Raw genomic sequence first — 53599 nt, forward strand, 5'->3', positions numbered from 1 at the left:
CCACACCGCTACCATTTCAGTCTTCTGAACACACGCATGCGATTTCACTGATAGAGTTACGCCTTGTGTTCCCTGGTATTCTCGCTTCCTTGCTCTCCATCATCGTGACAGTGACGTCCTCCCTGTTTGGCGCCCCCACTTCTGCGAACGTCCCCGGGGTTCTACAGGCAACGAGCACGGTTGCAGCCAGCGATGATCGCGTCGCGGCGCTGTGGCGAAACGGCAAACGCGAGTGCTCCGCGGGGTACATCGGCAATGATTGGTGGCTTACTGCTTCACACTGCTTGGGCCGCGACCTGCGTCTCACGCAGGCGGATGGTGACAGTGCCAAGGTGCTCGCCTCCACCCCGGTAGCAGAGAAGTCGGACGTCGCCCTGCTGAAAGCGGAACCCATGGACGCGGAGGCCTTCGAGTTGCCCTCGCGGCCACTGCGCGTCAATGACTCGCTCTTCCTCGTGGGCTACGGGGGGATGCACAATTTTGCCTCCGAGGCCGTGGTCCGCGTCGAAGAGACTGGGGTCGCTGGGGAGATCCAAGGCTATGATTTCGATAATCTCATCCAATCGCGCTCCATGTTTGCTTCGCGCACGTGCAACGGAGATTCCGGCGCGCCGCTCTACCAGGACACCATGATCTTCGCGGTGCACACCGGCGGTGAAGAAAACGAGGAGTGCACCGATGGCACGCGCCGCCACATGTGGCACAGCGAAATCTATCCGAATCTGCAGTCTCTGCGGGCGCTGATGGATAGCTACGATGACTTCGACTCGCCCGCAGCATTCGAGGAAGCAAAGAAACACGCCCAGACCCAAAAGAAAGAATCCAAGCGCTCCAGCAGCTTGAGCAGCCTTTCCTCCTGGTAGGTCGTTAGGCATACAGGAACCGTACAGCAGACGCTCAGGGATCGGCGCTAAGCTGTCTCCTTATGAAAAACGGCTTCCTGCAGCGTGCCTTCCTCGCTATTCTCCTCGCCACTGCGGCCCCCGTTCCGGCCCATGCTCAAACCATGGAGACCTCCGCTGCGGAGGGTCTCGGCATCAACGATCCCGACTGCCAGCCCACGGGTCCTGTCACCGAGCCGGTCGTTTTGCTGCACGGAACCTCGGCTAACTCGGCCGAGTGGAACGACCTCATCCCAAAGCTCAAGGACCTGGGCATGTGCGTGTGGGCCTTCGATTATGGCGCCGAGGACGTGGCCTACCAGAACGCTTATGACTACCTGAAGGGGATTGCGGATCTAGAGTCCTCTGGGCGCGAAATAGCCAGGCAGATAGAGCACATCCGGGAGGTCACCGGAGCAAACAAAGTAAACCTCGTGGGCTTCTCCCAGGGCGGCCTGCACACCAAGACTTTCACCCAGCTCTACGGTTCGCCCGAAGAAGTGAACCGCGTGGTCACCATTGGCGCAAATTTTCACGGGACGACGTGGGGCGGCAGGGCAACGTCGCTAAGCACGGCAGCCAAAATCGCCCCCAGCGTGGTCAAATTCGTGGGTACCAGCGCCGGCATTCAACAGTTGGAGGGCTCGGAGTTCATGGAGAATCTCAACCAGTTGCCGGACACCGCGCCCGGCGTCACCTATACCTCCATCTACTCGCCGGCGGATAGCACTGTGACGCCGAATCAGACCTCTGAGTTGAGCGCTGTTCCGGGCGCGGATGTGGCCAACGTGGAATCTTCCCCCGTCGAGCACGGGCAGCTGCCCCATGATCCGCGCGTGCACGAGCAGATTCTGTGGGGGCTCATGCGCTAGGCCGGGGTCGGCGCGGACTTGCGGGCGCGTGCAGCAATGGCGAAGGTGGCTGTCAAGCAGATAGCGAGGGCCACGAAGGGCAACGCATTCGACAGCCAGTAGGCGGTGGTGAAGGGGAGGGAATAGGCGGCGACGACGCGGATGATGGCTTCGAGCAGGAATACGACGCCCCACACGATGGTGATGTAGCGCTGGGAGGCGCGGAAGGTCGGGTATTTCCACAATCCGTTCCAGTAGGCGACGCCTTCCTTTGTGCCGTCGGTGCCAAAGCGCTGGCCAAAGTAGAAGGCAAGGGGCTTTCCAAGGGCCAAGCTGCCGAGGAAGAGCAAGCCAATAATGCCGGTAACAACGCTGCCCTTAACCAGCAGGAGGCGCTCATCGGTGCCATCGACCAGCGTGGCCAACGCTGCAGCAACGTTGAAGGCAAGGATCAACGCAGAAATCCCAGAAAAAGACTTCTGGCGCACATGCTGGATGATGCCGCCGATAAGGGGGCCGATGCTAGCGGCCAGGTAGGCATAGACGTGGTTGTTGGTTGCGGAATCGACGATCTGGAAGAGCAGGATGGCCAGGCCGACGTCGAAGACGCCGAGGATGAGGAAGTTGAGCAGGCGTGGATTGAGACTCATGCCACATAGTGTGCCACAAAACATACGAATCGGTTTGTTTCTGACACATAAAAACCCTAGGGTTGGGGCATGGCTGACGTTGGACCAGGAACTTTTGGATACCTCTGTGGGTTGGCCCGCCGCGAGGAGCTCCCCGGGCCCGTGCTGACACCGATCCTCACTGGGCTGGGTCTGTCGCCGGCCGGCGCGCGCACGTACTTATCACGCATGGTGCGCGCGGGCGACCTATCCTCGCGCCGAGTGGGGCGTTGTTCCGTGTATTCCATGGTGGGTGACTACCTTGCGGAGTTTCGTCACCTAGGTTCGCCGCGCGACTTCCAGTGGGAAGGGGCGTTTCACACGGTGATCTTCGATATCGGCGAGGATCGCCGCGCGGAAAGAGATGCCCTCCTGCGCGCCGCCCATGCCAGCGGTTTCCGGCAGTTGCGGCCTGGAGTCCTGGTGGGCGCCCACGCGCCGGGGGAGTGGGCGCAGAAAACCTTTATCGGCACCTGGTCCGTGGATGAGGACACTGCCCGCGACGTTATCGCCACCGCGTGGGACCTCGAGGACAGTGCTGCCCGTATTAGCGCGCTGGGCGACGTTCCCCCTTTGCCCACCGATGACGTTGGCATCGTCGTCGAAACCACGCGCCGCCACGCCGCCGCCTTCGCGGCGCTGCGCCGTACCCCGCCTTTCCCCGCACAGCTTCTCCCCGCCGATTTCCCTGCGGAATTGCTGGAGAACCGCTTGCGCATGGACATCACGCCGGCCTACCGGGCGATGGCGCGGCTGTTAGAGTCGTGGCCATGATCCACGGAGCGATTGACGCGGAGGGCCGGTGCCGCCACTGGCACACGCTTGTCGACGTCGTTGCGAACAAGTGCCCCGCGTGCGGGCATGCCTTCAATACCGGCTGTGCGCTGCACGCGGGGACGTATTTCCGCTAGCCTTCTACGGCAAAAGCTGGGCCAGCGGGGTGCCCTCGACGAGGGTCTTGAGGAAGGCCACGATGTCCGGAACGTTAATGGTGAAACCGCCGATGGTCAGCGGGAAGGTCGGAAAAGCGTTGTTGGCCGGGGCCTTATTGCCGTTATTGGCTGGGGTACCACCGTTGTTGGTAGGCGCGGTGTTGTTAGCTGGTGCAGTGTTGTTGGCTGGGGCACCACCATTGTTAGCAGCGTTGCCACCGCCGCCATTCAGGCCGCAGCGCGCGATGGCCTCGTCGGCGCGGGCGACTGCGTCGCGGATCTCGCCGCCGCGCGGGTGGAAGTTAGCGGCAGCGAGCGCCTGGGACTTCTTGCTGTTGTAGTCGGACGGGTTGGTGTAGTACTTGGTGGCCTGCTCGCAGGAGATTTGGCCGGCCGGGACCTTAGCCAGGTAGTCATCCACCATGTCGGCGGAGGCGGTAGGGGCGGACAGGCCGATGGCGGCAGCAACGGAGCACAGGACAAGCTTTTTTCTCATGCGCCACATTGTGCCACAGCTTTTACACGTTTGCGTTAGCGGCTCAGGAAACGATCGACCAGCGAAGAATACGCCTTCACGGTCAAATCCAAGTCCTCCAAGTACAGGTGTTCGTCGTGGCTGTGCAGCTGCGAGTTCGCGCTGGCCATGTCTCGATCCTCGGCGTGCAGTGCAAAACCGTAGGCGTTGCCGCCGCGGCGACGAGCCACGCGCAGGTCGGAACCACCCGTCGCCAGTACCGGCAACACCTTCTTTTCTGGGAAGAACTCGTGGGCGGTCTCTTCAATACAGCGCCACAGCTCAGTATCGGTGGAGGACTGTGTGGCGTCCTCAGTAATAAGGTGCTCGATTTCTACCTCCTCGGCCATATCTCCGAGCGCTTCACGTAGGAAATCATCAAGCTCCTCCTGGGTCTGGCCAGGGAAGGGACGGATGTCCATCTCCAGGTAGGCGTGGGAGGGCAGCACGTTGATGGCACCACCCGCGCGCAGGACGGTTTGGGCAATCGTCGTGTGCGAAAAGGCGTGGGCGTAGGCAGACAAATTACCGAATTTCTCATAATCTGCGGCGGTAGCGGAGCCGTCGAGAAGCGCTGCCTCCGTTGCGGGATCGAAGCGGAAGGTCTTGACGAATCCCTGCCACACCTCATCCGTCGCCACGGGCGGCTCCGCGGCCGCGATGCGGCGAGCGACCTCACCAATCTTGACGATGGCAAAGTCCTTGCCGAAGGGCGTCGAGCCATGGCCGGCATCGCCGTGCACGTGCAGGCGGCGCTGGCCTGCGCCCTTTTCGCCGACGTTGAAGCCGAGCGCGCCGGGCAGGTGGCTGCCGCCGGTCTCCGAGAGGCAGTTGCGCACCGAGTAGGCCTCCGGGTGGTGCTTGTCCATCCAGATGGAGCCCAAACCGCCGCGGGCCTCCTCGTCCGCCATACCTACGAACGCCAGGGTGCCGCCGGGATTGCCGCGCTTGGCGACGTCCCTGACCACCGCCGCCATCGTCGCCGTAATAAAGAGCATGTCCACCGCGCCGCGGCCGTAGAGCTTGCCATCTTCGATGACGGCGTCGAAGGGCGGCTTGGTCCACTTGGGCTCGTCGACGGGCACGACATCCGTGTGGCCCATGAGCGTCAGCGGCTCCTTGTCCGGGTCACCCGGAACGGTCACCACGATGGTCACGCGGCCTGGGTGCGATTCATAGCGTTGAATCTCCACCGGGGTACCGTTGAAGAACTTCTCCAGAGTATCCGCGTTGCGGACCTCGTTGCCGGAGTCAGGCGTGAGGTCATTCACGCAGGCATTGCGAATAAGCTCCTGGAGTAGCGCGAGGGTGTCGTCATAGAGCGTGGAATCCATGGCCTAGAGGTTAGTCCGGACCGAACAAAACACGCGGATTTACCACAACTTGAACGGTGTTCAAGTAAGGTTTCCCGCATGAGCATCGTAGATATCGCACGCGAGAAGGCCCTGGAGCAGGGCATCGGCCTGAACGAAGAAGAACTGCTGCAGGTCCTTCAGATCCCGGATGAGCAGCTGGAAGAGATTGCGGACATCGCGCATCAAACCCGCCTCAAGTGGTGCGGTCCGGACGTCTCCGTGGAAGGCATCATCTCCATTAAGACCGGCGGCTGTCCGGAGGACTGCCACTTCTGCTCGCAGTCGGGCCTTTTCGAGTCCCCCGTGCGTGCCGCGCGCCTCAACATCCCGGAGCTGGTGGAGGCCGCCAAGAAGACCGCCAAGACGGGTGCGACGGAGTTCTGCATTGTGGCGGCCGTTAAGGCCCCAGACGAGAACCTCCTGTCCCAGGTTGCCGAGGCCATCCCGGCCATCCTCGATGAAGTTGATATCGAAATCTCCCTGTCCCTGGGCACCCTCACCCGCGAGCAGGCCCAGCGCCTCAAGGACATGGGCGCCCAGCGCTACAACCACAACCTGGAGACCTCCAAGTCCTTCTTCCCCAACGTCGTCACGACCCACACCTGGGAGGAGCGCAAAGAGACCCTCGAGAACGTCCGTGCTGTCGGCATGGAGATCTGCTCCGGCGGCATCATTGGCATGGGTGAATCCCTCGAGGATCGCGCCGAGTTCGCCTACCAGCTGGCCCAGATCGAGCCCTGCGAGGTGCCGATGAACTTCCTCGACCCGCGCCCGGGCACACCATTCGCGAACTACCCGTTGGTCCCGCTCGGTGAGGCACTGCGCGCCGTGGCCGCCTTCCGCCTGGCTATGCCGTCGGTGACTCTCCGTTTTGCGGGCGGCCGCGAGCTCTCCCTGGGTGATGACGGCACCGAAAAGGGCCTCCTCGGCGGCATCAACGCCATCATCGCCGGCAACTACCTGACCACGCTGGGCAAGCAGATCGAGAAGGACGTCGACATGCTCGGCCGCATCGACCTGCCCATCAAGGCGCTCTGATGAACAGCTCGACGGAGCTGGCCGCCGCCGTCCTTGCTGGCGATGAGCCGCTGTTCCACCCCAACACGGGGAAACCACTGAGCGAGGAATTCACCTTGCACCCGGCGGCCGCGGCGGGCCTGGACGTCCCGCGCTATTGCCAGCTGTGTGGGCGCCGCATGGTGGTGCAGGTGCGCCCGGATGGCTGGAACGCGCGCTGTTCGCGCCATGGCGAGCTCGATTCAGATCATCTCTACGAGGAGGCTCTCCCGTAAGCTGGGGCACCATGGATCCCGCCGTTGCCCACGCTCACCAGTCCGCGTTGCGCTCCATCTCCCGGGTCGTCGCCGAGATCGCTGAGCCGACTCCCCCACAACAAGCACTGGACGCCGTCACCGATCAACTGCGCCGCGGCAACGTCATGGTCCTCACCGGGGCGGGAGTCTCTACAGAATCAGGCGTGCCCGACTACCGCGGACCGCACGGTTCCCTCAGCCGGCACCGCCCCATGACCTACCAGGAGTTCCTGCACGATCCGCAGGCCTCGCACCGCTATTGGGCGCGTGCTTTCGTCGGCTGGCGGGTCATGCAAGCTGCACACCCTAACCGCACGCACTACGCCTTGGTCGAGCTCGAGCGCGCCGGGCTCCTTACGGGTGTCGTCACACAGAATGTAGACGGCCTGCACGAGGAAGCCGGGCAGCGCAACCTCATTGCCCTGCACGGGGACATGCAGCACGTGGTGTGCTTGAGCTGCGGATACGAAGAAACACGCGCGGACTACGACGCCCGCGCCGCCACAGCCAACCCGACATACCTCCAACGCTGGGCAGTCAACAAAGAGGACGTTAACCCTGACGGCGACGTTGCCCTCAGCCAAGAAGCGGTCGAAGAATTTGTCATGCCCGGCTGCGTGCGGTGCGGCTCACAGCGCCTCAAACCAGACGTGGTCTATTTCGGCGAGCCCGTTCCGACTTTTAAAAAGGACGCCGCCTACGCGATGGTCAACGAGTCTGACTCCCTGCTGGTAGCCGGCTCGTCGCTGGCGGTGATGAGCGGCTTCCGCTTCGTTCTGGAGGCGAAGAAACAGGGCAAGCGCGTGGCCACCATCAATGGAGGGCCAGGACGCGCGGATGACCGTGTGGACACGCTGTGGCGGACCCAGGTGGGCCCAGCTTTCGACGCGGTTCTCGACGAGCTGGAGCTCTAGAGCCGCTCCAGTTCCTCGAGGACAAACTGGCATACCCGCCTATCCATGGGCATATCCTCGTGGCGAATAATCGCAAGGCGCTCGATGTCTTGGATATAGACGTTGTGGACATTCGGGCCATTGAGGAAACAGGTGTTTGGTGGAACCACGATGGCGTCGGCGCGCGTGGCGATGCACGTATAGCTCACCCCGGGTTCGACCTCGCTGCCGCGGTTCGTGGCCTCAACAATCTCGCTGCCGGTGACCTGCTGCATGCCGGCGGGGCCAAACCAGCCGTCGATAAGCGAGCGCGCCACCTCCTCCTGCCTCTCGCTGCGAAAGAGGGGGCTGGCGATTCCACCCTGGGTCGTGCCGTGATTGGGAGAGCTGATACACACCACGTGCCGTACAAACTCCGCGCTATCGTGCATGCGCATCCAGTACCGAGCCAATAATCCACCCTGGGAGTGGCCCACGAGAATCACCTGCTCCGCGCCGGTGACGGTGCGGACGGCGTTGATGTAGGCGTCGAGCTGCCGAGCGGATTCCTGCAGGGGGCCAGTGGCGCGGGTCCCGTAGTCAGGGGCGAAGGTGGCCCAGCCAGCGGCGCGGAGCATGTCTGCGAGAACCTGCCATATCCCCTTGCTGTCGCAGGTTCCGTGGATCAAGACAACCGGCCAGGGGCGTTCGGCGGTAGGGCGCGCGGACCAGTCGTCTTCGTAGACGCCGCGTGGGCGTCTGCGGGCACCGAGGGGGAGTGGGGTCATGAAATTTCAGTTTACTCTTGACCCCTATCCAACTTTCGTACTAAGCTAAGGCTTGCCTAATACGGAACGGCGGTGAGCTCCACACCGTACGCGTTACCGGATTAGTCATGGGGATAGGGCCCGCCGCTTCACCGCGGCGGGCTTCTTTCATGGATACACTCGCGGGCATGACCGACCTGCAGCATGTCCACTCCGTCAACGAAGCGGTTGCTCGTCTCTGCGAGCTCTATGACAGTTCCTGTGCGCTGGCACGTGAAGCATTGGCCTCAGGGGACCACGATGCCTACCGCCACGTGGTGTACCCAAAGATCACCGTGCATGTACGCCAGTGGACGCCCATCGACCGCTCCGAGCCCTTCGGTTACGTGGACCAAGAGGGCCGCTACTCGGCGGTGATATCCAAACCATGGCTGATTCGTGATTACCTGACAGAGCAGCTCACGCGGCTCACCAACAACTACCTGTGCGATCTCTACGTCGGTCAATCGGATGAGCGCATCCCGCCGGAGTATATTCGGGGGATTACACAGATTCCCCAGGACCGTGGCGACATCCCCCGGCCCACCCTCGATGCGGTGCATGACGGAATCGTGGACGGCGCTTGGAAGGCTTTCCACGGCAAGGAAAAACCACTGTTCCACTTTGGCCCGCAGCGCTTCGACATTGCCTGCGCCCGCATCGAGCACTACACCGGCATCGAGGTGGACACCGTGCAGAAGTACATCCTGTTCACCAACTACGCCATGCACACCACCGAGTTCGTCAAGTTCGGCCTGCGCGAACTCTCACGTGAGGACTCGCGCTACACCGCGCTCGTGCTGCCCACGGGGGAGACCATCCACCCCAATGACGCGGTGCTTCTCGACGTCGACGAGCTCACCCTCACCTCCCGCTACCAGATGCCACGTTTTGATCTCATCACCGCCGGCGGCGATGGCATCACGATGATCAACATCGGTGTCGGCCCCTCCAATGCCAAAACCATCACGGACTGCTTGGCAGTCCTGCGCCCGGAGGCCTGGATCATGATCGGCCACTGCGCAGGGCTTGATGGCCGCATGCGCATCGGTGACCTCATCCTGGGCAATGCTTATCAGCGCGAAGACCACATCCTCGACGGCACCGTCACCACCAGCAACCCGATTCCCGCCATCCCGGAGATCCAGCGCATGCTGGAGGCCGCCGTCGACGAGGTCTATGGAAAAGACAATTCGCTCATGCGCACCGGCACGGTGCTCTCCACCGATGATCGCAACTGGGAATGGCGCACCTCCCGTGATCTGTGGGAGTGGCTGCGCCACTCCACCGCGGTGGCAGTAGATATGGAATCCTGCACCCTCGCCGCCAACGGCTACCGCTACCGCATCCCTTATGGCACGCTGCTGTCGGTCTCCGATCTCCCTCTGCATGCCGTGCCCAAGCTTCCCGCCCAAGCGCAGGCCTTTTATTCCAATTCGAAGGAGGCACACGTGATGTGCGCGGTGCGCGCGGTGGAGGCTTTGGCGGAAAATCCGGAGCGGCTGCGCACCCGCAAATTGCGCCGAACGGTAGGAGAGGTACCGTTTCGCTGAGGTTGATGATTAGACTGAGGGAAATGCACAATCTGGCGAAGGAGACCTAGACGATGAGCACCCCGGAGTGGTGGAACCCGGAACGCGAGAACCTGACGTGGGAGGTCTTCGGTGAGGCCAGTCGCTCCCTGTCCCAAGAAATCGTGGATTCGGGTTGGTTCCCCGACCTTATCGTGGGCGTGGCCCGCGGTGGATTGATCCCAGCCGGCGCTATTGGCTACGCCATCGGGGTCAAGGAGATGGGTGCTATCAACGTGGAGTTCTACACCGATATCGGTGAGACCCTCCCGGAGCCGATTCTCCTTAACCCGCAGCTGGACACTGATTCGCTCAAGGGCAAGAAGGTCCTCGTCGTTGATGACGTGGCGGATTCCGGCAAGACCCTCGACCTCGTGGTCAACCTGCTCGAGCAGACCGCGTCCGAGGTCAAGTCCGCGGTGATCTACACGAAGCCGACCACCATCTTTGAGCCGGACTTCTCGTGGAAGAAGACCGATCAGTGGATCAACTTCGCATGGTCCGTCCTGCCAGTCATCACGCGCGATGGCTCTTTCCAGGAAGGACATTAATGCCAGAAGCCTCCGCCGGTTCTTTCCGCGCGGCCTTTAGCTCGCCCGCCCGCTTCCGCAAGGAGGTGTTTGGCGGGCTTGCTGTTGCGCTCGCCCTCATCCCGGAAGTTTTAAGTTTCTCCATCCTCGCCGGACTCGACCCCAAGGTGGGGCTCTTCGCCTCCGTCATCATGGCGATGTCCATCGCCATCACCGGCGGGCGCCCGGCCATGATCTCTGCTGCAGCTGGCTCTGTCGCCGTGGTGATCGCACCACTTGCCCACGAGCATGGCCTGCAGTACGTGCTGCTGACCATCTGGATGGCGGGAATTCTCCAAGTAGTGATGGCAGTGCTGGGCGTCGCCAAGCTCATGCGTTTCATCCCCCGCAGCGTCATGCTGGGGTTTGTCAACGCCCTGGGCATCCTCATGTTCACGGCGCAGCTGAGCCACCTGTGGCAGGTGCCGTGGCTGGTCTACCCCCTTGTCGCGCTAGGCCTCGTCATCATGGTGGTGTGGCCGCGGATTACCACGGTGATCCCCGCCCCGCTCGTCGCGATTATCGTGGTTAGCGCACTCACTGTGATTTTCGGCTGGCAGGTTCCCAACGTCGCGGACCAAGGCGAGCTGCCGACCTCCCTGCCCGGTTTTGTTATTCCGGACTTACCTTGGACGAAGGAGACTATTCTCCTCTGCCTTCCCTATGCATTGGGCGTTGCACTCGTCGGCCTTATGGAATCCCTGCTGACCGCCAAGCTTGTCGACGACCTCACGGATACCCACTCCGATAAGACGCGCGAATCCGTGGGCCAGGGCATCGGCAACATGCTCGCCGCGGCCATCGGCGGCATGGGCGTGTGCGCAATGATCGGCCAGACCATGATTAACGTCAAGGAATCCCAGGCGCGCACGCGCTTGTCGACGTTCCTCGCCGGCGTCTTCCTCCTCATCCTCATCCTCGTGTTGGGCGATACCGTAGGAAAAATCCCCATGGCCGCGCTCGTGGCGGTCATGTTCATGGTGTCTTTCCACACCGTGGATTGGCACTCGGTGCGCACGATTCACCGCATGCCGTTGAGCGAAACCCTCGTCATGCTCGTGACGGTGATTGGCACCCTGGTGACAAATAACCTGGCGGTCGGTGTGATCCTCGGCGTCCTGACCGCCTCGATAGCCTTTGCACGCCGCGTGGCGCACCTGGTGTCGGTGGAGCTGGAGGGCAACGTCTACACCGTGCGCGGCCAGCTCTTCTTCGCCTCTTCGAACGACTTGGTCTACGCCTTCGATTACACCCTGCCGGTGGACAAAATCATCGTGGATTTCTCGGAGGCCGATATTTGGGATGCCTCGACCGTCGCGGTACTCGAGTCCGTGGAGAACAAGTACGCAAGCCGTGGCATAGCGGTGGAATTCCGCGGCCTCGATGGCGTTAGCCTCGCGCGCTACCAGAGGATTTCCGGTTTGAGTTAGGTAAACCTATCAGAAAAAGTCTTATGACGTGCGAGTTTGCTTAAGATCGCCTTGCTAGCGTGCCCGAATTTTTTCTGTATTGTGGGTAACACCAAACAGACGAAAGGAATCACTTTCATGGACGAGAAGCTGCAAACCCTCCTCAATGAGCAGGTCAACAACGAGCACGGCGCGGCCCTGATTTACACCCAGCTGGCCTACGAGATGGACAACCTGTCCTTCCCAGGTATGCGCGATTGGTTCTTCAAGCAGGCAGAGGAAGAGCGCGAGCACGCACAGAAGTTCGCCGAGCACCTGCTGGACCGCGGCTACCGCGTCGAGCTGGAGGATATCCAGGTCGGCTCCGTCAAGGCCGCCACCCCGCTCGATGCCTTCGAGGCCTCCCTCGCGCATGAGCAGAAGGTCTCGGAGCAGATCCGGGAGATCGCCCGCACCGCGGATGCCGCCGGGGATCTCGATTCCCGCGCCCTCATCAACTGGTTCCTCGAGGAGCAGGTTGAGGAGGAGTCCACCGTGTCCGAGATCATTGACCAGCTCAAGCTGGTGGGCAATGACGGCTCGGGCCTGCTGCGCATCGATGGTTCGCTGGCGCAACGGTAACGAAGCCATATAGTTTGCATGAATTCTCCCACAGCCCCCTGCGGTTGGTGGGAGAATTTCTTTTATGACTACAACGCGCCTGATGCTCATTTGCGGTGCCCTGGCCGGCCTTGTGATCGCATTGGTCGGTGGCACGTGGCTGGCGGCAACGAACATGGTGCTGGGAACCTTCTTCTTTGCTCTTGCCGTCATGCTTGGTCCGTTTGCAGGACTTGCCCTCTTGTTGGGCGCGGCTGCGGCATCGACGGCGCTGAGCCGCTCCTTGTTTAGCGTGGGCGGCTTGTTCCTCGTGGGAGCGATCTCGACGTTGTGGGCCCACGGCACGCTGTCGCTTCCGCTTTTCGTGGCGGGCACCCTGACCGGCGCTATTGCGGTCTGGCTACACTGGGCGCATGGCCACTTTGCTCTTCGACCTCTACGGCGTGCTCATGCGGCCCGCTGGGAACGCTGAGCTGGAGGATTATCTCCGTCCCGAAAACGTAGAACACTTTTGGTCCATCTATGAGGAGTTTCGCCCAGCTTATAATTCTGGGCATCTGAGTGATTCGCAATATTGGGGGCGCATCCGCGCGCTGACTGAACTGGACTCCTTTGACGTCAGCCACGCGACCGAACTGGACACTGAGCGCCTGCTGGTTGCCGACTCACAGGTAGTTCGTGCGGTGCTAAACCTCATCGGTCAAGGCCACAGCGTCGGCATCCTAGCGAATGTGCCGGCGGTACTGGGAACCCGGATCCGCCAGACGCAGACCTGGCTTCAGGAATGCGCCGCCGTGACGCTGAGCTGCGATATCGGGGTAGCTAAACCAGATCCGGAGGCCTACCTCGTGGCCGTCGATGCCCTGGGCGCGCAGGCCAAGGACACGCACTTCTTCGATGATCGGCCCGACTTCGTCACTGGCGCGCAGCGCCTCGGGCTCAAGGCCCACCTTTTTACGGGCATCAATTCGATCCCTTTTTAGGCAGCTTTCGCCTCGCGGCCGAGCTCCAGCGGTACGCGCAGCAGTGGATCGAGCGCCACAGCGCGGGTACAGGCGCGCACAATTTCGGTGTGCGAGGGGATCATGCGCAGCTCCACTGGGTGATCGGTGGCCTGGCGCACGGCGGAAGCAAAGAGCTTCGGGGCCGCCGGATCATCCGAAAAGGCACCGCCGGCCACAACGAGAGTATCGGGCGTGTGCTCCGTCAACAGCTCAGCGGCGGTGGTGCCGAGGGAGCGCGCGCGGTCGTCGAGAAGCGCTCGCGTCTGATCGTTAGCATTCGCCACCACGTCTGGGAATGAGTTTCCGCCGGTCTCATTCAGTATCGCCTGCGTGGCCAGGGCGTCAGCACCGTCGAGTTCGAGCTGCACAATTTCATCGCCGACTGTGAGCGCAGCACCGACGGAGTCATCCGCGTAGAGCACCATGACGGGCTTTTCCGCGCCCAGCTCCGCGGACTGCGTTTCGGATCCCAGGATGGCGGGGATGACGGAAGACACGACAACCGGAACGCCGAACTGGTACTCCAGACGGCTGGCGATGTCCATCTCGTCCCAGCCCAGGTTGTGGGCAGTGATGCGTCCGGCCTCGTTGACGCTGCCGGAGGTGGTCACGCCGACTGAAACCAAACGGAGATCCAGGCCGGTCATGAGGCGATTGACACCAGCGATGATGTGCTCGATGACATCGCTTGCACTCAAACGCGAAACCGGGGTAGCCACGTCTTCCTCGCGGAGGGTGCGCCCCTTGGTATCGAAGAAGGCGATGTGGGTAAAGGCGGTACCAACCGCAATGCCGGCGAGCATCCAGTTATTATCCGCTACCTCTAGGGGCACGGTGGGGCGTCCGCGCCCGCGGGACTGAGTCAAATCCGTGCGCTCGCGAATCAGCCCAGCGCCCAGCAGCGCGGCAGTGGCGCGGGTAATCGTGGGCTGGGATAGCCCCGTGGCTTCGACAAGTTCACTGCGGGTCACAACGGGATTGAGTCGAATGATGTGGAGGCACTTCGCCGCCGGGGTGCGGGGGCGAGTGAACACGGGACCAGATTTAATCATGGCGCAAGTATAAATTCACCAGACCGCATTGTCTAATAGAAATTGGGATTCAGTAGACATCATAGTCTAGAAGTGTGTCTGCGTTAGAGTGGTGTTCATGGATTCTGTTGCTGTGTACTGCGGCTCCGCCGTCGGAAACTCTGAAGCCTATGGCCAAGCCGCACACCTTTTGGGGGAGGAGCTCGCGCGGCGCAACCTCACCCTGGTCTATGGCGGCGGTGACGTGGGCCTGATGGGCATCGTCGCGGATTCCTGCTTGGCAGCCGGCGGCACCGTCATCGGAGTAATCCCGCGGCAGCTCGTCGATTACGAGATGTCACACCAGCGGGTAACCAAGCTCGAGGTCGTGGACACCATGGCGCAGCGCAAGACGCGTATGGAGGAACTCGCGGATGCCTTCGTGTGCCTGCCGGGCGGCGTGGGAACTCTAGAGGAGCTCACCGAGGTGCTTACCCTGCAACAATTAGGCAACCTTGATGGCCCGGTGGGCCTAGTAGACGTCAACGGTTTCTGGCAGCCGTTTATAAACATGTACTCCGCAATGGTGCAGGAGGGGTTCGTTCAAAAACGCTTCCTCGACGCGCTCGTGGTCAGCCCGTTTCCAGCTGAAGTCCTGGATCAATTTGCATCATGGACGAGCCCGGGAAGTAAGTGGAGCAACAATTAGCTAACAACCTGGTAAATAAGGCGGCGCTGGGTTGGCCCAACCCCCTGGATCTTCGTTAGACTTCGCCCTTATGAGTTTTGACCAGAACGCAGAGCGCCAGCCTTCGCTGCTGGACGCGTCGTGCGATAACTTCGTCCACGACCTCGCGCAGCTCACGCCCACCGATGCCACCGCGTGGGGAATTCCTGGCTTCGACGGAGAGTTGGAAGATTTCTCCCCGGAGTACTACTCCTCCGTGGCGGATCGCACTCGTGAGATGATGGCGGATCTCGATGCCCTCGATGACACCACCGACGAATCCGACGATGACGACGATTTTGACGAGGTGGACTACGTCACCGCCGCCGTCTTGCGCGACCGTCTCTGCCTGGATCTTGACCTGCACCATGCCGGTGAGGACATCCGCTGCCTTAACAACATTGCCTCCCCGGTGCAGACCATCCGCGACACCCTCATGCTCATGCCGAAGGACACCCCGGAACAGCTTGATGCGTTGCGTTCGCGCCTGTCGAAGGTGGCAACCTCGCTCAACGGCTACAAGGAGTCCCTCACCGAGGCGGCCTCGCGTGGCATGGTCGCGCCGCAGCGCCAGATCTCCGATGTCTTCGTGCAATGCGAGCGGCTTGCCGACGCCGGCTCCATGCTCGAGGACCTTGGCGTTGAGGGCCCAGAGGTGGACGCGGCTAAGGAAGCCTTCGGCGAGTTCGCCGATTGGCTCTCTAACGAGCTGCAGCCGCAGGCACCATCGCAAGACGCGGTGGGTCGCGAGCGCTACGAGCGCTTCTCCAGGCTCTTCGTCGGCGATGTCGTGGACCTCGATGAGGCCTATGAGTGGGGCATGGACCAGGTGCGCTCCATCAAGGCGGAACAAGAAAAGATCGCCCACGAGCTCTATGGCTCCGACGTCACCGTGCGCGCAGCTATGCGCAAACTCAACGAGGAGGAGCGTTACCAGCTGCACGGCACCGACGCGTTAGTGGAGTGGATGCAGTCCACCGCGGACCGCGTCATCAAGGACCTCGACGGCACCGCCTTCGACATCCCGGAGGCGGTTAAAGAAATCGAGTGCTGCATTGACCCGGCCGGCACCGGCGGTATCTTCTACACCTCGCCGTCTGATGACTTCTCCCGCCCCGGCCGCATGTGGTGGTCCGTACCGGCTGGCCAGGAGCTTTTCCACACCTGGCAGGAACTAACCACCGTCCACCACGAGGGCGCGCCGGGCCACCATCTGCAGATTGGTGCCGCGCTGACCCAGCCGGATCTCAACCTATGGCGCCGTGCGGTGACGTGGAACTCCGGCCACGGTGAGGGCTGGGCTCTGTACGCTGAGGCACTCATGGCGGAGCTGGGATACATGGATGATCCGGGCTTCCGCATGGGGCTTCTCGACGCCCAACGCTTCCGCGCCGCCCGCGTCGTGGTGGACATCGGACTCCACTTGGGCAAGGCGTTGCCGGAGTGCACCGCGTCCGGTGTCTGGGACAAGTCCCACGTCAAGACCTTCATGCGTGAGAACACCGCGATGGACGATGCCAACCTCTCCTTCGAGGTCACCCGTTACCTGGGCTGGCCGGGCCAGGCGCCGTCTTATGCCTTGGGCCAGCGCCTGTGGCAGCAGACCCGCGACGCCGCAGTCGAACAGGGGATGGACGTACGTGATTTCCACTCCCAGGCATTGGCTCTGGGCTCAGTGCCGATGTCGATCCTGCGCGAGACGATTCTGGACTAGCTGTCAGACTCTTGGATTTATCCACACCTGACTCTTGGATTTATCCACTAGTGACTCTGTAATTTATCCATGTTTCGGACTAGGGTACCTGGTATGTACCTGCCGCGAATTGTTGATGCAGAAGTAGAAAGAGGCCTTCGCGTTGCCGGAGCCCTCTTCCTGAAAGGCCCCCGCGCGAGCGGCAAAACGTCGACGGCGCGCCAGTTTGCTAAGTCTGTCATTCAGCTTGACCGTGACACTCCTGAAGCAAACGTTGCTCGCATGCAACCGGCACTAGGGCTTCAAGGGGCGCGGCCCCGGCTTATCGATGAATGGCAGGTTGTTCCTGCTATCTGGAACGAAGTGCGTCATGCGGTCGATGACTCGCGAGAAAAGGGACAGTTCCTCCTCACGGGTTCCTCGACACCCGATGACGATGCCACCCGCCATTCGGGGGCTGGGCGTATTCGCTCGATTCAGTTGCGTACGTTGAGCCTGGCAGAGCGTGGAGATTTGGCTGAGCGCGTATCACTAGGCGCGATTATTTCCGGCAATCAGGATCCCACGGCTGGGACGGACGCCACCGTGGCGGATTATGCCCGCTGGATCGTTGCCGGTGGCTTCCCAGAGTTTTTCGACCTTGATCCTCTAGATGCCCAAGAGGGGATGGAGTCTTACCTCACGGAGATGAGCGAGCACGACTACCCGGAACTTGGGGGTCCGCGCCGCGATCCGCGCCGTTTCCAGTCTTTTCTTCGCGCCTACGCGGGGCTAGTTGCTCAACCGGCCACCGCTGCAGCGATTCGTAAACGCATTGGCGAGCTCAGCAGTGCTACTCCTATGCCGGCAGCAGAAACCGTCAACGTTATTCATGATTTTGCTACACGTTTGTTCCTAGTTGAAGACCAGCCCGCGTGGTCACCAAAGACGAGATCTAAGACAACCATGGTTCAGATGCCGAAGCGTCAGCTCGCGGATCCTGGCTTGGCAGCTGCATTGTTGGCGGTTGGGCCAGACAAACTGCTTGGTGATCTAGAGACTTTGGGCATTCTCTTTGAGGCGCAACTGGTGCACGATCTGCGCGTTTATGCTCAAGCATTAAGGGCACGAGGCGTCTTCCATCTGCGGGATATGAAGGGCCGCGAAGAAATTGACGCGATAGTGGAACTCAGGGATGGCTCGTGGGTGGGATTTGAAGCGAAACTTTCGCACAACGAGGTCGATGCCGCGGCGGCACATTTGTTAAGAGTGGCAGAGAAGGTCTCCTTGCCACCGGCCGCTCTCATCGTGGTTATTCCCAGCGGACCAGCTTTCCAACGGTCAGATGGAGTGTGGGTGGTTCCACTAGCGGCGCTTGCGGAATAGCCGCAAAATCTGCGGCAGGTAGCCGGCGATGACCAGCACGATGATGAGCCGGATAATCTGCACGGCCACCACGGCTGGGCCCGCGCCTCCTTCCGCAGACAGCGCAAGCACCGTCTCCAGCGCGCCGGGTGAGGTGGCGAGGTAAGCCTCGAAGTAGGTTATGTCCAGCCATGCGGTCAGAGGCAGTGCGGTCAATGCGCACACGCCGATCACGACAACGATAAAGAGGATCGTCGCCGGTAGCTGCTTGGCGAAGGCCCGCAGTGCCGGTACCGAAAGCCCACCACCGCAGACCCAGCCGATGGACATAAACGCCATGATCTTGAACACGTAGAGCGGCTCCAGAGTGTGGCCGGCGGGAATAACCTGCGCGACCAGCACCGTCAAGATGAGTGGCCCCAAAACAGCAGCAGCTGGCAAACGCACCAGCTTGCCTAGCTTCTCACCAACCACGGCGATGGCGACCGTCAACCCCACGATCCACCACGTGACCTCGCCGTCAACGCTCATGTCGACACCGTGACCAGCGGGGGCATCCAACAACGACACCACCAAAGGCAGCGATACCGACACCGCCAGAAGGCGCAGGTATTGCGTCAGCGCCACGTAGCGGTAGTCCGCACCGAGTTCACTGGCTAGCGCCGGCATGAGCGAGGCCCCGCCCGGCAGCATGGATAAGATTCCGGTCTCCCAGGAAATATCTTTCGGCTGTGAGCGGTGTAGCAGCACGCCGCCGGCGACACCGATAAGCACAGTGATGAGTGACATCGTCACCGCGGCTGGCACAAAGCCAAGGAGCGTGGAGGCAGGAACTAAGGTCAGTGGTATGCCCGCCATCATTCCGATGAACCCGCGGGCGACAGAATAAAAGTGCTCATTAACGGCGAGTTCTTTGCCCGTCGTCAAGGCCATGGCTCCCGAGACCACGATGGCGCCGAGGATCCAGGCTGCGGGTACGTGAAGGTAGCTAAACAATGCCCCCAGTGCTGCAGACCCCGGGGCCACGATGACCCATCTCGTACGAACAGACATGGAATCGAGTTTAATGATGGACATGGATTTCGGATTAAGCGGTTGGGCGATTCTCACCATCGGCGCTGCCGTGGCCGGATGGATCGATGCCGTCATTGGTGGCGGCGGGCTCGTGCTCATTCCGCTCATCCTGGCGGTCGCGCCCCAGCTTGCGCCCGCCACAGCCCTGGCCACGAACAAGGTGGCGGCGGTCTCTGGAACGGCCTCTGCTGCCATCACACTCGTCAAGAAGGTCCGCCCGCCGAAGGGCGAGCTCATCCGTATGGGCCTTATCGCCCTCCTATGTTCCGGGCTCGGCGCTGCAGCAGCCGCACTCATGGATAAGGACGTCATGCGGCCGGTCATCATCGTGCTCATGGTGGCAGTCGGCATTTTCGTGGCCTTTCGCCCAGACTTCGGCAGCGGCGAAGGGGACGGTATCCGTGGCGGCTGGCGCACGTGGACCGGGTTAGCCGCCGTGGCGGCCATTGCCTTTTACGACGGTATTTTTGGGCCCGGCACCGGCATGTTCCTCATCATGGCCTTCACCGCCATCTTTTCCCAGAACTTCCTTACCTCCGCCGCGATGTCCAAGGTGGTCAACACATGTACCAACGTCGGCGCGCTCGTGGTCTTTATCGTGGGCGGGCACGTGGTATGGGGCCTAGCACTTGTTCTCGCAGCAGCAAATATCATCGGCGCGCAGCTGGGCGCGCGAACAGTGCTCGGCGGCGGTGCGAAGCTCATCCGCTATGCACTGCTCACTCTCGTCGTGGTGATGAGCGTGTACCTGGCCTGGCAGCAGTGGGGTTAAATCCGGTTCTTCGTCTTTGCGGTTGCTACCGCATTCCACGGATCCTCCGGCCACGGGTGCTTGGGATAGCGCCCGCGCATGTCGGCGCGCACCCCGGCATAGGGCCCAGACCAGAAGCTCGCTAGATCATCGGTGACGGCAAGTGGCCGGCCGGCGGGGGATAACAGATGAAATTGCACGCGATGGCCGCAGTATTCGGGAGACTCCGCCAACCCGAAACATTCCTGCAACTTGATGGAGACCACTGGGCGCTCGCCGGACCAATCGATCCTCGCAGCACGTCCGGACGGAACCGATAACCGTTCCGGCGCGAGCTCATCCAAGCGGCTAGCTTCGGGCCACGGCAGCAGGCGCTGCAGCGCCGGATACATGTCTGGGCGCTTACCGGAAGCCAGTTCATACAGCTCCGGCTCCAGCCAGCTCAGATCATCACCGTCCACGTCCGGCCATGGCTCACCGTATGCAGCGTGTAAGTGCCGCATACGTTCCCGCAGGTTCTGGGCCTTCTCGCTGAAGTGAAACAGGTTTAAACCCTGTCCGGAGTTGCGTAGTGCCTCCACCGCCTCATCACCGGAGACCTTCACTGGGGTTTCCGACAATACGATGGCGCCTGCCGCACGCACACGGATTCCCCGCACTTTGGAGCCGTCGAGAAAAGCCCGCGTCTCTTCGGTCACGCCGATGATCTCGAGCGCGTCTTTTTCCGCAATCGGCACTGCTTCACGAATGATGGCGTTTCCAGATTGCGCCAACGACACCTCAGCCACCGCCAACCACTCGTGACCATCCTCGAGAAACCGCGCGCGGGTGCCACTCGCCAACAAATACTCCTTGTCACCTACGCGCTTAGCCACGAACTCCGGGAAGGCAGTAGCGACCACCACGCCTGGGTCCACCGGACCTTTGTTGGGCACCAGGCGGGCAAGCCGCTTCGGATCCGAATCATCCAGGCGGGCAATCGTCTGCGCCGCCCCCGCACCGTACTTCAACAGTGCCGCGCCCCACCGTGGGTGCGTCGGCAGCAGCGCCAGTTCTTCGCCAGCGTTGAGCAGATCTAGGGTGCGGTGGGCGTCGGCAAGCGCGGGCCCCGGTGGGGGATCCAGCAACGGGAAGTCCGGTCCCGCGCCCCAACAGTCCATGAACAACGCCGCCTGCGTGAGGTCCGCAGAGAGGATCTCCGGGGTGACGTGCGGGGAAAAGTGCTGGTAGTCCTCCTGCGAATAGCAGCGGACGACGGTACCCGGCGCCTCACGCCCGGCACGTCCGGCGCGTTGGTCGGCGCTGCTTTTCGACGTCGATACTGTCACCAACCCACTCATCCCGCGCTGCACATCCCGCTTGGGGACGCGGGACAACCCAGCATCGACGACGGTGCGCACACCCGGCACGGTCAGCGAAGATTCGGCGATGGACGTGGCGACGACGATGCGCTGTTCTCGCGTATACAGCGCAGCGTCCTGCTCCTGCGTGGTTTGGCGGCCATGGAGCGGAAAAACGTTGTGGCCGCTCAAGGCATCACACACCAGGTTGACCTCGCGAACTCCCGGCACAAAGACCAGCGTGGACTCGTGCTGCCGCGCGGCAACCCTCGCCACGCCTTTCCAAAAGTCTCGATCTCCCGCAGCGCGCCCCGGAATCGGTTCATAGGAGATGTTGAGCGGATATGTAACGGCCTCAGTGGAATGGATCGGCGCCCCTCCCATGAGCTGGGAGAAGCGGGAGGCGTCGACAGTCGCGGACATGGCAATGACCCGAAAATCATCGCGGAGCTGTGCCAACTCCAAGCACATGCCGAGTACGAGGTCAGTATCGAGCTGGCGTTCATGCACCTCGTCGATGGCTACGGCGGAAATTCCTTCAAGTTCCGGATCCCGCAGCAGGCGGCGCAACAAAACACCTGGGGTAACAAACTCGACGTCTGCGCCTTTGCGGGAATCACCGCGCACCGCATAGCCGATGCGCTGGCCTGACAACTCTTGAAGGCGGTTTGCCGCAGCACGCACAGCTACGCGGCGCGGCGCGGTGACGAGAACCTTGCCCTCTACTTGGTTAGCCAGCGCCGGCGGAACGAGCGTGGTCTTACCCGTGCCGGGCGGAGCCTGGACTACGACGTGACCGGCGGAAGGCAGAGAATCGATGGTCTCCAGGACGGGTAGCCCCTTGCCGATCGCCTTGAGATCAAACATCGAGATCCTGGCGCTCCCACCTATCTTCGTTGTCCTCCAGCGTGCGCACCACACGACCGGGTTGACCCAGCACCAGTGACCTATCCGGGATATCTGTGGTGACCAGTGTGTTCGCTCCAACGACACAATCCTCGCCGATGTTCACGCCCGGCAGCACCGTGACGTTGGCGCCGAACCACGTGTTGCGCCCGACGCTAATGGGCTTCGCAATCTCCCAGCCCTCCGCCCGCATCTCATGATCGTTGACGGGGTGGCCCACCGTGATGAGCGAGCAATTCGGCCCGATCATGACGCGGTCTCCGAGGGTTACAGGCGCCTGCGCCAGGATTGTCGCACCAAAGTTGATGAACACGTCTTTTCCGATGGTCACATTGCAGCCATACTCGACGTTGAGCGGCGTGTGCAGCCCGGGAACCTCGGACTCGGGCGACAACAGTTCCCGCAAAATCTCCTTCGCGCGCTCTGGGTTGGTGTTTTGCAGCTCATTGAGCTCCTTGGCCAGCAGGAAGCCGCGTCGATGTTCGGCGCTAACCTCCTCGTTGACACTGGGCATGAACCACTGCCCGCTGGTCATGCGTTCAAAGGATCCTTCGTCTGGGTGATGCATGTCAGCCATCCTATTCCCTCCTCTTAGTCTCGAGTCAGAACATCGAGAGCGGCACGGTGAAGGAAAACCTTGGAGCGGCCTTGTTGGATTTCTTCTAGGATTCCTAAATCTACGAGATGCGCCAGCCACGCGCTGGCGGTTTGGCGTTTGACGAAGCCCGTCTCTACCACGTCAGTAATGCGTACATAGGGCTTGATAAGAATGAGCTCGGCCATCTCGAGGGGATGGTTAATCACGCCCGCAGAACGTATTCGTTGCGCAGTGTTTTCCTGGATAGCCCGAAGCTGGGTAATCATCGAGGAGGCGTCGGCAGCCGCTGCGTGAACGCCGCGGATCATAAAAAGAAGCCAGTTTTCCCATGCTCCCTTAGCTGTCACAGCGTTGAGATGGCGATAGTAGTCTGCTTTGTTTCCGACGATATACCCGGACAGGTACAAAACCGGCAGCTCAAGAAGATCTTCTTGGATGAGGTAGAGGACGTTAAGGATTCGTCCAGTGCGCCCATTGCCATCGTAGAAAGGATGGATTGCTTCAAATTGATAGTGAAGCAGTGCCATCTTTACAAGGGAATCAACGTCGTGGCTGCAATATATATAGTCCTCCCACGCTGCGAGATGGTCCTCGATAATCTCCCTTCCTTCAGGTGGGGTGTAGAGCCTCTCCTTCGTTACAGGGTTACCGATAAACGTGCCCGGAAGTGAACGCACCTCGGCCTGAGTATCTAGAAGGGTGCTGCATACGATTTTTGCTGTCTTTTCTGATAGAGGTCGCTGCGATAGTGAGGAAAGTCCAGCGTGGAGCGCGGCGTTATAGCGAAGAGCCTCCTTGGTGGCAGGAGTCGGCTCGGCATCGACGTGCCACGCCGCACGGAAGAGCTCGTCATTAGTGGTGACGATGTTCTCAATCTCGGAGGAAGCACGAGCCTCACGCAGTGGAATCGTTGAGGTGATGATCTCCGGGTTAGGGATGAGCTGGCAGGCCGTACGCAGTTCAGCCAGTTTTTCCTTAGCATCGATGATGGCCTTAAGCACGGGAACGGTTTCCACCACTTCTGCAGGGGGGAGGGGTGGAAGCTCATTGTAGGGGGTGTCCGGGCTATAGGTTGGCATGGTAAAAGAATAGACATGTTGAGCAGATATGTCGATTTTTTTCAGAATTTTCGACATATCTGGATGACTTGTCGATTGCGTCGACATATCGGCGTACCCTCAGACGTTGACGTGTTAACAAATTAAGAAAGGCATCCTTATGGCGAAAATCGGCATCATCCTCGGCTCTACCCGCGACGACCGCGCCGGACTGGCCATCGCCCAGTGGGTCACCGACCTCGCTCAGGGGCGCGACGTGGACTACGAGCTCATTGACCTCAAGGCCTTCGACGTTCCGATCCTCACCACCTCCGTCATTCCTATGGCGGCAAACAAGAATTACGAGGATCCGCAGGTGCAGGCTTGGTCCGATGCTGTCGATTCCTGCGACGGCTATATCTTTGTCACCCCGGAGTACAACCACTCCGTGCCGGGCGCTTTCAAGAACGCCGTCGATTCCCTCGGCGCCGAGTGGGTAGGCAAGCCGATTGCGTATGTGGGCTACAGCTTCACTGGCGGCATCCGCGCGGTGGAGGCGTGGCGTCTCATCATGGCAAACTTCTCCATGAAGCAGCTGCGCACCCAGCTGGATATCTCGCTGAATACCGACATGAAGGATGGCACCTTCACCCCGGCTGATTTCAAGGCCGGGATCGTCGAAAACATCTGCGCCGAGCTGGAAGAAGTCCTATCCTAGGGCGCATGGAAAAGGTAGCAGTCGTCACAGGAGCATCGTCGGGGATCGGGGAGGCGTCGGCAAGAGCGTTGGCGGCCGACGGTTGGCATGTTGTCGTCGGTGCGCGTCGCGTAGAGCGCCTTGAGGCCCTCGCGAAGGACATCGGCGGCGAGGCGCACGCCCTCGACGTAACCTCGGACGAGTCCGTGGCTGAGTTCGTCTCCCACCTCGACCGCGTGGACCTCTTGGTCAACAACGCCGGTGGCGCGAAGGGCCTGGAGCCCCTCGTGGAGACCACTATCGATGACTGGCAGTGGATGTACGACGTCAACGTCCTAGGCACTGTCCGTATGATCCAAGCCCTCATGCCGAAGCTGCGGGGTGGGCTCATCATCAACATGGGCTCCGTTGCCGGTTGGAACGTCTACGAGGGCGGCTCCGGCTACAACGCCGCTAAGCACGGTGTGCGCGTGATTTCCCGTGCACTTCGTATCGAGGAGCACGGCGTTCGTGTCACCGAACTCGACCCGGGCCGTGTAGCCACGGCGGAGTTTTCCCTCAATCGTTTTCGGGGCGACACCGAACGTGCTGCACAGGTGTATGACGGCGAACTCAACCTCACCGCAGAAGACATCGCTGAGGCCGTGCGTTGGGTGGCCTCGCTGCCGGAGCACGTCAACATTGACACCATGACCATTAAGCCGCGCACGCAAAGCTAAATTACCTGTTTCGCTGCAGGTGAGACGCCTCTTATAGTGGCATGCGTTAGTGAAAACACATGTGAGTATGGGGGTGTTAGATGGCATTCAGCGCCATAGTGGCCTTAATGGGTGTGTGGTTCGCGGCGATGGCCTCGCCAGGACCAGACGTGGTGCAGATTATTCGTTTGGGTGCACGCTCTACGCGCGCGGCGGTGTGGGCCGCAATCGGTAGCACCACCGGCTTGATGATGTGGACCGTTGCTTCGCTAGCGGGGCTTACCGCATTGATTTCGGCGCACCCGGAAATCCTGGTGGCGCTGCAGGTTGCCGGCGGCAGCTATCTGCTGTGGATGGCTTTTTCTGCCATCAGCGGTGGCATCAAAGAGCGCCGTGCACCGGCAACTATGAACCCTCAACCGCGCGGGTTCACCCCGGATGGCATCATCAGACTCGGCACGGCGTACCGCATGGGCCTGGTCAGCGACCTTTCCAACCCCAAGGTTCTGATTTTCTTCGGCGCTATCTTTGCCAATTTTATCGATCCGGACATGGGCTTGAGCGCCAATGCCACGGTTGGTTCTGTGTTGGTTATAGAAAGCCTCATTATTTTTGTTGGTGTCGCGCTGTGTACTCGTGCGGTGTCGAAGTGGATGGCGAAGAACTCCGCCAGTGTCGATATCTTTAGTGGCGTAGTGTTTGCCCTGCTTGGCGTCATCATTCTGGTGGAGGGACTGCTCAGTGCAGCCGCTGGGTATGCTGGTCAGCATGCTAGAAGTCTCAATTAAGGGAGAATCCATCAAGCTCGGCCAGTTCCTCAAACTGGCATCCTTGGTCGCCACCGGGGGTGAGGCCAAAGAACTTATCGAGCAAGGCCAGGTCACCGTCAATGGGGAAGTGACTAAGCAGCGCGGTGCAACGCTGGCGCTTGGCGACGTCATCTGCGTCTCCGACACCTGCGCCCGCGTCGTCGAAGACGACGACGATTATTTTGATGAGGCCACCGCCGATGATGACTTCGATCCGGAGAAGTGGAGGAACCTTTAATGCCCGCCTTTGAAGCAGAAGTAGGAATGCCCTACTGGATTACTCTGGCTAGCTCCGACGTGAAGGCTTCCGAGGAGTTTTATTCCGCCGTGTTGGGCTGGGAATTCGAAGAGGGCATTGCCCGTCTGGAGGGCCTGCCGATCGCGGAGATCGTCCCTGGCCAAGACACTTGGGCAACGTACTTCCTTTCCCGCGACTTGGAAGCCGACTGCGCCCGGGTAGAACAACTCGGCGGCAAGATCCTCGCATTAGGCGCGCCGTTGGCGCTTGTTCTGGACAACAGTGGTGCCATGTTTGGTTTGACGCAGCCGGAGCTCGACCGCTTCGTTGCTGGCGGCGAGCCGGGGACCCCGGTATGGCACGAGCTGACGGTCTCGGAGAATTTCCACTCGACGTTGGACTTTTATGGCGAGCTCTTCGACTGGGAAATCCGTGGTGATGAGCACTACGCGGTTGCAGAGGAGGAAGGCGCTGCCTTTGCCGGGTTCTGGCACGCGGAGGGCTTGCCGAGTTTCTGGCAAACCTACCTGGGCGTGCGGGATATCGACCAAGCGGCGAAGGCTGTGGTGGATAACGGCGGAAAAATCATTCGCGAGCCCCACGATTCACCATTCGGCCGCCTGTGCCTGATCGAGGATTCCACGGGCGCGACTCTGACCTTGTGTGAGGTCGAGGATGCCCCCGAAGAACCCATCGAACTCTAGGGTTACGGAGGTCGTGCGCCGCATACCGCCCGGCAATGTCTCCACATACGGAGAGATCGCAAAAGTGGCGGGCGTCGGCCCGCGGTATGTGGGCTGGGTGATGTCGAAAAGCACAGATCTGCCCTGGTGGCGGGTGGTTAACAGTACCGGCCGCGCCCACACTTCCGCCGCCCAAGTCCATTGGGATGAAGAAGGTATCCCACACCGTGGGGACCGCGTGATCCTTTCGAAGTGCGGTCTGGATGCGGCGGATCTGGGAGGGTGAAAGTGCGCGCTTGGCTCTTTTTGACCATTGCCATCATCAGTGAGGTGGTGGCGACTTTATGCCTCAAGGCGGCGCTAGAGCACCCCGCGGTCTATGTCGTGGTGGTGGCGGGCTACGTCGTCGCTTTTTCCGCCCTGCACCAAGTGTTGCGCTGCGGCATGCACGTGGGTGCGGCCTATGGCATCTGGGGCGCAACCGGCGTGGTGCTTACCGCAGGGTTGTCCGCGTACCTCTTTGGCGAACAGCTCACGCCGCTCATGTTGGTGGGCATGGGGTGCATCATCGTCGGCGTGGTCTGCGTTGAAATGGGCGGCAGGGAACCGAAGACCACGCTCGTGGAGGTGGATCCTTGATCTGGTTATCCCTTGCCATCCTCATCGAAGTCGCCGGTACATTGGGCCTGCGTATGCTGGCCGTTCATGGGCAGAAGGCGTGGGTAGCGTGGGTCGTCGTGGCCTATGTGTCCTCCTATGTTTTCTTGTCGTTGGCTCTCCGTCAGGGCATACCGCTAGGTGTGGCCTATGGAATCTGGACTGCCTGTGGCGTGGCGCTTACTGCTCTTTTATCCTTCATGCTTTTCCGCGAGCCTTTCACTTGGCTTAAGGGTTTAGGGGTCGCGCTGATCATTGGCGGAGTGCTCCTAGTGGATATGGGGTAGAGCCGGCTATCCCATTCGTCGTTGTAAACGACGGATCCTTCCTAGAAGGGGATTTCTTCACCGCCTTCAGATTTTTTGTTCTTCGCCTTTTCTGTTTGGCGTGCGGCTTCTCGTTGTTCTTTGTCTAGCTCGGCTTTAAGCTCCTGAGCCTCGCGATGCTTCCTGGTGCGATATCCTTCAATATCTTGTGCGATGCTCCGTGCCCAGCGCTTGCGCTTAGGAGCCAGCGGCCCGGAAGGCTCTGTGATTGCCCAAGTTCCGTCCTCAAAAAGCCAGACCACATCCCCGGTATCAGGGTCCAAGATATAAAAGGCCCGTCCATCGGTTTTCATATTGTGGTGGTGCTGGCACAACGCCACCATGTTGTCCGGATGCGTTGGCCCACCATCGGCGTAGTTAATCCGGTGGTCTAACTGACACAACCACGCCGGCATTCCGCAGCCAGCGGCACGGCAGGTGCCATCGCGGCCTTCAACGTATTTGCGAACCATCGTGGCTGGTCCGTAGCTCTTAGAGGCCTCCGGCTTGGTGCTCAAATCTCTTACCGTTGTGGACTGAGCCGGGATGTCTCCCACTTGCCAGCCATGTCCTTCCACGTACACTGGGGCGTCCTCTACATCGTCGGCTTTATATGTGTGGAGCACTACTCGGGCAGCTTCTGGCTCCACCTTTCCGGTAGTGAGGAGGATCAGCGCTTCCGCCATGGACACCTCATGCTTTTCGGCTGCTGCCTTAATTGCTTCATGGATGATGATTCCGACGCTGCTGTCCACCTCGAGTTCTAGGGTGGCGCGCTGGGCGCGGGTCATCATGGAGTACCGATTCTTTGGGCGCTTATCCTCCACGGCGATGGAGTCATCATGCACTTTGACAAGGTCGCGTATCCGGCGGCGAATCTGCGCGGCGGTGGGAAATACCTGATTTGGCTTAGTCGGGGTAAACCACCGAGCTAATGAGGCATCAATTGCGGCGACCACCTCCTTTGAAGGCTGGCCTAGTTTAGCCATCACCTGATCGATAGCAATCAAAGCCGCTAAATCCAGCAAATGGTTGGCATCTTGCAGAGCCTTTACTTGAGGAAGCTCGGTAAGGCGGTGAAGGCCCATGATAATGCGGGCTACCGCGCCAGCAGATTTACCGGTCTTTATCCCAAGGCGCATGCAAGCAGTATCGGCGTCCTCGTCAAGTGCGGGAAGAACGCTGGACCAGAATTCATAGTCTGCCTGGCGTACACCTTGACCTGCCACGCAGACCGGATCATTCGGATTGGAATGAGAAAAATAGGACGCATTAACAACGTCTGTAGTGGAAGACACGAAACGCGCAACCCCCTCTTTCTTAAGTGAATTACTGAGAGGATCCGAACCCCCACTGTTCGAAACCCCTTTCGAAAAACGAGTTTATGCCACACCCTCGACGATGTCTACCCCGGAAGAAAAGTTGTTAAAGGGGAGGCAACTGAGGTGACAGATGCTGGCGAGGTGTGGTTTCAGTCGGTCTCCGACTTGAAGCGGGGCGTGCGGAAGTCCCCTGGAGTGGGACGTATGTTTGGTTAATGCTCCCTCACTAGAGATTGTTAAAATTGTGACTTGAGTTAATCTATGCACGTGCTGAAACCTACCCCGCTCATCGTTGGCCTTGCTCTTGCGGCTCTCACGGCGCCACCCGCCCATGCCCTGACGTTCAATCCTGAAAAGGTTCCACCACGCACCCAGATGACCGTGCGTTATGCCGACGGAAACTCAGTCTCCACCGGAAATGGCCATGAGTCCCGCGCCGCGCTATCCCTGGCCAAGCTATACCTCGGCATGTGGGTGCTGAAGTACGGCGCGCCGGAGGATAAAGCCCGCGTGGAGAACATGATTCGTTTCTCTGAGGACGGAACTGCCAGCGACTTAGAGTGGAAATATCCGCAGGCGATTCCCTCCATCATCGGTGAGTATCAGCTGGGGGAGACCCACCACAACGGCTACTGGGGAAATGTCACGACGTCGACGGAGGATCTCACGCGCTTCATCGGGGTGATTTCTGGCGATCCGGTTGCCGCGCCGATCACGAAGGGCATGGCGACGGCAGCGCCCACGGCGGCCGACGGTTACCGCCAGGACTTTGGCACCGCACGAATCCCGGGCATCATCGGCACGAAATTTGGGTGGTCGGATGATCGCCAAGTTCACGCGAGTGCCTCTTTTGGTCCGGGTTATAGTGTGGCGGCTAATACCTATGGTTCCCCGGCGGATCTCACGACGGATGTTCTCGGTGCGGTGGAGGTTTCTCCGCAGGCGCCGAGCTTGCCGACGCCCCTCCAAGATGCGCGCGATAGGGCGTGTGCGGAACTGAAGCGCGCTGTGCCGAGCTCGTCGCAGGTGTGCTGACCAACCAGGAAATAAGCTAAGAAGTACCTTTGCGCTTGCTAAGAAATCAATATATTCTCGGCTGTCAACGAAGCAGTTGCTAGCCCGAAAGGTATTTCTGATGCGCAAGACGTTGTCCATTTTGACCATTGCTGTTGCAGCTTTGAGCGCTGCCCCAGCAGCGACTGCGAAGAGCGACCAAACCCGTTCGCTTATTTCCCCAGGCACGTGTGCCACCATTACCAAGTTGGCAAATGAAGGAAAGCCCGTTCCGGATCCGTCTATTCTGCGCGATGCCGATTCCGTTCCTTCTTACTTCCAGAGCGGGGTCCTTAAGTACAAGGTGGCGGATGATTTCCCCTACCGCGAGCAGCTCGATGCCGCGGTAGCTGAGTGGAACGACGCGCTCGACGGGAAGGCCTCGCTTAAGGAAGTAGCGCCGTCCGAGGCTGATGAAGACACCATCGCCATCATCTACAAGCCGGAACCGAACGGTTACGTCCAAGGTACGGCCTACCCGGACCATGGGATGCTCTTCATCAAGACCGCTAACGCTCAGTACCCAGAGGCGCTCCAAGGCACTATCGCCCACGAGCTCGGCCACATGATGGGCGCGGGTCACTCCTGCGCCCACGCGCTCATGGCCGGTGCGAACCAGAATCCCATTTCTTATCATGTGACTCCGCTCGATGCGGTGGCTGTCCTGCAAGGACAGTTCGACTAGTTCACCGCAGGCTGGCCGCGCCCGGCGAATGCGAATAGGTGTCGTCGGTCTTGGCCAGGCGGTGAGCGCGGATTCCCAGGTAGATGACCGTCGGGTACATGATGAGCGCCACGAGGACATACTGCGTAACGAGCTGCCAGGTTTCCTCCCACATGTAGTTCCACGCGAAGTGGAGACAGAAGGAGAAAAACAGCGCGCCCACGCCAATGCCGAGGCGCCACCACCATGGTTTATGCGCGGCGTAGATAGCCCAGCCGATGCCAAAACCTGCGATGGCAGAGAAGCACATGTGCAGGCACGGGCCTGCAACAAGGCGCAGACCCCACATCTGGAGCATGCCGATCCAGTCTGAGGTCGGGTGCATCAGTGCACCCATCGCGGAGTACAGGCTGTTTTCCAGGACTTCGAAGCCCCAGCCCACGAGCGCACCGACGATGAAGCCGTGCCAAGGCCGGTTGAGCTGTCGGAAGCTGAGGAGGATGAAGACCACGCCGAGGGCCTTGGCAAATTCTTCCGGATAAGCACCGGCCCAGGACATCATGGATTCCTCCCAGCCCAGGCCCACGGAGAGGTCGGTCAGTGGGGAGGCTGACAGCAGCGCCAAGGTCACAGCAGCGCCGGCTCCCCAGAGCACGCTTGCCGACGCCCACCCTTTCCCCGGCCTTGCCCACATCGGACTGCGACTCCACAGGAACAGGCCCAGCGCCAAGAAACCGACGCCGAGGATCAAGCTAACGAGGCCCGGCAGAGGAGCCACGAAGAAAACGCCGAGCAGATTAATCAGGGAAATCGGCAGGCAGAGACCAATGATGATCCACAAGGTAACGCGGAAGATTTTGCTCATCAGAAGGCCTCCATAAATTGTTGGGCAAGGTCGGTCGGGTCACCATTGGAGAAGACGATCTGATAGTTGAGATCGCCTTTAGCCACGCTGAAGGCGAAGACCGGAATAAAGCCATCCGTTTCAAGGGTGAGAATGCCTCCGGCATCTTTAACGTCTTCTTTCTTCGGCATGCCCTCGAAGCTGGTTGCGCGCACGGCGCGGCGCAGGGCGAGCGCATCGTCCTCGACGCCTTCGGTGACATAGGCCTCGACCAAGGTATCGCCGCAGTCCCAGGCCTGGTTGGCCATGGAATCATGATTTACGCTGCACGTAAGGCCCTCGATGGGTTGGCGCCACTCAGGGTCATCGAGCACCACTTCTTCCATTTCAGGTTCACGCTCCGGCAAGGCCAAGCTCAACACAGCGGGCAACCCAAGGACGAGCAAGGTTGCCCCGAGCACGGCGAAGAAAGGTCCCGTCATCTTCGCCGGAGGAAAACGATAAGAAGTCATGCACACCACACTAACGCGTGCTTCTGACATAGAGTGAAGTGCATGAAGGATCTGTATCAATTTGTTAATGGCCCATGGATTGAGTCCCACGTTATCCCCGATGATCGCGGTGTCGACGGCACCTTCCACGCGCTGCGCGACGAAGCCGAGGAACTCGTCCACGAGATCGTTAAGGAAGACGCTGGCCGTCCCGGGATCGTGTATTCCTCTCACATGGACGTTGAGGGAGTCAATGCTGCGGGGACGGCGCCACTTTCCGAAGATCTGGATAAGCTGGTTGCGGCTGATCCGGAGGAGTTGGCGCACAACCTGGGTGTTCTGGAGCGCGAGGGCGTTGGTGCCCCAGTGACCTTCTGGGTAGAAAAAGACTCCGGCTCTGAGGACGCGGTGGCCTACATTATTCAGTCTGGTTTAGGTCTGCCGGATGAGGCTTATTACCGCGAGGAAGCTCACGCGCAGACGCTCGCTGACTACGAGAAGCACGTTGCGGCGATGCTGGGATTCTTAGATCCCGCCCGCCTCTTCGGGCTGGGCGCGGAGGTTGCAGCTACCCGCATCGTGAACCTGGAGAAGGAAATTGCGGCAGGGCACTGGGATGTGGTGGCCTCCCGTGATGCGGTAAAGACGTATAACCCGGTGGACGTCGCCAAGCTGCCCAACATCACCCGCGCCATCCTGCAGGGTGGGGGACTGCCGGAGCACCGTGTGGTGGCCATGATGCCGTCCTACTTTGAGCACCTCGAGGGCCTGTTCACCGCCGGCCGTATGGCGGATTGGCAACTGTGGGCTACGTGGCACATTCTGTTGTCGCGTGCCCCCTACCTCACCGAGGAGATCGGTAAGAAGAACTTCGAGTTCTATGGAACTAAGCTCTCGGGTGCTACTGAACAGCGTGCACGTTGGAAGCGCGCCGTCGGGTTGGCGGAAAACATGGTGGGCCAGGAAATCGGCAAGGTCTTCGTGGACAAGCACTTCCCGCCGTCCTCGAAGTCCGAGATGGATGAGCTGGTGGAGTACCTTACCGCCGCCTACCGCGAGAGGATTTCGCAGCTGGAGTGGATGACCCCGGCTACCCGCGAGCGCGCGCTGGAAAAGCTCTCCCAGTTCAAGGCCAAGATTGGGTACCCGGATATGTGGCGCGACTACTCTGAACTGGAGTTTTCGCCGAAGGGCGCGGACTTGGTGGCCAATGTGCGCGCAGGCAACGCGTGGAACCACGATTATGAGTTGGCCAAGATTGGCAAGCCGGCGGACCGCGATGAATGGTTCTCCACCCCGCAGACGGTGAATGCTTTTTATAATCCGGTGGTCAATGACATCACCTTCCCGGCGGCTATTTTGCGCCCGCCGTTCTATAACCCAGAAGCTGATGCCGCAGAGAACTTCGGCGCTATCGGCGCGGTGATTGGCCACGAGATTGGGCATGGCTTTGATGATCAGGGCTCGCAGTATGACGGCCAGGGCAACCTCAACTCTTGGTGGACGGATGAGGACCGCGCGGCCTTCGAGAAGTTGACCGCGAAGCTGGTGGATCAGTTCCAAGGCCAGGTGCCGAAGGTACTGGAGGGCACTGATTCCGCAGGCGTCAACGGCAGCTTCACCCTGGGTGAGAACATCGGTGACCTGGGTGGATTGGGCATTGCCGTGGTGGCCTACAAGAACTACTGCGCCGACAAGGGCCTGGATATCAACGGCCAGGTCGCACCGTTTGAGGCAGAGGGTGCTGAGCCTGAATTGGCCGAACACGAGTACACCGGTCTGCAGCGCTTCTTCCTGGCGTGGGCGCGCGTGTGGCGCACTGCTATTCGTCCGGAGATGGCTACGCAGTACTTGGCTATTGACCCGCACTCGCCGGCGGAGTTCCGCTGCAACATCATCGCCGAGAACATCGACGAGTTCTACGAGGCTTTTGATGTCGAGGGTGGATTGGTCCCAGAGGAGCGCGTCACCATCTGGTAGTACCCTTGGATCCATGAGTGACTACCAACTAAGTCCGGAAAAACAGCTCGAGCAACTCTCCTCCTACATGGAGGTGCACTACCCGCTGCCGGACTTCCGCCCGCCGTGGGCCGGTGGAGGTTCGCCGGAGGCGGACCGCTACTGTGCGCTGCTGCCGGATCGCATCGTGCAGGCCTCGATGATGGTGCTGGGTTCCGCGGTGGATCACTCGCTGCCCGGTACTGCCTTCACGGAGGGGGTGCGTGTTGAGGAATCCGAGGTCGGAGCGATCTTTGTTCCTTCGGAACAGAATGGCCGCTGGGCAGTCTCGCTGCACTCCGGTGGTTGGTGGCGCGGTGACGGCAAGGCGCTAGAGATGCAGTGGCGGCCCGAAGTGGCTGCTGCGGCGCAGCTGTCGGGGACCACGATCATTGATGTGGATTATCCGTTGGCGCCCGAGCACACCGTGGCGGAGATGGTTCAGTCGGTTCAGGCGGCCGTCGATTATGCGCGCGAGCATGGGGCCAACCGCGTGACGGTGTGGGGATATTCCTCCGGTGGGGCGCTCGCAGCGCTGGTGCCTGCCGACGCCCTCCTCCTCACCTTCCCCGACTTCGGTGCGCTTGCCAAGCTTCCGGAGGAGATCCGCGGCGACTATGTCCTCGATGTTGAGAAGCTGCCGGGCCTGTATTCCGACATCTTGGTCCAGACCGCAGTACAGGACGAGATTGCTGAGCCCGTGGAGATTCCCGGTGCACAGACCGCGGAGTACGTGTCGATGCACCGCATTTCTACCCCGGCCGTGGCGCGCCAGCGGGTGCGTGACGCTGCCAAGTTCCTCTAGCCTTACTGCTCGCCCTCTGGGCGAATCTTCATCTCAGAGTTCTTCCACCAGCCGGAGCGCTGAATGATTTCTTGGTCGATCTCCGCCTCCAGCGGGGCCTCGCCTTGGGAGTTGGTGCGCAGCTCGTACTTTTCAATAGAGCCCCAGTCGCGCGCCCAATCGTTGTTGAGGTAGCTCGGGATCTCATAGGAGTAGTTCACTGCCTCCGCGGTTGCCAGCGCGCCACCACCGGAGAAGGACTGGAAGTCCGTGAGGGAAGTTTGTGCGGCGGCGTCGGGAAGAATGCGGAACTCCGGAATTTCGGTCACGCCGGCGTAGTGGTCAAAGGTGCGCTGACAGGGGAACTGCAGGGCGACGGACCAGTCAAGGAGTGCCGGGGTGGAGGAATCGAATTGCGAGTTGATGGTGGCAAGCTCCGGCACGCGCGGCGGGGTAAACGCCATCCAATCATCCTCATCGGTGGAATCGTCTACCGCAACGAGGCGCACGACGTTGGCCTCGTCGGGGATCTTGTCCAGTTCGATTCGCAGGTTGCGCCACTTGGGGGTAGCACCGACGTCGGAAAGCTCGGCCTCACCCTTGTTGGTGACCTTGCCGTCCTTGAGGGTGCCGTACTCCAGGGTGAGCTCGGTGCCCTCCTGCTCCACGCCGTTGACATCGTGGTGGTAAATCTTGCCGGCGGCAGAAACCGAGAGGATGGGGGAGTTTTCTGAGGATTCCGGCAGGTTGTACCACTGGGTGGTGATGGTGGCGGTGGAGCGCTGCGACTCATCGTAGGAGCCCATGACCGGAACCTTCGTGTAATCCAGGTTGAAGGGCAGGTGCATCTCGGAGCCGTTGACGCCCAGCGTTCCGCGCACGCCGCCGGCGGAAGAGTCGGTGACCTCGGTGGCCTTCTCCTCGCTCTCGGTGAGCTCCTTTTGCTCGTTAGAAGACGCAGAGGAATCACTGGTGGTGTTGGCAATGGCGCCAACTGACGCCGAGTTGAGGTTCTCCGGCTCGATATCTTCCTTGATCATGTTTGGGCCGAAGCCGAAATTATCTTCCTTCGGATCCACCAGGGAATCTTTGAGCTCGCCTGTAACCGGAGTGAGGAAAGCGTCGTTGGTGTTGGTTTCCACTAACGTGGCATCCGCCAGCGAGCAGACATCGCCGCGTAGGGAGGCCAGGTTGCCCTTGCCCACGGAGTAAGAATCCGCCTGTGCCACGTAACCCTTGGCAAAGGAGGCGCAGGAGAAGGCGACGATGAGGATGCAGGCCACTGCGATTGGTGCGGACATGGCGCCTGCCCAGCGGGACGCCTCAGCCTTCCGACTGTTGTGAGTAAGTGATTGGTAGAGGCCAATCGCCAGCACCACCATGCCGATGGCGAGCACCACGGTATTGGCCTCAATAGCCTTGAATTGCACCGTGCGGTCCCACCACGGGATGCCGAAGGAAGACACGTACCACCAGGCGTTCCAGCCACCCAGAGAGATGGCCATGAGGAAGATCACCGCGGCGATGGAGAAGGTCCGGGCGCGCGGGGAGCGCATGGCGATCTGGGAAAGGACCACCGAGCCGAGCGCGGCGATGACACCGGCGATACCGGCGTAGATGCCAAAGTGGTGCGTCCACTTCGTCGGCGTGAACATGAGGAAGAAGGCCGACAGCGCCATGATGGCTAGCAGGCGCTTGGTGGGATCTGCCTCCGCGCCCACGACGCGGTGGTCCTTGATGAAAGCGTAGATAATGAGCGCCAGGCAGAAGAGCATGGTGAACATGGCGAATCGGCGCGTCAGGGAGCCATCCACGGAGGGCTCAAACAGCGTGGAGTAGCGCACGAACTCCGAGTACCACGGCAGGGACGGGCCGACCGCGGAACGAACGCGAGTGGACTCGAGCACGGACGCTAACGTTTGATCCCCGAAGGCGGCAACCATGACCGCAGTGCCGCAGGCCAGGAACGGGGCGATGAGGGCTGTCCAGCCGACCTGGGAAGCGCGCGTGCCCATGATGCGGAACAGCGCGGGCAGGCAGACCAGGAAGATGCCCACCGCGGTAAGACCAGTGGGGCCTGCGGCCAGGGTAATGGCGGCGATGATGGTGCCCACGGCCGCTGGTAGGAGGCGCTGGTTGGAGATGGCGCGCTCAAAGGAGGCCCACGTCAGCATGACGCCGAGGGCCACGATGGGTTCCGGGCGGATGCCGTTGTTATACGGCAGCCAGAAAGCCAAGAACATGAAGGCCGCGGTCCAGTGCGCCAAGCGGCGCTCGTTGACGCGGGCACCGAAGCGCGGGAGCATCTCGCGCGACAACACGAACCAGATGATGAGCGCCGAGATGAGGGAGGGCAGGCGCACGATGATGGAGGCGCTGGAGAATTGCGCCAGCCATGCTACGAGGTCGTAGTAGGGAGCACCGAACGGGGCCTCGGGGACGCCGTACCAGCGGTAGTAGTTCGCCATGTAGGTCGCGTGATCGGAAACGCGGCCCATGGTGAGGATGAAGCCATCATCGGAGGTGTTGGCGCCGAAGATATACCACCAGCCGAGTACGGCAGCCACGACGCCATCGAGCGGGCGGATCTGCTTCCAGGTCTCGGGCATGAAGCCGAAACGTTTGCCATCGAGGCGGTCAATTCGCCACAAACACACCAGGCTGATGACCACCATGGCCAAGCCCAGCCACATGGCGATGAGCTTGAGCGGTGTCGGGGAGGAGGTGAAGCGCGAGTTGATCTCGACGTGGATACGGAGGTCATCGCCCAGCTCTGTGAGGTTTTCTGGGGTGTCGTCGATTTCGGTGTAGACGCCGGTGACCTGCGGGCGCAGATCCTCATCGGAAGTTTTCTTGTGCTTGCTCAGGGTCACCGTGGTGCCGTCGCCGGTGGACTGGATGCGGAGGGTGGCGTCGTCAGGCAGCTTCGCCACTTGCTCGGCCGTGAGCGAGAAAATGACCTCATCGAGGCTGGTGACCGAGAGACCGCCCTCGCCGGCACGGACAAACATGCCGCGGTTGGAGGCCTTCTTGGACTCCGGGGGCACGGTGCCGTAGAGCAGGTCCTGGCCATCGCGCAGCTTGTCGACGGCGCTCAGCGGGATCTCTGCGTCAATTTCTTCCGGCGCCACCGAGATGAGCGGGGCGTTGATGGATTGCAGGGAGCCCTGCTGGGGCCAATCGAAGGAGGACTGGGTTTGGTTCACCGGCAGCAGCGGCGTGGCCACAAAGCAGAGGAACCCGATGAGTCCAGCGATGATGGCGGTGAGCCGCAGCGATTGCGGTGCTCGCAGTGAAGAGGTATTCCGATCTGACACGGCGATCAGTGTACGTCACCGACGTGCCTTTTTAAGATCTGGCCGCGACGACGAAGGGGCCGATTTGTTTGACTTCCCAGCCCTTCTCAAAGACTTCCGGGTTGAAGAACACCGCGCGGTAGCGCACGTTGGGCTGGTTGGGGTAGATGTCTTCTGCCAAGTGCGTCTTGTAACCATCACCGGGTTCTTCCATGTCGCCGCGGAAGATGAGGACGTCCGGCCCGCGCCACGGCGCAGACTCGAGAGACTGCGCGAACTCCTCCGGAGTTTGTTCCCAGGACTTAGAGGCCCACTCCTCGATTTGCAGGTTGCGGGTGCTGAACTCTCCCAGCGGGTTGGCGTAGTTGCTGGTGAAGGCGTTGAACCCGTAGTAGGGGTTATACGCCATGAAGAGCTTTTCATCCGTCAGGACAACCGTGTCGGTGGCGTCGTAGCCCTGGGAGTCGATGAACTCGCGGATCTTGGCGTAGTTGGCGGAGGAATCGCTGGTGTAGCGGTCCGCGCGCTCACCGTAGCCGTCGGTATCGGTATAGGCGTGGTCCAGGGCGGTCACGTTCGTCGCCGGGATCTGCTGGGCATAGTAGATACCGCCAAGGCCCATGATGATGGCGAATACCAAGGTTATGCGCCTGCTCGTGGTCTCGGTGAAGCGCGCCGGGTAGAGCGTGGGAAGGCCCATGAGGCGGACGTCGGCCAGCGCGAGGATGCCAGCAGTGGCGAAGAGCACCGCGACGATCAGCTCGAGGCGGAAGCCCAGCAGCGTGCTGCCGGCGAGGGTCATGACCATAGAAGCCAAGATCCACAGGTAGGTGCCGACGATCGCGGTGCCCATTGACTTGATGTCGGGTTCGTCGATGCGTAGGACGAGGTAGATCAAGCCGATGAGGCTGAGAATGCCGATGACGGACAAGGAGAGGAAGGGGGCCGGGATCTGGGTTCCCTCCTCCGGCAGGTAATGCTGCGCGGTGGATTCCAGCGGGGCGGTGGCATGCAGAACCGCGCGCAGGTATGGCGCCCAGGCGATCGCGGCGATGGCCAGGGAACCGGCCGCGATAGTGGCGAGGTGTATCAGGGGAGTCCATGTACGTTCGGCCATGCAGGTGACGAGCGCAATGAGACTGACGATGGTCAATGCCACGGCACCGGTATAGAGCGTGTAGAAGCAGGCGGAAACTCCCAGGTAGATGGCAATTCCGGCGGTGGAGAACCAGGAGGAGCTGTGGAAAGCATGCGAGCACAGCACGGCCACGGCCGGCACCCCCATGGCGATGACCGCGGAATACGGCTCCTCAGCGCCGATGGCCAACGTCACCGCTGTGGTGGTGAGGGCAATGGCGGCGGCAACCGGAAGGGAACCGGACAGCCGTTGCCACAAGGGAACCAGGATGCACCCGGACACGGCCAAGGAGATGAGGCTCCATGGTTGGTATACCTCCCAGCCAGGCATGTTGAGGAGGTTGGCTAGCCGCCCGCCCATCCAGAACCAGCCCAGTGGGTAGAAGGTGGGCAGTCCCTCGTAGTTCATGTCCGCATAAGAGCTGGCCTCCGTGGCGCGGGTCAGGAATTGGGTGCGGAAGACCTGGTCTACCTGGACGCCGTCGAGCCACAGGCGGGAGGCCGAAAGGGGCAGACCGATGCTGGTGAGCGTGAGCAGCGCTGGGGAGATATAGCACACAGCGGTGGTGAGCCACGTCCGCCAGCGGGGGCGCGGGGAGGTACCAATCACCCACCACACGCATAACGCGCCCACTAGGAGAACGGTGAGCGCAGTTCCCGCAGTGCTCAATGCGCGGGTCACCATCGACGTACTGAACGCCGGAAGGGAGACCGTTTTGAAGGCGAAGAAACCAATGAGCGTGATAAGGCCACCACCTACAGCGGCGGCGGCCATTCCCACGAGAGTGGCGCGACGCGGCAAGCGGTCGACGTTATATTCCACGGTGGGGGAGATAGACGACGTGGCGGGAGACTCAGTCATGCACTTAGTCTCCCACACGCCGTGGACATAGCGGAACTTTAGAAAGGCAGCTTCCGGAAGATCGCCTGCGGGATGAACTTGAATCCCAAGGACACGTACTCAAAGAGCGGGTGCACGAAGATGGACTGCTTGCCGTCGAGCACTGCCTTGACGGTGGCCTTGGCTACGTCGGAGACGTTAACGGTCAGTGGTGCCTCGCCGGCTTCCGCCGACATCTTGGTGCGCACCTGGCCCGGGCGAACCACCAGCACTTTGGCGCCGGAGCCGCGCAGGGCCTCGCCGAGGTTGATGAAGAAGCCGTCCACGCCGGCCTTGGAGGCGCCGTAGACAAAGTTGGAGCGGCGCACGCGCATGCCGGCGACGGAGGACAGCGCCACGATGGTGCCGTGGCCCTGCTGCTGGAACTTCTGGCCGAGTAAGACTCCGAGGGAGACCGGTGCGGTGAAATTGGTCTGGGCCGAGGCAACTGCCTTAGCCTGGTCCTGCCAGAGTTCCTCCTGGTCACCGAGGGTGCCGAAGGCGATGATGGCGACGTCGACATCGCCACGTTCAAACGCGCGCTGGACGACGTCCGGGTGGCCCTCGAAGTCAGTCGCGTCAAAGTCCAGGACCTCGACGTCGCCACCGCGGGACTCGATGGTGGCGCGGGCCTCCGCGATACGTGGGGAGTCGGCACGAGCGGCCAGGGTGACCTTGGCCGGGCCGCGCTCGAGGAATTCCTCGACGATGCCGAGGCCGATCTCGGAGGTGCCGCCGAGAAGGAGGATGTGTTGTGCTTGGCCTACTGCATTCAGCATGAGGTTAATCCTTTCTAGTGCAGCTCGAGGCGGCGGGACATATCGGAGGCGAAGACGCCGGTCGGGTCGATGTTGTTGCGGGTCTTGAGCCATCCCTCGAGGCCCGGGTACATCTTGTGGAAGTTCTCCGCCGAGGTGCGGGACTCCTTGGCCAGGTAGAGGCGGCCACCAAATTCCATGACGCGCTTGTCCAGATCGTCGAGGAAGGTGCCCAGGCCCGGCTTGATGGGGAAGTCTACGCAGACATTCCAGCCCGGCATCGGGTAGGACAGCGGGGCCTTGTTACCCGGGCCGAAGAGCTTGAACACGTTGAGCGCGGAGTAGTGGCCGGAGCGCTGCATGTCCCGGATGATGTCCTTGAAGGGCTCGACGGCGTCGGTCGGCACCACGAACTGGTACTGCAGGAAGCCGTTGGAGCCGTAGCCGCGGTTCCACTCGCCGATGAGATCCAGCGGCTGGTAGAACTGCGTGAGGTTCTTGACCTGGTTACGGGCCGGGGCGCCCATGAGGTAGTAGGCCTCGCCGATAGCCATGAGCGAGAGCTTGTTCATGGTGAAGTTCGGGAAGATATCCGGAACGGTCATCAGCTGCGGGGCATTGAACTTCAGCGGATCTTTCGCCAGCTTCGGGTTCAGCTCCTCCAGCTGCTCTAGCGTGGCCAGGGAGCCGCGGGAAATGGTGGAGCGGCCCAGTTTCGGCTCTGGGGAGATGACGTCGAACCACGCGGAGGAATAGGTGTAATTGTGCTCCGATCCATCGGAGTGGAAGGCGATGGTTTCCTCGAGGTTATTGGTGCGGTCGGTATCCGCGATGAAGTAGGCGGTTTCCGTCTTCGTCATCTTGATCTTGGCGCGCAGGATGATGCCGGTCAGGCCCATGCCGCCGACGGTGGCCCAGAAAAGATCGCTGTTTTCACCTTCCGGGGTCAGGTGCAGCACGCGGCCGTCTGCCACGAGCAGCTCCATCGAGGCGACGTGGTCACCGAAAGAACCGGCGGAGTGGTGGTTCTTGCCGTGGATATCCGGGCCGATAGCACCACCGATGGTGACCTGGCGGGTGCCCGGCAGAACTGGAACCCACAGGCCATAGGGCAGGGCAGCCTTCATGAGCTGGTCGAGGGTGACGCCACCGTCGACGTCGACGATGCCCGACTCCGGGTCGATGGAGTGGATGTTGTTGAGTGGTTGCATGTCGATGACGAGGCCGCCGGCGTTCTGCGCGGGGTCACCGTAGGAGCGGCCCATACCGCGGGCGATGACGCCGCGGCGCAGGTGGGAAGGCTTATCAGCGTTATCCTCGGCCACCTGGGCGACGGCAGTCTTAATGACGTCGACGTCCGGGGTGGATAAAACATGGGCGGTTGTCGCCGCCGTGCGGCCCCAACCGTAGAGGGACTTCTCAGTAGTATGCAGTTCCATCTCTTACTCTTTAAATCGATGTGATGGGTCGGTTTTCTACACTACCTAGGCGGCAGTGGCTGTGGCGGGAGTGAAAACGTGAGATTAGGTACAAAAGCCAAGCAAACGGAACATTTGTGCCGTCCGGTTGTATGGTTTTCGGTCCTGTTTATGGCTAGTACAGATCCATGATCTGCCGGATTTCCTCGGGAAGTTCATCCTGCGAGGTGATCTCAGGGCCTTCATAAGAACGCAGGATTTCATAGACGCGGCCGCGCGAGGTGGAGTCGAGGATGGGCAGTTCCTCGGCGATGAGCCGCGTCATAAAACCATTGAGTGGCAGTGAGGTGTGCTCGGTAGCGAGGAAGTGCCCGTGGCGCTTGTCGTCCTCGGCGCGCTCATCTTGCGCCGCGCGCTGTGCCGGAGTGAGGTGCTCTTTTTTGGAGGAGTACATGCACGGTAGCCTACCGCCCGCCTAAAGTGGTGCGGTATGACTTCTCCCAAGCAAGACAATTATGCCCTGGATGACACCCTCGCCGGACGTATCACCCAAGCCACGGCCGTGGCGATCATGACCTCTTATCCGGATTGGATCAAGAACAAGACTGCGCTCGTGTCCGCCTATGTCCTGTCTTTCTTAGGCTTTGGTGCACTCGTGGCCATTACTAATGCCGAGAGCCACGAGGGGCAACCGGAGCCGGAGAAGCCGGAGGTGCCGCTGTGGGCGCTTCCGGTTGGCCTTGGTGCGCTTGTGGTTGGCGGCTGGTTGGGGATTAAGGCACAGCGGGGAATCGTTAGCTTTATCCGCCGCCGCGGCGTGGCAAAACCGTGGACGGTGTGGGGCGGAATCGGGGCCGCCATCGTGTTCATCCTCAGCGAGCTCGAAGCACGCGAGAACGCCGCTCGAAACTAAAAGTGCGTATGGTGGGGCACATGAGCTCACAGGTCACAGATTTGGCGCAGGTCCGCGCCAAACGTGGTGATTCTGCTCGAACCCTGCTGTGTCAGGTGTCCAACGTCCGCGCGGAAGCTGAGGTGCACCGCCAGATTGGTTTCTCGGACGCGCTCACGCTGGAAGAGCTTCATCATATTCTCGAGGTCTGCTTCGGACTGCCTCAAGAGGATTCGCCGTGGCACTTTTTTGAACATACCGATGCCCGCGGCCAACGAATCGATCCGAGCCATACCGTGCGCGAATTCTTAAGCCGCGAAGGCGAGCAGATTGATTATGCCTGGGGGCTGTGGGATTTCGAGATAGTCGTGGTGGAGACCTATCCGCGCGATAACGGCACGCCGGAGGCTCTGTGCGTGGGCGGCTCCGGATCTTTTCAGACACCGTTTGATCTCACCGCCGTGAATGCTGAGCTCACAGGCCAGGAAACCATTGATGAAGTTCTGGATCTTGTGGTTAGTCCCGTCCGCGCGCTCATTGAAAGAACCCGGCTCTATGACTTCGTTCCGCTCCTCCAAGCTTTGGACTTGCATCGCGAAGTCAGCATTGATGCTCGGGCGTACCGCCAGCTGCGTACTCTGCCGCGAGAAGTAACAAACGAAGGCAAGGACGCCTTTTGGTCGATGGCGCTGGCGCTGTCCTGTATGGGCGGGCGCGAGCTGACGGATTCCGTGGTGGAGACCGCCATGGCGGCGTTAGGCTGGGTCGACGATGACGGCGAGGAGCTTCGCGGTGCTGAGATTCGGGAGCTGTGCACGGCCTCCCTCAAGGTTCTTTCCTCCCTCGGCGCCTATGGTGAAGACGCCGTCGCACCCGTGGACCGCCTGGACATTTACCGCGCCCTCATCCGCGGGTAGAGTATTCCGCCGTGACTGAACCTACTTCCACCCTAAAGACACAGCTCGTGCGCTTTGTCTCCGTCGGTGTTTTCACTGCGGCCATCGACTATGGCCTCACCCTCTTCCTGACGTACCTAGGCCTGCACCGCTCCCTGGCCAAGGCGATCGGTTGGGTTTTCGGTACCATCGCCGCGTATGTGGCCAATGCTCGCTGGACTTTCGGTGCGCAAGTGTCTGGTCGTACCGCCGGTGCCGTGGGCATGCTGTACCTGTCTACCTTCGCCGTGCAGAACTTCCTGTATTGGGTGCTCAACGCTCCGCTGATCAGTCTGGGCTTCGAGGGCGCGCTGAAGGACACTATCGCTTTCGTCATCGCGCAGGGCGTGGCCACGGTGACTAACTTCGCCATTCAGCGCGTATTCATTTTTAAAGGCAAGTAACTATGGCTGGTCGCGCCGAACGCCTCTCACGATCGAATTCCCTGCACGCGCAGGGCGCGAAGTTCGCCATTACGGGAGCCATTGCCGCGCTTATCGACGTCTCCCTGACCTGGCTTTTTCAAATTGGTTTAGGGGTGTTCGGGGACGTGGGCTCCCGAACTGTTGGCTTTGCTGTGGGCACCTTCGTGGCTTATCTGCTGAACCGGCGCTGGACCTTCAACGCGCGGGCCTCGAAGCGCCGCTTCGCTGCCGTGTTTGCTACCTACGCCATGACCTATGCGATCAACATTCTGTTGTATCGCTGGGCCTTTCCCTTCTTTGATCACACGCTGGACTGGCCCTCGTCCTGGGCACTGGCGGTGGCTTTCGTGATAGCCCAAGGCACCGCCACACTCATCAACTTTTTTGTGCAGCGGTGGGTCATTTTCCGCAGCACGCGCAAGTCCTTTGAGGTTTAGGGCCTGCGGAAGTCTTCCTTGCGGCCGCGGTTGTGCAGGCGCAACCACTCTACAAAGCCCTTCACGTCATGTTGCTGGACCAGGAAAAACCAGCCAAAACGTGCGAATTCCTGCGGCAGCAGCTTGCGCATGCCGCGCTGCCACAGAAGGTAGCCGCGGTTGCGGTAGGTAAAGAAGCGCTTGAACTCGCCCTCCGGATATTGCGTATGCATTTTGCCACCGAGGATGGGCTTGAACTCGTCGGAGCCGTCCGGGTGCAGGTAGCTGGTGGTCAGCGCAGTGCCGAAGCTCAAGCCCGAGTTGACCAGGCGGCGGTGGTACTCCACCTCATCACCACGGATGAACAGGCGGTAATCTGGCACGCCGATGATCTCCATGGCCTCGGCGGAGATGAGCGCGCCGTTAAAAAGCGAGGCGATACCGGGCAGAAAGTCGCCCTCTAATTCGCTCATGTAGCGCCGCCATATCAGTCCCTGGCGAAGAGGGAAGGCGAGCTTGGCGGGCTCATTGATATTGCACACGGCGGGGGAGACTTCGTGGAGTGCGTTGTTTTCCGCAACGCGGTAGAGCTCCTCCAGCACGTGGTGGTCGGCGGGGCGGCCATCATCATCAGCGCACCACACTGCGTCCGCGCCGAGGGCGAGTGCGGTGAGGAATCCCAGCGCGAAGCCGCCCGCGCCACCGAGGTTGGTTTCGGAAGGCACATAGACGCCGCGCTCGCCGGCCAGTTCGTGGAGGAGATCCTCCACGGATTGTTCCGCACCGTTATCCACCACGATGACCCACTGCACCGGGTGTGTTTGGTTCACCACCTGTTCAAGGGAGGCGCGCAGCAGCTCCACGCGCTGGTGGGTGACGATCACAGCGGCCGTCGTTCCGGCCTGGGACAGAGTGGCAGTCATGCGTTCCATTGTGCCACCCGTGCTGAGCTATACGATGCTAGCCATGGCTGTAAAAGGTATTGAAGAGATGTGGGCTCCTTTTGGGATTTCCGTACAGGTCGGCGAGCTGACCTTGCGGGTGCTGCGCGATAGTGACATCGCCGCCATCCACGGTGTTAGCGCCGCTGCGATATTTGGTGAGCCGCTTCCGGAGTACACGTTCCCCTGGCTGAAAGAGAAACCGGACCCGAGCTTCCGGTGGGCGCACCGCGCGCAGATGTCCCCGGAAGAATGGTCGCTCGACTTCGGAGTGCATCTTGATGGTGAGATCATCGGCTCGGTGGATCTGCGGGCGAAGAATTTTCCCGATAACCATGAGGTTGTAACCGGATCGTGGATCTACCACCACCTTCAGGGCCGCGGTATTGGTACGCAGATTCGTCACGCCGTTGCGGTCTTCTGCTTTGATTACTTGGGCGCGCGCCAGCTGCGCTCGGAGTGGGAGCCGGGGAACGAGGCGTCCCAGGCGGTATCACGCAAGCTGGGCTACACCATCAACGGCAACAAAGCAGTGCTGCGCAAAGAGGATTACCAGCCGGGGCCGGAAGTGACTGTCAGTGGCATGACCGAGGAACTGCGCGCGATGTTGGGAATTAACTTCGCACTATGACGGAGATTTCGTGAAACGGAGTAAATTTGTACTCATTTTCACGGAAACTTGTAGAATGTTGGCATGCTTAACGCGCGGACCACCTCAAAAATCGACGCTCTTCTTGATCAGTATGCGGCGTTGCGGGAGGACGCCCCCGAGGCCATCGCGGAGATAGCACGCGCAGAGGTGGCCGAGTCAGTGTATAACTCGAACGCCATTGAGAATTCCACGCTGACTTTGGAGGACACCGAGAACATTCTGGCCGGGCTTACAACTAGGGCGCATGATTTGCGGGAAGTCTTTGAGGCCAAAAACCTGGCGGACGTGACTGAGGAACTTATTCGGGGCGTCGGTAAGCTCGATGCAAACCTCATTCTGAAACTGCATGGCATGTTGCTTCGCGGCATCAACGACGACTGGGCGGGGCGCTTTCGTCGAAGGGGAGAGTGGGTTCGCGTGGGCGCTCATATGGGGGCCAACCCTGAATACGTGGACAGGCTGGTGGACACAGCCATTGCCGAATACTACGAGGACACTAGCTTCTTTGTTGACCGAATCGCGCGGTTCCACGCGGAATTTGAAACCATCCATCCTTTTTCAGATGGTAATGGGCGCATCGGGCGCGTCATTATCAATCAACAACTCTTAGAGCTAGGGGCGCCACCCATCATCATTCCGAACAAAGGAAAAGAGCGCCACTACTACCCAGTGTTCCGTGGCTACCCGGTGAGTGGTGATTTTTCAGCGCTGAGCACGCTCATCGCGCAGCAGCTCGTCGAGTCCTTGCACAAGCGCATCACGCTCATGACCGCGCCGAGGGTAATTCGCCTGTCGGAATGGGCAAAGGTTAACGGTGTCTCTGGGTCCGTCGCCGCCAATAAGGCGGCGCGGGGTACCATTCCCGCCTTCCGACAGCGCGGAACGTGGATGATTGACGCGCAATATGTCAACGAGGCAGGTAGCAGGGGCTAAACGTTCTCCTCGTTATCGAAGCGCTTGCGCAGATCTCGCACGTACTGGCCCACCTCTGGGCCTTCGTACTCGCCGACGACCTCGGAGACCTCGCCCACCGAGCGAATCTGGCCGTGGTCGATCCATAGGGCGGTATCGCACAGCTGGGCCAAGAAGTCATTGGAGTGGGAAGCAAAGACCAGGATGCCGGAGCGCTTCACCAAGTCCTGGAGGCGCACGCGGGCCTTGGCCATGAAGGCGGCGTCGACGGCGCCGATGCCTTCGTCGAGAAGCAGGATCTCCGGCTCGATGGAGGTCACCACACCCAGCGCTAGGCGAACGCGCATACCGGTGGAATAAGTGCGCAGCGGCATGGAGAGGTAATCACCCAGCTCAGAGAATTCCGCGATCTCATCCATCTTGGCCTTCATCTGCTTGATGGTCTGGCCCAAGAAGAGGCCGCGGATGATGATGTTGTCATAGCCGGAAACCTCCGGGTCCATGCCCACGCCGAGGTCGAAGACTGGGGCAACGCGCCCGCGGACGTCGGCAGCGCCGCGCGTAGGTTCGTAGATGCCGGACAGCAGGCGCAGCAGAGTGGTTTTGCCCGCGCCGTTGTGGCCGACGAGGCCCACACGGTCGCCCTCGCGCAGGTGGAGGTTGATGTCTTTGAGTGCCTCCACCATGACCACGTTCTGGTCATTTTTGCCAATGGAGCCACCGGCCGTGGAGAGCATCGCCTTCTTGAGCGAACGGGATTTGGCATCAAAGATGGGAAAGTCCACGCAAGCGTTATACGTATCAATGGAAACCATGGACGATCCTTTCTAGACCCAGTAGGAGACACGGAAGCGCCACTGGCGCATGGCCAGTCCGGCGATGAGCAGGCCGGCGACGGTGCAGCCGATGACGATAAGCCAGTGATAACCGGCAACGGGTTCACCAATCATGGGGGCGCGGATGATCTCCATGTAGTGATAGAGCGGGTTGATCTCAGCGATGCGCGCGCGGCTGGCCACGGCACCTCCCTGCTCCTTCAGGGTGTTGGTCATCCACACGATAGGCGTGACGTAGAAGAGTAGCTGGGTCAGCGCTTCCAGCAGCGGGGCAACGTCACGGAAGCGGGTGGCGATGATGCCGAAGAACATGGCGACCCACACGCCGTTGACCAAGAAGAGCGCCAGCGCCGGGATGAACAGGAAGAACTCCCAGCCCAGGTGGCGAGGGAAGATGATGATGAGCAGCAGCCAGATGATGAGGTTGTGGCCCAAGAAGAGGGTTTGCCGCCACACTAAGCGGTAGACGTGCACCGATAGTGGTGCGGGCAGCTGTTTGATCAAGCCCTCGTTGTCGATGAAGACCGTTGAGCCTTCCTTAATGGCGCCCGAAATGAAGTTCCACATAATCAGGCCCACGGTCACGTGGGGCAGGAATTCTGCAACCGGGATCTGGAAAAGCATGGAGTACAGCAGGCCTAGGGCCGCGGCCATCACGCCGGTCGCGATGGTGATCCAGAAAGGACCCAGTACCGAGCGGCGGTAGCGCTGCTTGATGTCTTGGATGCCCAGCTTGAACCACAGCTCGCGCTGGCGCGCACCTTGCAACAGATCGGCGAAGGCCGCCGACATGGTCATGGAACGCGAGGCCGGCTCCTCGCCGGGTGCAGGCGCGGAGGTCATGCGGGCGACGTCGTCACGCAGGTTTTTCTTGTCTTGCACGCCCTTCACCCTAGCGCGCACATCCGCTAAAAACCTACACACACGCCCTTAACCTGGGAAAACACGAGCGAGCTGGGAAAATCTCGGGTTAGGAAAGATTTACGTAGGGCGTATAGAGTAGGGAGTCGATCCGACGATTCGAGGAAGGGTTGAAGCATGACGGAACAGTATGACGTCGCCAGCGTGCGAGGTCTTTACACTGGTCTGTCCGATGGTTGGACCTACCTGAACGCGCACGCCGCGCCGCAGATTGCAGAACGCGTGGCCTCTGGGGTTGCCCGTTCTTTCCGAATGTCCGCCACGGTGAAGCCTCTGGAGGATGCCGTGGGCGCACACTCGGCGCATCACGACCCCGGGGAGCTCCACGCGGCAGACATGTATGCTTCCGCGCGCCGAGCCGTGGCTGATCTCACGGGTGCGACGGCAGACCGCGTTATCCTCGGCCCGTCCCTGCCGGTGCTGTATCAATCTCTGGGAGTCGCACTGCGCCCGCTGCTGCGCCGCCAGTCCTCGGTGGTGCTCTCCCGTTTTGATTCTCCAGAGCTCACGCGCCCGTTTGCGCACGTGGGCGCCGATACTCGGTGGTCACAGCCAGACCTGGGCACGGGCGAGCTGCCGGCGTTCCAATACGCTGATCTGGTGGATGGCTCTACGCGGTTTGTTGCTTTTTCGGCTGCCCATGAGCTGCTGGGCACGGTCACGCCGGCGTCGGAGATTATTGATACGGTCCATGAGCGCTCGCGCGCCTGGGTGCTTGTCGACGTCTCCTCGATCGCCCCCTACCGTCTCCTCGACTTTGATGCGATTGGGGCGGATATCCTCGGCGTGGATGTGGGTGCTCTCGGTGGCCCGCAGATGGCAGCGCTGGTCTTCCGCGATACCGCGATGTTCCGCCGCCTCGATGAGCTTGTCGTTGGCCCGGTTTCCGCGGGCTTGGCGGGTGGCGTTGGCCCCCTAGTGGATCATGTGGCGGAACTCGCCGGCGGGGAGCGCGGTTCGCGCCGCGTGCGCCTGACGCGTTCGATGCAAGCTCTCTCCGGTTATATGGAGGATCTCACCGGGGATCTCTACAGCCTGTTGGGCACGCTGCCGGCCGTTCACGTCCTGGGAGTGACAGGGGAAGCGGCAGCCGACGCCTCCGATGACCGCCTCCCACGCCTCACCTTCGCTGTGCGGGACGTGCCTGCGGATGTGATTCACCGTCGCCTCTTTGACAATGGCCTGGTGACTACCATCGCCCCGCACACTCCACTGCTCACGGAGATGGGCGTGGAGGAGGTCGGCGGTGCCGTCACGGTCTCGCTGAGCCCGTTCAGCACGTACCACGACGTAGAGCACCTCACCCGCGTCGTGGCGTCGCTGGCTTAGACCTCGAGGACGAGCTTGCCCGTGACCTCGCCGGAGTCGAGGGCTTTGTGGGCTTCGGCGGCGCGAGCAAGCGCATACGTCGCGTGCAGGTAGTGCTTGACGCTGCCGTTCTCTAGCCAAGGCCAGACGTGTTTAACGGTATCCGCAACGATGGTGGCCTTGCCCTCCAACGAGCGGGAGCGCAGCGTGGTGCCCTGCAGGGTCAGGCGCTTGTTAAGCAGAATACCCATGTTGAGCTCGGCCTTCGTGCCACCCTGCATGCCGATGGTGACCATGTGGCCACCCTTAGCTAGCGCGATGAGGTTCTTCTTGAGGTACTTCGCGCCCATGATGTCGAGGATGACATCACATTGGTTTTTCAGCTCCTCGGCGAAGTCCTGCTCGTTGTAATTGATGAGGATGTCCGCACCGAGCTCCTTGCAGGTCTCGAGTTTTTCGTCCGAGCCAGCCGTCACGGCGACGGTGGCGCCCAGTTGCTTCGCCACCTGGATGGCGAAGGTGCCGATGCCGCCCGCGCCACCGTGGATGAGGATGGTCTGGCCTTCCGTGAGACCAGCCTCCATCGCGATGTTGGACCACACGGTGCAGGCCACCTCGATGACGGAGGCGGCCTCGGCAAAGGAATAGCCACGGGGGATGGGCAGCAGCTGGCCCTTGGGTACGGCGACGTATTCGGCATAGCCGCCGCCGGCCAGCAGTGCGCCGACCTTGGAGCCAACCTCGACGTCGGTGTTGCCTGCATCGACGACCTCGCCTGCGACTTCGAGGCCGATAATCTCCGATGCGCCCTGCGGCGGCGGGTAGTGTCCGCGGGCCTGGAGCAGGTCGGCGCGGTTTACGCCGGCGGCTTTGACCTTAACGAGGACTTCGCCGTCTTGGAGTTGTGGTTTATTGGTTTCCCCCAACTCCAGCGAGTGTGGGTCTTCCAGGTTGGTCTGAATGATGGCTTTCATGCCACACCACCGTACTTAAATCCAATCATCCTCGACGAGGAACGCATTGACCGTGATAGCAGCAGCATTGGCCTGGCCCATGGCCATCGCCACCTGTGCGCCTGGATTGACCACGTTGCCCACCGCCCAGACGCGCGGGTGGCTGGTGGCACCGGTGAGATCAGCCTCGATCAGGCTGCCGCCCATCGCCGGTGGCGGACTGTGGCGCTCGAGGTTGAGGTCAGCGAGGAACTCATCGTGGGGGCGGGGAATGGGCATGTAGAACAGCGCATCGACGGCATAGGTTGTACTCCCAACCAGGACTTTTCCGTCCTGGAAGGCGGTGACGGGGCCGTCGATAAGCGCAATGCCCCGCCGGGTCAGGTCCGCGCGCTGCTCGTCGGTGAACTCCATTCCGTTGGTGAAGAAGGTGATGTCCTTCGACCACTGGCGCAGCGTTGCCGCATGGTGGAAGGAGAACTCGCCGATGCAGAGCACGCCGAGCTTCTTGTCCGCTACCTCGTATCCGTGGCAGTAGGGGCAGTGGAGGACCGTATTTCCCCAGTTTTCTTCCAAGCCCGGGATGTTGGGGTGCTCGTCGTCCACGCCGCTGGCGACGATGATAGAGCGGGCAGCGATGGTCTCACCGTTGCTCAACGTGGCGGTGAGCGTGCGGTCATTATCGGTGACGGAATCCACGGTGGCGTTTAGGATCTGCGCGCCGTAGCTGCGCAGCTGTTCCTTGCCGCGCTCCTGGAACTCAAGGGGTGGCGTGCCCTCGAGGGCAATGACTCCATGAATTTCATGGGCGAAACGGTTGCGGGGAGTGGCGGAATCAACAATGAGCACGCTGCGGCGGGCGCGGACCATGACTAGGGCTGCCTGCAGGCCGGCCGCGCCACCGCCGATGATGAGGGTATCTACTGTCTGCATGGCCGCGAGTAAACCAGAGGAGGGTTTATATGGCAATGGTTTTCATTAATTTGTGGCAGGCGTCACGCCCAACCCTGACTTGGCCAAGTTAGTGTCGAAGGGTTGGGGTGTGGTGGGAATTCGTCAACATGAGGCATCGGCCAGAATTGCGAATGCGGCCCGTCGAAGGATGGCGCCTTGTGTATCCTTTGGATGTCGTTGAGCTTTTAAGGAGCAAGAAAGTAGCATGACCTACCCCTCCACCGTCTCTAAGGTGGGCATCCGATCGCGTGCCCTGCGTTTCGCACCGCGCCGCTCGGACTGGTCCCGCGCGACGATCGGGCGCGACCTTTCGGCAGGCCTCATGGTGGCCCTCGTCGCACTGCCCCTCGCGCTCGGCTTCGGCGTTGCGTCCGGTGTTGGCGCCGCAGCCGGAATTACGACGGCCATCGTCGCGGGCATCTTGGCCGCGGTCTTCGGTGGTAGCAATGTTCAGGTAAGCGGCCCGACCGGCGCAATGACCGTCGTGTTAATCCCCATCGTGGCCGACCATGGTGCCGATGGGGTGCTCGTTGTCGGCGTGCTGGCGGGACTCATGCTGCTCTTACTGGCATTCACCGGCGCTGGCCGCGCGATGAAGTACATGCCTTTGCCTGTCGTCGAAGGTTTCACAGCCGGTATTGCGGTGATCATCGGCCTCCAACAGCTGCCTGCTGCACTCGGTGTTGACGTCGACGGCGAGAAGGTCCTCGGGTTGGCGTGGGGCGCAATCAAAGCTTGGTTAGATGCCCCGGGATGGCAGGCGCCAGTGATGACCCTCGCGGTGGCGGCCGGAATCGTGGTTGCGGCGCGCGTTCGTAGTGGCTTTCCCGCGGCGCTGGTGTTGGTAGCTGCCGCGACGGCCATCAACATGCTGGCAGACAGTAACCTGAAGACAAT

At 60.9% G+C, this 53599-nt stretch carries 59 protein-coding genes (1 of these 59 cut by a window edge); 37 read left to right on the forward strand and 22 right to left on the reverse strand.

Annotation, left to right across the window (positions count from 1 at the left end):
• The first annotated feature begins 65 nt into the window (after positions 1-65).
• Together HMPREF2806_RS07370 and HMPREF2806_RS07375 are read left to right on the forward strand one after the other, a co-directional pair.
• Positions 66-863: a trypsin-like serine protease gene (locus tag HMPREF2806_RS07370; protein WP_070517055.1), complete on the forward strand. Its 798-nt coding sequence runs from the start codon at positions 66-68 to the stop codon at positions 861-863.
• A 62-nt stretch (positions 864-925) separates the two neighbouring features.
• Positions 926-1753: an esterase/lipase family protein gene (locus HMPREF2806_RS07375; RefSeq protein ID WP_049156667.1), complete on the forward strand. Its 828-nt coding sequence runs from the start codon at positions 926-928 to the stop codon at positions 1751-1753.
• Here the strand turns inward: HMPREF2806_RS07375 and HMPREF2806_RS07380 are convergent.
• Positions 1750-2382 (reverse strand): VC0807 family protein, encoded by a 633-nt coding sequence (locus HMPREF2806_RS07380; RefSeq protein WP_070517057.1) that lies wholly within the window; start codon positions 2380-2382, stop codon positions 1750-1752. The two genes, HMPREF2806_RS07375 and HMPREF2806_RS07380, sit on opposite strands and share 4 nt — an antisense overlap.
• Before the next feature lie 69 nt (positions 2383-2451).
• Here HMPREF2806_RS07380 and HMPREF2806_RS07385 point away from each other — a divergent pair, with 69 nt between their 5' ends.
• Together HMPREF2806_RS07385 and HMPREF2806_RS13595 are read left to right on the forward strand one after the other, a co-directional pair.
• Positions 2452-3174, forward strand: coding sequence for a hypothetical protein (locus HMPREF2806_RS07385; RefSeq protein ID WP_083306527.1), 723 nt, complete (start codon positions 2452-2454; stop codon positions 3172-3174).
• The gene (locus HMPREF2806_RS13595; protein ID WP_168162654.1) at positions 3171-3311 is read left to right on the forward strand and encodes a hypothetical protein; all 141 of its coding nucleotides are present in this window, start codon (positions 3171-3173) and stop codon (positions 3309-3311) included. Before HMPREF2806_RS07385 ends, HMPREF2806_RS13595 begins: the two co-directional genes overlap by 4 nt.
• A 4-nt stretch (positions 3312-3315) precedes the next feature.
• Here HMPREF2806_RS13595 and HMPREF2806_RS07390 read toward each other — a convergent pair whose 3' ends face one another.
• Together HMPREF2806_RS07390 and HMPREF2806_RS07395 are read right to left on the reverse strand one after the other, a co-directional pair.
• Positions 3316-3828: a hypothetical protein gene (locus HMPREF2806_RS07390; RefSeq protein WP_369799712.1), complete on the reverse strand. Its 513-nt coding sequence runs from the start codon at positions 3826-3828 to the stop codon at positions 3316-3318.
• A 35-nt stretch (positions 3829-3863) separates the two neighbouring features.
• A complete protein-coding gene (locus tag HMPREF2806_RS07395; protein WP_070517064.1) occupies positions 3864-5180 on the reverse strand; it encodes a M20/M25/M40 family metallo-hydrolase in 1317 nt (438 codons plus the stop codon).
• 78 nt (positions 5181-5258) lie between these two features.
• On the opposite strand from HMPREF2806_RS07395, the gene bioB reads away from it, so the two are divergent.
• From bioB to HMPREF2806_RS07410, 3 genes are read left to right on the forward strand one after another with little or no spacing between them, the layout of a single operon-like run.
• Positions 5259-6239 (forward strand): biotin synthase BioB, encoded by a 981-nt coding sequence (gene bioB / locus HMPREF2806_RS07400; protein ID WP_046648630.1) that lies wholly within the window; start codon positions 5259-5261, stop codon positions 6237-6239.
• On the forward strand, positions 6239-6493 hold the full coding sequence (locus tag HMPREF2806_RS07405; protein ID WP_046648628.1) for a biotin synthase auxiliary protein BsaP: 255 nt from the start codon (positions 6239-6241) through the stop codon (positions 6491-6493). The genes bioB and HMPREF2806_RS07405 overlap by 1 nt, the downstream gene beginning before the upstream one ends.
• Positions 6494-6504: 11 nt before the next feature.
• Entirely contained in the window at positions 6505-7428 is a 924-nt protein-coding gene (locus HMPREF2806_RS07410; RefSeq protein WP_046648626.1) for a Sir2 family NAD-dependent protein deacetylase, read from the forward strand.
• On the opposite strand, the gene HMPREF2806_RS07415 is transcribed toward HMPREF2806_RS07410, so the two are convergent.
• Entirely contained in the window at positions 7425-8174 is a 750-nt protein-coding gene (locus HMPREF2806_RS07415) for an esterase/lipase family protein (protein WP_070517065.1), read from the reverse strand. The two genes, HMPREF2806_RS07410 and HMPREF2806_RS07415, sit on opposite strands and share 4 nt — an antisense overlap.
• A 167-nt stretch (positions 8175-8341) precedes the next feature.
• Between HMPREF2806_RS07415 and amn the strand changes: the two genes are divergently transcribed.
• The 6 genes from amn to HMPREF2806_RS07445 all read left to right on the forward strand — a co-directional run bounded on the left by amn (position 8342) and on the right by HMPREF2806_RS07445 (position 13324).
• Positions 8342-9745, forward strand: coding sequence for an AMP nucleosidase (amn, locus tag HMPREF2806_RS07420; RefSeq protein ID WP_070517067.1), 1404 nt, complete (start codon positions 8342-8344; stop codon positions 9743-9745).
• 53 nt (positions 9746-9798) lie between these two features.
• Positions 9799-10314 carry a phosphoribosyltransferase gene (locus HMPREF2806_RS07425; protein WP_070517069.1) on the forward strand — a complete coding sequence of 172 codons (516 nt, stop codon included), beginning with the start codon at positions 9799-9801 and terminating at the stop codon, positions 10312-10314.
• Positions 10314-11762, forward strand: coding sequence for a SulP family inorganic anion transporter (locus HMPREF2806_RS07430; protein ID WP_070517071.1), 1449 nt, complete (start codon positions 10314-10316; stop codon positions 11760-11762). The genes HMPREF2806_RS07425 and HMPREF2806_RS07430 overlap by 1 nt, the downstream gene beginning before the upstream one ends.
• 117 nt (positions 11763-11879) lie before the next feature.
• Complete coding sequence (locus tag HMPREF2806_RS07435) at positions 11880-12362, forward strand: ferritin (protein ID WP_070517072.1); 483 nt, start codon at positions 11880-11882, stop codon at positions 12360-12362.
• A 64-nt stretch (positions 12363-12426) separates the two neighbouring features.
• Positions 12427-12813: a hypothetical protein gene (locus tag HMPREF2806_RS07440; RefSeq protein WP_070517074.1), complete on the forward strand. Its 387-nt coding sequence runs from the start codon at positions 12427-12429 to the stop codon at positions 12811-12813.
• Positions 12755-13324 (forward strand): HAD-IA family hydrolase, encoded by a 570-nt coding sequence (locus tag HMPREF2806_RS07445; protein WP_070517076.1) that lies wholly within the window; start codon positions 12755-12757, stop codon positions 13322-13324. Before HMPREF2806_RS07440 ends, HMPREF2806_RS07445 begins: the two co-directional genes overlap by 59 nt.
• On the opposite strand, the gene HMPREF2806_RS07450 is transcribed toward HMPREF2806_RS07445, so the two are convergent.
• Positions 13321-14397, reverse strand: coding sequence for an ROK family protein (locus HMPREF2806_RS07450; RefSeq protein ID WP_070517078.1), 1077 nt, complete (start codon positions 14395-14397; stop codon positions 13321-13323). The genes HMPREF2806_RS07445 and HMPREF2806_RS07450 overlap by 4 nt on opposite strands.
• 97 nt (positions 14398-14494) lie before the next feature.
• On the opposite strand from HMPREF2806_RS07450, the gene HMPREF2806_RS07455 reads away from it, so the two are divergent.
• The 3 genes from HMPREF2806_RS07455 to HMPREF2806_RS07465 all read left to right on the forward strand — a co-directional run bounded on the left by HMPREF2806_RS07455 (position 14495) and on the right by HMPREF2806_RS07465 (position 18140).
• The gene (locus tag HMPREF2806_RS07455) at positions 14495-15064 is read left to right on the forward strand and encodes an LOG family protein (protein ID WP_049156802.1); all 570 of its coding nucleotides are present in this window, start codon (positions 14495-14497) and stop codon (positions 15062-15064) included.
• A 70-nt stretch (positions 15065-15134) separates the two neighbouring features.
• Positions 15135-16796 carry a DUF885 domain-containing protein gene (locus HMPREF2806_RS07460; RefSeq protein WP_070517080.1) on the forward strand — a complete coding sequence of 554 codons (1662 nt, stop codon included), beginning with the start codon at positions 15135-15137 and terminating at the stop codon, positions 16794-16796.
• A gap of 93 nt (positions 16797-16889) precedes the next feature.
• On the forward strand, positions 16890-18140 hold the full coding sequence (locus tag HMPREF2806_RS07465; RefSeq protein WP_070517082.1) for an ATP-binding protein: 1251 nt from the start codon (positions 16890-16892) through the stop codon (positions 18138-18140).
• On the opposite strand, the gene HMPREF2806_RS07470 is transcribed toward HMPREF2806_RS07465, so the two are convergent.
• Positions 18120-19196, reverse strand: a complete 1077-nt coding sequence (locus HMPREF2806_RS07470; RefSeq protein ID WP_070517084.1) for an AbrB family transcriptional regulator — start codon at positions 19194-19196, stop codon at positions 18120-18122. The genes HMPREF2806_RS07465 and HMPREF2806_RS07470 overlap by 21 nt on opposite strands.
• Here HMPREF2806_RS07470 and HMPREF2806_RS07475 point away from each other — a divergent pair.
• Positions 19189-19965 (forward strand): TSUP family transporter, encoded by a 777-nt coding sequence (locus tag HMPREF2806_RS07475; protein ID WP_369799713.1) that lies wholly within the window; start codon positions 19189-19191, stop codon positions 19963-19965. The genes HMPREF2806_RS07470 and HMPREF2806_RS07475 overlap by 8 nt on opposite strands.
• Here the strand turns inward: HMPREF2806_RS07475 and HMPREF2806_RS07480 are convergent.
• From HMPREF2806_RS07480 to HMPREF2806_RS07490, 3 genes are read right to left on the reverse strand one after another with little or no spacing between them, the layout of a single operon-like run.
• Positions 19962-22151 (reverse strand): ATP-dependent RNA helicase, encoded by a 2190-nt coding sequence (locus tag HMPREF2806_RS07480; RefSeq protein WP_070517086.1) that lies wholly within the window; start codon positions 22149-22151, stop codon positions 19962-19964. The genes HMPREF2806_RS07475 and HMPREF2806_RS07480 overlap by 4 nt on opposite strands.
• Positions 22144-22758, reverse strand: coding sequence for a sugar O-acetyltransferase (locus HMPREF2806_RS07485; RefSeq protein WP_369799714.1), 615 nt, complete (start codon positions 22756-22758; stop codon positions 22144-22146). Before HMPREF2806_RS07485 ends, HMPREF2806_RS07480 begins: the two co-directional genes overlap by 8 nt.
• Before the next feature lie 23 nt (positions 22759-22781).
• Complete coding sequence (locus tag HMPREF2806_RS07490) at positions 22782-23924, reverse strand: Fic family protein (protein WP_049156716.1); 1143 nt, start codon at positions 23922-23924, stop codon at positions 22782-22784.
• Positions 23925-24006: 82 nt separating this feature from the next.
• Between HMPREF2806_RS07490 and HMPREF2806_RS07495 the strand changes: the two genes are divergently transcribed.
• The 8 genes from HMPREF2806_RS07495 (at position 24007) to HMPREF2806_RS07525 (ending at position 27894) form a co-directional block, all read left to right on the forward strand.
• Positions 24007-24543 (forward strand): NADPH-dependent FMN reductase, encoded by a 537-nt coding sequence (locus HMPREF2806_RS07495; RefSeq protein ID WP_070517090.1) that lies wholly within the window; start codon positions 24007-24009, stop codon positions 24541-24543.
• Positions 24544-24548: 5 nt separating this feature from the next.
• A complete protein-coding gene (locus tag HMPREF2806_RS07500) occupies positions 24549-25241 on the forward strand; it encodes an SDR family oxidoreductase (protein ID WP_046648602.1) in 693 nt (230 codons plus the stop codon).
• 80 nt (positions 25242-25321) lie between these two features.
• Positions 25322-26008: a LysE family translocator gene (locus HMPREF2806_RS07505; protein ID WP_046648600.1), complete on the forward strand. Its 687-nt coding sequence runs from the start codon at positions 25322-25324 to the stop codon at positions 26006-26008.
• Positions 25989-26267, forward strand: coding sequence for an RNA-binding S4 domain-containing protein (locus HMPREF2806_RS07510; RefSeq protein ID WP_046648682.1), 279 nt, complete (start codon positions 25989-25991; stop codon positions 26265-26267). Before HMPREF2806_RS07505 ends, HMPREF2806_RS07510 begins: the two co-directional genes overlap by 20 nt.
• Positions 26267-26971, forward strand: a complete 705-nt coding sequence (locus HMPREF2806_RS07515) for a VOC family protein (protein ID WP_070517092.1) — start codon at positions 26267-26269, stop codon at positions 26969-26971. The genes HMPREF2806_RS07510 and HMPREF2806_RS07515 overlap by 1 nt, the downstream gene beginning before the upstream one ends.
• A complete protein-coding gene (locus tag HMPREF2806_RS13080) occupies positions 26943-27236 on the forward strand; it encodes an MGMT family protein (protein WP_080975120.1) in 294 nt (97 codons plus the stop codon). The genes HMPREF2806_RS07515 and HMPREF2806_RS13080 overlap by 29 nt, the downstream gene beginning before the upstream one ends.
• A gap of 2 nt (positions 27237-27238) precedes the next feature.
• The gene (locus tag HMPREF2806_RS07520; protein ID WP_046648597.1) at positions 27239-27589 is read left to right on the forward strand and encodes a DMT family transporter; all 351 of its coding nucleotides are present in this window, start codon (positions 27239-27241) and stop codon (positions 27587-27589) included.
• The gene (locus tag HMPREF2806_RS07525) at positions 27586-27894 is read left to right on the forward strand and encodes a DMT family transporter (protein WP_046648595.1); all 309 of its coding nucleotides are present in this window, start codon (positions 27586-27588) and stop codon (positions 27892-27894) included. The genes HMPREF2806_RS07520 and HMPREF2806_RS07525 overlap by 4 nt, the downstream gene beginning before the upstream one ends.
• A 41-nt stretch (positions 27895-27935) precedes the next feature.
• Here the strand turns inward: HMPREF2806_RS07525 and HMPREF2806_RS07530 are convergent, their stop codons facing one another.
• Positions 27936-29210 (reverse strand): HNH endonuclease signature motif containing protein, encoded by a 1275-nt coding sequence (locus HMPREF2806_RS07530; protein ID WP_070517094.1) that lies wholly within the window; start codon positions 29208-29210, stop codon positions 27936-27938.
• Between the two features lie 291 nt (positions 29211-29501).
• On the opposite strand from HMPREF2806_RS07530, the gene HMPREF2806_RS07535 reads away from it, so the two are divergent.
• Positions 29502-30269: a hypothetical protein gene (locus tag HMPREF2806_RS07535; RefSeq protein WP_141761672.1), complete on the forward strand. Its 768-nt coding sequence runs from the start codon at positions 29502-29504 to the stop codon at positions 30267-30269.
• A gap of 100 nt (positions 30270-30369) precedes the next feature.
• Positions 30370-30972: a zinc metalloprotease gene (locus HMPREF2806_RS07540; protein ID WP_046647030.1), complete on the forward strand. Its 603-nt coding sequence runs from the start codon at positions 30370-30372 to the stop codon at positions 30970-30972.
• Between the two features lies 1 nt (position 30973).
• Here the strand turns inward: HMPREF2806_RS07540 and HMPREF2806_RS07545 are convergent, their stop codons facing one another.
• Positions 30974-31816, reverse strand: a complete 843-nt coding sequence (locus HMPREF2806_RS07545) for a PrsW family intramembrane metalloprotease (RefSeq protein WP_070517098.1) — start codon at positions 31814-31816, stop codon at positions 30974-30976.
• Positions 31816-32307: a hypothetical protein gene (locus HMPREF2806_RS07550; protein WP_049156735.1), complete on the reverse strand. Its 492-nt coding sequence runs from the start codon at positions 32305-32307 to the stop codon at positions 31816-31818. Before HMPREF2806_RS07550 ends, HMPREF2806_RS07545 begins: the two co-directional genes overlap by 1 nt.
• A gap of 42 nt (positions 32308-32349) precedes the next feature.
• Here HMPREF2806_RS07550 and HMPREF2806_RS07555 point away from each other — a divergent pair, with 42 nt between their 5' ends.
• Together HMPREF2806_RS07555 and HMPREF2806_RS07560 are read left to right on the forward strand one after the other, a co-directional pair.
• The gene (locus HMPREF2806_RS07555) at positions 32350-34266 is read left to right on the forward strand and encodes a M13 family metallopeptidase (RefSeq protein WP_070517101.1); all 1917 of its coding nucleotides are present in this window, start codon (positions 32350-32352) and stop codon (positions 34264-34266) included.
• 13 nt (positions 34267-34279) lie between these two features.
• The gene (locus HMPREF2806_RS07560; RefSeq protein ID WP_232745356.1) at positions 34280-35089 is read left to right on the forward strand and encodes an alpha/beta hydrolase; all 810 of its coding nucleotides are present in this window, start codon (positions 34280-34282) and stop codon (positions 35087-35089) included.
• A 2-nt stretch (positions 35090-35091) separates the two neighbouring features.
• On the opposite strand, the gene HMPREF2806_RS07565 is transcribed toward HMPREF2806_RS07560, so the two are convergent.
• From HMPREF2806_RS07565 to HMPREF2806_RS07585, 5 genes are all read right to left on the reverse strand, one after another.
• Positions 35092-38385 (reverse strand): arabinosyltransferase domain-containing protein, encoded by a 3294-nt coding sequence (locus tag HMPREF2806_RS07565; RefSeq protein WP_070517106.1) that lies wholly within the window; start codon positions 38383-38385, stop codon positions 35092-35094.
• Between the two features lie 31 nt (positions 38386-38416).
• Positions 38417-40363 carry a galactan 5-O-arabinofuranosyltransferase gene (locus HMPREF2806_RS07570; RefSeq protein ID WP_070517109.1) on the reverse strand — a complete coding sequence of 649 codons (1947 nt, stop codon included), beginning with the start codon at positions 40361-40363 and terminating at the stop codon, positions 38417-38419.
• Between the two features lie 38 nt (positions 40364-40401).
• A complete protein-coding gene (locus tag HMPREF2806_RS07575; RefSeq protein WP_046647037.1) occupies positions 40402-41160 on the reverse strand; it encodes a decaprenylphospho-beta-D-erythro-pentofuranosid-2-ulose 2-reductase in 759 nt (252 codons plus the stop codon).
• A gap of 14 nt (positions 41161-41174) precedes the next feature.
• Entirely contained in the window at positions 41175-42578 is a 1404-nt protein-coding gene (locus tag HMPREF2806_RS07580; protein WP_070517111.1) for a decaprenylphosphoryl-beta-D-ribose oxidase, read from the reverse strand.
• Between the two features lie 154 nt (positions 42579-42732).
• Entirely contained in the window at positions 42733-43011 is a 279-nt protein-coding gene (locus HMPREF2806_RS07585; RefSeq protein WP_046647039.1) for a hypothetical protein, read from the reverse strand.
• Between the two features lie 36 nt (positions 43012-43047).
• On the opposite strand from HMPREF2806_RS07585, the gene HMPREF2806_RS07590 reads away from it, so the two are divergent.
• From HMPREF2806_RS07590 to HMPREF2806_RS07605, 4 genes are read left to right on the forward strand one after another with little or no spacing between them, the layout of a single operon-like run.
• Positions 43048-43470, forward strand: a complete 423-nt coding sequence (locus tag HMPREF2806_RS07590) for a hypothetical protein (RefSeq protein ID WP_070517112.1) — start codon at positions 43048-43050, stop codon at positions 43468-43470.
• Between the two features lie 20 nt (positions 43471-43490).
• On the forward strand, positions 43491-44366 hold the full coding sequence (locus tag HMPREF2806_RS07595; protein WP_046647041.1) for a plasmid pRiA4b ORF-3 family protein: 876 nt from the start codon (positions 43491-43493) through the stop codon (positions 44364-44366).
• A gap of 11 nt (positions 44367-44377) precedes the next feature.
• Positions 44378-44788 (forward strand): GtrA family protein, encoded by a 411-nt coding sequence (locus HMPREF2806_RS07600; protein WP_046647042.1) that lies wholly within the window; start codon positions 44378-44380, stop codon positions 44786-44788.
• A 2-nt stretch (positions 44789-44790) separates the two neighbouring features.
• The gene (locus HMPREF2806_RS07605) at positions 44791-45246 is read left to right on the forward strand and encodes a GtrA family protein (protein WP_070517114.1); all 456 of its coding nucleotides are present in this window, start codon (positions 44791-44793) and stop codon (positions 45244-45246) included.
• On the opposite strand, the gene HMPREF2806_RS07610 is transcribed toward HMPREF2806_RS07605, so the two are convergent.
• Positions 45243-46157 carry a galactofuranosyltransferase GlfT1 gene (locus HMPREF2806_RS07610; RefSeq protein ID WP_180963921.1) on the reverse strand — a complete coding sequence of 305 codons (915 nt, stop codon included), beginning with the start codon at positions 46155-46157 and terminating at the stop codon, positions 45243-45245. The two genes, HMPREF2806_RS07605 and HMPREF2806_RS07610, sit on opposite strands and share 4 nt — an antisense overlap.
• 34 nt (positions 46158-46191) lie before the next feature.
• Here HMPREF2806_RS07610 and HMPREF2806_RS07615 point away from each other — a divergent pair, with 34 nt between their 5' ends.
• Positions 46192-46797, forward strand: a complete 606-nt coding sequence (locus HMPREF2806_RS07615; protein ID WP_049156810.1) for a GNAT family N-acetyltransferase — start codon at positions 46192-46194, stop codon at positions 46795-46797.
• A 63-nt stretch (positions 46798-46860) separates the two neighbouring features.
• The gene (locus tag HMPREF2806_RS07620; protein ID WP_049156758.1) at positions 46861-47751 is read left to right on the forward strand and encodes a Fic family protein; all 891 of its coding nucleotides are present in this window, start codon (positions 46861-46863) and stop codon (positions 47749-47751) included.
• Here the strand turns inward: HMPREF2806_RS07620 and HMPREF2806_RS07625 are convergent.
• On the reverse strand, positions 47748-48545 hold the full coding sequence (locus tag HMPREF2806_RS07625) for a galactan export ABC transporter ATP-binding subunit Wzt/RfbE (RefSeq protein ID WP_010188329.1): 798 nt from the start codon (positions 48543-48545) through the stop codon (positions 47748-47750). The genes HMPREF2806_RS07620 and HMPREF2806_RS07625 overlap by 4 nt on opposite strands.
• A 12-nt stretch (positions 48546-48557) precedes the next feature.
• Positions 48558-49409, reverse strand: a complete 852-nt coding sequence (locus HMPREF2806_RS07630; protein ID WP_049156811.1) for a galactan export ABC transporter permease subunit Wzm/RfbD — start codon at positions 49407-49409, stop codon at positions 48558-48560.
• A gap of 195 nt (positions 49410-49604) precedes the next feature.
• On the opposite strand from HMPREF2806_RS07630, the gene HMPREF2806_RS07635 reads away from it, so the two are divergent.
• Entirely contained in the window at positions 49605-50816 is a 1212-nt protein-coding gene (locus tag HMPREF2806_RS07635; protein ID WP_070517116.1) for an aminotransferase class V-fold PLP-dependent enzyme, read from the forward strand.
• On the opposite strand, the gene HMPREF2806_RS07640 is transcribed toward HMPREF2806_RS07635, so the two are convergent.
• Together HMPREF2806_RS07640 and HMPREF2806_RS07645 are read right to left on the reverse strand one after the other, a co-directional pair.
• Entirely contained in the window at positions 50813-51769 is a 957-nt protein-coding gene (locus HMPREF2806_RS07640; protein ID WP_070517118.1) for an NAD(P)H-quinone oxidoreductase, read from the reverse strand. The two genes, HMPREF2806_RS07635 and HMPREF2806_RS07640, sit on opposite strands and share 4 nt — an antisense overlap.
• Before the next feature lie 15 nt (positions 51770-51784).
• Complete coding sequence (locus HMPREF2806_RS07645) at positions 51785-52681, reverse strand: NAD(P)/FAD-dependent oxidoreductase (protein ID WP_070517120.1); 897 nt, start codon at positions 52679-52681, stop codon at positions 51785-51787.
• 226 nt (positions 52682-52907) lie between these two features.
• Here HMPREF2806_RS07645 and HMPREF2806_RS07650 point away from each other — a divergent pair, with 226 nt between their 5' ends.
• A protein-coding gene (locus tag HMPREF2806_RS07650; protein WP_070517122.1) for a SulP family inorganic anion transporter crosses the window boundary here: on the forward strand, positions 52908-53599 show its 5' portion. The gene runs 1021 nt beyond the window's last position; the window shows 692 of its 1713 coding nt (coding positions 1-692); it begins with the start codon at positions 52908-52910; its stop codon lies beyond the right edge, outside the window.

Origin of the sequence: Corynebacterium sp. HMSC076G08, assembly GCF_001811515.1 — a bacterium.
GTDB classification, from domain to species: domain Bacteria; phylum Actinomycetota; class Actinomycetes; order Mycobacteriales; family Mycobacteriaceae; genus Corynebacterium; species Corynebacterium hiratae.

What these genes read in the sequence shown, in the direction of transcription:
- HMPREF2806_RS07375 (WP_049156667.1), top strand. Translation starts at nt 926, where the DNA reads ATGAAAAACGGCTTCCTGCAGCGTGCCTTCCTCGCTATTCTCCTCGCC.
- HMPREF2806_RS07380 (WP_070517057.1), bottom strand. Translation starts at nt 2,382, where the DNA reads ATGAGTCTCAATCCACGCCTGCTCAACTTCCTCATCCTCGGCGTCTTC.
- HMPREF2806_RS07385 (WP_083306527.1), top strand. Translation starts at nt 2,452, where the DNA reads ATGGCTGACGTTGGACCAGGAACTTTTGGATACCTCTGTGGGTTGGCC.
- HMPREF2806_RS13595 (WP_168162654.1), top strand. Translation starts at nt 3,171, where the DNA reads ATGATCCACGGAGCGATTGACGCGGAGGGCCGGTGCCGCCACTGGCAC.
- HMPREF2806_RS07390 (WP_369799712.1), bottom strand. Translation starts at nt 3,828, where the DNA reads ATGAGAAAAAAGCTTGTCCTGTGCTCCGTTGCTGCCGCCATCGGCCTG.
- HMPREF2806_RS07395 (WP_070517064.1), bottom strand. Translation starts at nt 5,180, where the DNA reads ATGGATTCCACGCTCTATGACGACACCCTCGCGCTACTCCAGGAGCTT.
- bioB (WP_046648630.1), top strand. Translation starts at nt 5,259, where the DNA reads ATGAGCATCGTAGATATCGCACGCGAGAAGGCCCTGGAGCAGGGCATC.
- HMPREF2806_RS07405 (WP_046648628.1), top strand. Translation starts at nt 6,239, where the DNA reads ATGAACAGCTCGACGGAGCTGGCCGCCGCCGTCCTTGCTGGCGATGAG.
- HMPREF2806_RS07410 (WP_046648626.1), top strand. Translation starts at nt 6,505, where the DNA reads ATGGATCCCGCCGTTGCCCACGCTCACCAGTCCGCGTTGCGCTCCATC.
- HMPREF2806_RS07415 (WP_070517065.1), bottom strand. Translation starts at nt 8,174, where the DNA reads ATGACCCCACTCCCCCTCGGTGCCCGCAGACGCCCACGCGGCGTCTAC.
- amn (WP_070517067.1), top strand. Translation starts at nt 8,342, where the DNA reads ATGACCGACCTGCAGCATGTCCACTCCGTCAACGAAGCGGTTGCTCGT.
- HMPREF2806_RS07425 (WP_070517069.1), top strand. Translation starts at nt 9,799, where the DNA reads ATGAGCACCCCGGAGTGGTGGAACCCGGAACGCGAGAACCTGACGTGG.
- HMPREF2806_RS07430 (WP_070517071.1), top strand. Translation starts at nt 10,314, where the DNA reads ATGCCAGAAGCCTCCGCCGGTTCTTTCCGCGCGGCCTTTAGCTCGCCC.
- HMPREF2806_RS07435 (WP_070517072.1), top strand. Translation starts at nt 11,880, where the DNA reads ATGGACGAGAAGCTGCAAACCCTCCTCAATGAGCAGGTCAACAACGAG.
- HMPREF2806_RS07440 (WP_070517074.1), top strand. Translation starts at nt 12,427, where the DNA reads ATGACTACAACGCGCCTGATGCTCATTTGCGGTGCCCTGGCCGGCCTT.
- HMPREF2806_RS07445 (WP_070517076.1), top strand. Translation starts at nt 12,755, where the DNA reads ATGGCCACTTTGCTCTTCGACCTCTACGGCGTGCTCATGCGGCCCGCT.
- HMPREF2806_RS07450 (WP_070517078.1), bottom strand. Translation starts at nt 14,397, where the DNA reads ATGATTAAATCTGGTCCCGTGTTCACTCGCCCCCGCACCCCGGCGGCG.
- HMPREF2806_RS07455 (WP_049156802.1), top strand. Translation starts at nt 14,495, where the DNA reads ATGGATTCTGTTGCTGTGTACTGCGGCTCCGCCGTCGGAAACTCTGAA.
- HMPREF2806_RS07460 (WP_070517080.1), top strand. Translation starts at nt 15,135, where the DNA reads ATGAGTTTTGACCAGAACGCAGAGCGCCAGCCTTCGCTGCTGGACGCG.
- HMPREF2806_RS07465 (WP_070517082.1), top strand. Translation starts at nt 16,890, where the DNA reads ATGTACCTGCCGCGAATTGTTGATGCAGAAGTAGAAAGAGGCCTTCGC.
- HMPREF2806_RS07475 (WP_369799713.1), top strand. Translation starts at nt 19,189, where the DNA reads ATGGACATGGATTTCGGATTAAGCGGTTGGGCGATTCTCACCATCGGC.
- HMPREF2806_RS07470 (WP_070517084.1), bottom strand. Translation starts at nt 19,196, where the DNA reads ATGTCCATCATTAAACTCGATTCCATGTCTGTTCGTACGAGATGGGTC.
- HMPREF2806_RS07480 (WP_070517086.1), bottom strand. Translation starts at nt 22,151, where the DNA reads ATGTTTGATCTCAAGGCGATCGGCAAGGGGCTACCCGTCCTGGAGACC.
- HMPREF2806_RS07485 (WP_369799714.1), bottom strand. Translation starts at nt 22,758, where the DNA reads ATGCATCACCCAGACGAAGGATCCTTTGAACGCATGACCAGCGGGCAG.
- HMPREF2806_RS07490 (WP_049156716.1), bottom strand. Translation starts at nt 23,924, where the DNA reads ATGTCGAAAATTCTGAAAAAAATCGACATATCTGCTCAACATGTCTAT.
- HMPREF2806_RS07495 (WP_070517090.1), top strand. Translation starts at nt 24,007, where the DNA reads ATGGCGAAAATCGGCATCATCCTCGGCTCTACCCGCGACGACCGCGCC.
- HMPREF2806_RS07500 (WP_046648602.1), top strand. Translation starts at nt 24,549, where the DNA reads ATGGAAAAGGTAGCAGTCGTCACAGGAGCATCGTCGGGGATCGGGGAG.
- HMPREF2806_RS07505 (WP_046648600.1), top strand. Translation starts at nt 25,322, where the DNA reads ATGGCATTCAGCGCCATAGTGGCCTTAATGGGTGTGTGGTTCGCGGCG.
- HMPREF2806_RS07510 (WP_046648682.1), top strand. Translation starts at nt 25,989, where the DNA reads ATGCTAGAAGTCTCAATTAAGGGAGAATCCATCAAGCTCGGCCAGTTC.
- HMPREF2806_RS07515 (WP_070517092.1), top strand. Translation starts at nt 26,267, where the DNA reads ATGCCCGCCTTTGAAGCAGAAGTAGGAATGCCCTACTGGATTACTCTG.
- HMPREF2806_RS13080 (WP_080975120.1), top strand. Translation starts at nt 26,943, where the DNA reads ATGCCCCCGAAGAACCCATCGAACTCTAGGGTTACGGAGGTCGTGCGC.
- HMPREF2806_RS07540 (WP_046647030.1), top strand. Translation starts at nt 30,370, where the DNA reads ATGCGCAAGACGTTGTCCATTTTGACCATTGCTGTTGCAGCTTTGAGC.
- HMPREF2806_RS07545 (WP_070517098.1), bottom strand. Translation starts at nt 31,816, where the DNA reads ATGAGCAAAATCTTCCGCGTTACCTTGTGGATCATCATTGGTCTCTGC.
- HMPREF2806_RS07550 (WP_049156735.1), bottom strand. Translation starts at nt 32,307, where the DNA reads ATGACTTCTTATCGTTTTCCTCCGGCGAAGATGACGGGACCTTTCTTC.
- HMPREF2806_RS07555 (WP_070517101.1), top strand. Translation starts at nt 32,350, where the DNA reads ATGAAGGATCTGTATCAATTTGTTAATGGCCCATGGATTGAGTCCCAC.
- HMPREF2806_RS07560 (WP_232745356.1), top strand. Translation starts at nt 34,280, where the DNA reads ATGAGTGACTACCAACTAAGTCCGGAAAAACAGCTCGAGCAACTCTCC.
- HMPREF2806_RS07570 (WP_070517109.1), bottom strand. Translation starts at nt 40,363, where the DNA reads ATGACTGAGTCTCCCGCCACGTCGTCTATCTCCCCCACCGTGGAATAT.
- HMPREF2806_RS07575 (WP_046647037.1), bottom strand. Translation starts at nt 41,160, where the DNA reads ATGCTGAATGCAGTAGGCCAAGCACAACACATCCTCCTTCTCGGCGGC.
- HMPREF2806_RS07580 (WP_070517111.1), bottom strand. Translation starts at nt 42,578, where the DNA reads ATGGAACTGCATACTACTGAGAAGTCCCTCTACGGTTGGGGCCGCACG.
- HMPREF2806_RS07585 (WP_046647039.1), bottom strand. Translation starts at nt 43,011, where the DNA reads ATGTACTCCTCCAAAAAAGAGCACCTCACTCCGGCACAGCGCGCGGCG.
- HMPREF2806_RS07590 (WP_070517112.1), top strand. Translation starts at nt 43,048, where the DNA reads ATGACTTCTCCCAAGCAAGACAATTATGCCCTGGATGACACCCTCGCC.
- HMPREF2806_RS07595 (WP_046647041.1), top strand. Translation starts at nt 43,491, where the DNA reads ATGAGCTCACAGGTCACAGATTTGGCGCAGGTCCGCGCCAAACGTGGT.
- HMPREF2806_RS07605 (WP_070517114.1), top strand. Translation starts at nt 44,791, where the DNA reads ATGGCTGGTCGCGCCGAACGCCTCTCACGATCGAATTCCCTGCACGCG.
- HMPREF2806_RS07610 (WP_180963921.1), bottom strand. Translation starts at nt 46,157, where the DNA reads ATGGAACGCATGACTGCCACTCTGTCCCAGGCCGGAACGACGGCCGCT.
- HMPREF2806_RS07615 (WP_049156810.1), top strand. Translation starts at nt 46,192, where the DNA reads ATGGCTGTAAAAGGTATTGAAGAGATGTGGGCTCCTTTTGGGATTTCC.
- HMPREF2806_RS07620 (WP_049156758.1), top strand. Translation starts at nt 46,861, where the DNA reads ATGCTTAACGCGCGGACCACCTCAAAAATCGACGCTCTTCTTGATCAG.
- HMPREF2806_RS07625 (WP_010188329.1), bottom strand. Translation starts at nt 48,545, where the DNA reads ATGGTTTCCATTGATACGTATAACGCTTGCGTGGACTTTCCCATCTTT.
- HMPREF2806_RS07630 (WP_049156811.1), bottom strand. Translation starts at nt 49,409, where the DNA reads ATGACCTCCGCGCCTGCACCCGGCGAGGAGCCGGCCTCGCGTTCCATG.
- HMPREF2806_RS07635 (WP_070517116.1), top strand. Translation starts at nt 49,605, where the DNA reads ATGACGGAACAGTATGACGTCGCCAGCGTGCGAGGTCTTTACACTGGT.
- HMPREF2806_RS07640 (WP_070517118.1), bottom strand. Translation starts at nt 51,769, where the DNA reads ATGAAAGCCATCATTCAGACCAACCTGGAAGACCCACACTCGCTGGAG.
- HMPREF2806_RS07645 (WP_070517120.1), bottom strand. Translation starts at nt 52,681, where the DNA reads ATGCAGACAGTAGATACCCTCATCATCGGCGGTGGCGCGGCCGGCCTG.